This window comes from Actinoplanes sp. NBRC 101535 (assembly GCF_030269225.1).
Classification (GTDB): domain Bacteria; phylum Actinomycetota; class Actinomycetes; order Mycobacteriales; family Micromonosporaceae; genus Actinoplanes; species Actinoplanes rectilineatus.
In genome coordinates, this window is sequence record NZ_BSSY01000006.1 from 1 (window position 1) to 55,545 (window position 55,545).

Consider the following 55,545-nt stretch of genomic DNA (forward strand, 5'->3'; position numbering starts at 1 on the left):
GCGCATCGCCGCGACGAAGATGCCAGGCATTGACCTCCAGGATGCACGCCCACACGTCACCGGCCGACCGCAACAACCCGAAGCACCGCTGCCGCTGAGCCCGCGTCACCCGCAGACCGATCCGGGCAGTGCGATGCACCACCGGCCCGACACCCACCCGAACTCTAGGCATGAGACCAGTATCCACGAGACCCTAGGCGCGAAGCAATAGTGAGCCCGTGGTGACATCCAACAATCCGGTACCCGACCGACCCGGTGAACATTCGTGGTCAACGCACTAGCGAACTATGCTCGACGGGTGTCCGCCACCTCGCTTGCCGCCATGCTCCGTGAGCGTGGGCTGAGGCTCACGCCGCAGCGCCAGCTGATCCTCGAGGCTGTGCACGAACTCGGCCATGCCACGCCGGAGTCCGTGCACAACGCCGTCCGCGAGCGAGCCGCCGGCGTCAACATCACCACTGTCTACCGCACGCTGGAGCTTCTCGAGGAGCTCGGCCTGGTGAACCACACGCATCTGTCGCACGGCTCGCCGACCTATCACGCGGCCGGTGAGGATCAGCATGTCCATCTCGTCTGCCGCTCCTGCGGTTCGATCTCCGAGATGGATCCCGCGGTGATGCGGCCGGTCACCGACCAGCTGCTGCGTGAGCGGGATTTCCGGGTGGACGTGGGGCACGTCTCGTTGTTCGGGGTGTGCGGCGATTGCAAGGAGGCCGAGTGAGCGTCGTGATGGTCGAGGACCTCGACCCGTCCGCTGCCGACGCGGGCGTGCCGGCGCACTTCGGTGACCCGATGCGTGAGCAGCGTCTGCTGGAGACCGCGGTCGGCCTGGTCGACCGGTCCAACCGGGATGTGCTGGCGGTGCCGGGCGAGGAGCGTGCGAGCTGGCTGCACACGCTGACCACGCAGCATCTGACCGGCCTGTCCGTGGGGCAGGGCAGTGAGCTGCTGGTCCTCTCCCCGAACGGGCATGTCGAGCAGCACGCGTTCGTCACCGAGGACGGCACGACCGCGTGGCTCGACACCGAGCCGGGTGCGGGCGCGGGCCTGCTGAGATACCTGGAGATGATGCGGTTCTTCACGAAGGTGGAGCCGCGGGACGCTACCGCCGAGATGGCGGTGCTGTCGCTGGTCGGTCCCGGGGCCGCGGATCTCTTCCCGGATCTGGGTGAACCCCGGGTGGGTGCGGTGCCGGGTGCGAAGTTCGCCGCCGGCGCGGTGCCTGCCGGGGCGACGAGCCTCTACGGGGTACGTGACTTCGAAGGTGGCCTGGCCCGCCGCGTTCCGTACGGCGTCGACCTGCTGATCCCCCGTGCCGCCCGGACGGCCGTCATCGAACGGCTGGGCGTGGCGCGGGCCGGGCTCTGGGCGTTCGAGGCGGTCCGGGCCGCCCGCCGCACGCCGCGGCTGGGCTGGGAGACCGACCACCGGACGCTGCCCGCCGAGGCCGGTTTCATCGCCACCGGTGTGCACCTCGACAAGGGTTGCTACCGGGGGCAGGAGACCGTTGCCCGGGTGCATCACCTGGGCCGTCCGCCGCGTCGCCTGGTCCTGCTGCACCTGGACGGGGTGGCCACCGATCACCCGCCGGCGCGGGGCACCGCGGTCGAGTTGGACGGCCGGGCGGTCGGTTTCGTCGGCACCGCGGTCCGGCACCACGAACTCGGCATGATCGCCCTGGCCGTCGTGAAGCGCAACGTCGCCGACGACGCCCGCCTGACCGTGGGGGAGTCGGCCGCGGCCATCGACCCGGAGTGATCACGGTCCCGCATGGCAGGATGCAGGGCATGACCGGGACCTTGATCACCGTCGCTCCTACCGGCGCGGAGAGCCGTAAGGCCGACGTGCCGGCGTTGCCGGTGACGCTCGACGAGCTGGTGTCGACCGCCAAGGAGTGCGAGGCGCTCGGCGCGTCGGTCGTCCACGTGCACATCCGGGATGCCGCGGCCCGGCCGACCCTGGATCGGGGCCGGCTGCGCGAGACCGTGGTGGCGCTGCGGGAGTCCACCGGCCTGATCGTGCAGCTGTCGTCGGGTGGCGCGGTGACCGACCCGGAGGCCGATCGGCTGGCCGTGCTGGACGCCGCCCCGGAGATGGCCTCCTGCACGATGGGCACCGTCAATTTCGGGGACGACGTGTTCCTGAACCGGTGGGAGTTCATCGTCGACCTGCACACCCGGATGCAGGAGCGCGGCATCGTCCCCGAGTACGAGATCTTCGACCTGGGCCAGCTCACCACGCTGCGCCGTCTTCTCGACAAGCATGGCCTGCCCGCCGGCGGTCACGTGCACGCCGACCTGGTGATGGGCGTGCCGGGCGGGATGCCGGGCACCGCCGCCGCCCTGGTCGCCTGCGAGCAGGTGATCCGGGATCTGCCGGCCGGTTCCACGTTCTCGGCGACCGGCATCGGCCGGAGCACGCTGCCGGTGATGCTGGCGTCGCTGGCGTGCGGCGGGCATCTGCGGGTCGGCATGGAGGACACCCTGACGTATGCGAAGGGCCGCCCGGTCGAGTCGAACATGCAGCTGGTGGCCCGTGCCGTCGGTTTCGCCCAGTTGGCCCAGCGTCCCCCTCTGACCCCCGCTCAAGCTCGTGACCTGCTCGGAGTTCCACACCGATGATCGTTGCTGAAGTCGTTCGTTCCGGGTTCGTGGAGAGCGTCCACCACGGTGTCGTCGCGGTGGTCGGTGGTGACAGCCTCGGTGACGTGACCGCTCCGGTCTTCCCGCGGTCGTCGAACAAGCCGTTGCAGGCGGTCGGGATGCTCGGGTGCGGTCTGGTGCCGCGTGAGGAGGCCGACCTGGCCCTGTTCAGCGCGAGCCACGACGCCGAGCCGTTCCACGTGGACCGGGTGCGTGCCGTCCTGGCGTCGGTCGGTCTCGGCCCGGAGGCGCTGCTCTGCCCGGCCGAGTTGCCGATGGGGGAAGCGTCCCGGAATGCCTGGCTGCGGGCGGGCGGTGGTCCCGAGCCGATCCTGATGAACTGTTCCGGCAAGCACGCCGGCATGCTCGCGACCTGCGTAGCCAACGGTTGGCCGCTGGACTCGTACCTCGCAAATGATCATCCGTTGCAGAAGGCTCTCGCCGACGCGGTGAGCCGGCTCGCGGGTGAGCCGATCGCCGCCGAGGGGGTGGACGGTTGTGGTGCTCCGGTGCTGGCCGTCTCGCCGCTGGGTCTGGCCCGGGCTTTCCTGCGGCTGGTCGAGGCCGAGCCGGGTACGCCCGAGCGCCGGGTCGCCGATGCCATGCGGGCGCATCCGGAGCTGGTGGCCGGTACCGGCACCGAGGACACCGTGTTGATGTCCGCGGTGCCGGGCCTGTTGTCGAAGAAGGGCGCGGACGGTGTGGCGGTGGCCGCGGTGCCCGGGGTGGGTGCGGTGGCGGTGAAGATCTCCGACGGTTCGGCGCGGGCCCGGATGCCGGTGCTGCTGTCGGAGTTGCGGCGGCTCGGTGTGGCGGTGCCGCCGGTGCTGGCCGAGGTGGTGCTCGGCGGTGGGCGTCCGGTGGGTGAGGTTCGTCCGATTCGGTAACGGTGGGTGACTCGTTTCACGCTAGCAATTGCAAGCATTGTGCTTGCAAGAGCTAGCACTCGGGGCTACCGTCGAGCCATGGCCACGCCCAAGGATCTGCCCGAGGACATCGGATCGTTCATCCGTGACCTGCGGCAGACCGCGAGGATCTCGCTGCGGCAGCTCGCCGACAAGGCCGGGGTGAGCAACCCCTACCTCAGCCAGATCGAGCGTGGCCTGCGTAAACCGAGCGCCGAGGTGTTGGCGCAGATCGCCGGCGCCTTGCGAGTGTCGACGCCCGCGATGTATTTGCGGGCGGGATTGCTCGATGGCGAGGGCCAGCAGGGCGTGCTGGCTGCCATCGCGGTCGACCCGGAGCTCACGATCGCGCAGAAGCAGTCTCTGACGCAGATCTACGAGACGTTCCGTAACGAGAACGCCCGCGCTGAACCGCCCCGGACCACTCCGACCGAGGAGACCTCATGACCGAGCAGACCAAGACCCGCATCCCCGCCCCCCTCTACGCCGCCGCCGGCGCCGGTGACCTCGCCTTCGAGCAGCTCAAGAAGCTGCCCGCCGTGGTCACCGAGCTGAGCGACAAGGCCGCCGCGTCGCTGCGCACCTACAACGAGCAGGCCAACACCCGGGCCGCCGAGCTGCGCGACAAGGCGAACGGCACCGACTTCACCGCCATCCGGGACAACGCGGCCACCGCGGCCACCTCGTTCGCCCAGGTCGCGCAGGAGAAGGCGGTCGCCGCCTACACCGCTCTGGTGGCCCGCGGCGAGCGCGTCGTCGGTTCCGGCGTGGTGGAGACCGCCGACGTGGTCAACGCCGACATCGAGGCCACCGAGGCGTCGAAGGCCGTCGAGGCGCCGGTGCCCACCGAGCCGAAGGCCGTCGAGGCCGCGCCGAAGCCGCGCAAGCGCGTCAAGCCGGCTGTCGCCAAGACCGACGAGAAGTCCGCGGAGTAAGAACGCGACCGAGTCGGCACCACGACATGATCTGCGGGCCCCGGCTTTGCCGGGGCCTGCCGCATAGACTCGGGACATGGCCACTTCCACGCCGATCTTCTTCGCCGACGTCCGGTACTACATCGACGTGACGGTCTTCCTCGTCGCGGTCATCGTCCAGGCGATCGCCCTGATCCACTGCCTCACCCAGCGTGGGCCGGGATTCCAGGCGCTCGGCACCCTGCCGAAGGGCGCGTGGGCGGCGATCATCGCCGTCTGTCTGGTGATCACCGTGCTGACCAGCGGTCGCATCCTGATGATCAGCATGATCGGCATCGCCGCGGCGCTGATCTACCTGCTCGACGTCCGTCCCGGTCTCAAGGACCTGTCGGACGGCAAGGGCCTCTGGTGACGGCGTTCCGCGCCTCCGCGCGCCGGTGAGGGGCCGTTTCGGTCCACCTCCGCCGGACGGCGGTCCGCGTCTGCAGCGCATGGACCGGACCGGGCCGCGGACGGGCCGGCCCACCTTGCCGGTTCCGGCCACCGAGGTGGTCCTTCTCCCTTCCGGTGTACGCGTGGAGCAGCTCGTCACCGGCACGGGTGAACCGGTGACCGTGTTCGCGCACGGGCTGGCCGGGGACATCGCCGGCACCCGCCCGCTCGGCAGTGGTGTGGCCGGCCGCCGGGTGTTCTTCCACTTCCGCGGGCACGGCCGGTCCGATGTGCCGCCCGGCCCGTGGTCGTTCGGTGATCTGGCGGCCGAGTTGCGCGGTGTCGCCGACCGGTCCGGTGCGACCCGCGCGGTGGGCGTCAGCATGGGTGCGGCGGCGCTCTGCCGGTTGCTGGCCGAGACGCCGGACCGTTTCGAGCGGGTGGTGTTCTACCTGCCCGCCGTGGTGGACGGCCATCGTCCGGAGTCCTCGGTGGAACGCCTGGCCAGGCTGCTCGCCTCGGTCGAGTCCGGGGAGGCCGCGATGATCGCCGACGCGGTGGAGCAGGAGCTGCCGCCGTCGGTGCGCAACACCCCGGCCGGGTGGAGTTTTCTGCGGCAGCGGGTCGAGCAGTTGCAGCGGGACGGCCTGGCGCCGGAGCTGGAGTCGCTCTGGCCGGAGCCGGCGGTGCCCGACGAGCGGCTGCTCCGCGCCTTCCGCGGCCGGGCTCTGGTGATCGGCTGCCGGGGCGACGACGTGCACCCGTTGGCCTGGGCCGAACGGCTGGCCGGACTGCTGCCGAACGCCGGGCTCGAGGTGTTCGACCGGCCGTCCGTTCTCTGGAACAACCGTCGTGAGCTGCGGGATCGGATCTCCACCTTCCTGAACGGGTGACCCGTAACTTTTCCGGCGTCGATCCGGTGTTCCTGACGTGCGCGTGTCCCCTAAATCCGTCTTTTTCGCATTGGTAGTTCTCGGGCTGCCGTTCGCGGTCGTGACCGGGTGGGCTCTCGGCGCTCCGTCCCCGCAGCCCCTCGCCTCCTCCGACGATGCCGACGCCCTGTCCGGCACCTTCTCCGGTGGCGACGCCCCGGCCCCCGGCGGCGGCGTCCTCGGCACGGCGCCGACCCCGGTCACCCGGACCACACCGGTCTCCGGCAACCGGCCGGACCGGCAGCCGCCGACCGTCACCACCGCACCGGCGGCGACCTCCGCCGGCCCCACACCCACGCCGACCGTGAGCACGGTGGTGGTGACCGTGACACCCTCGCCGTCGGAGCCGGCCGTCACCACGACCACCACCAGGCCACCACTGATCGTGCTGCCACCGGTGCCGACTCCCACCCAGCCCGCCACCGCGGAACCGGACCCCGGGTCGTCGGGTGCCGGCGGCGACCCGGATCCGACGACCCGGCTCCGCGGAAAGTAGCCGGCGGGCAATAAGCTCCCGGAACGTGAATGCAGATCAGAGTCGTCCGGTCACCGCCCTCCGCCAGTTCGTGGTGGGTGTCGGACTGCTGGGCCGTGGACTCGGCATCGTCCTGAGCAACCCGCGGCTGCTGCTGCTCGGCCTGCTCCCGGCCCTGCTCTCCGGGCTCGTCTACATGATCGCCCTGGTCGTGTTCCTCCGTTTCCTGCCCGACCTGTCGGGACAGGTCACCTGGTTCGCCGGCGACTGGGCCGGCTGGCTGCGCGGCACCGTCGAAGTGATCGCCGGCGCCGGGCTGCTCGGCCTCGCGGTGCTGTTCGGCATCCTCACCTTCACCGCGGTCACCCTGGTGATCGGCGACCCGTTCTACGAGAAGATCTCCGAACTGGTCGAGGAACGGTTCGGCGGCGTACCGGACGCGGTCGAGGCCGGGTTCTGGCGGTCGACGCGGCGCAGTGTGGCCGACGCGCTCCGGCTGATCGGCATCTCCATCCTGGTCGGCATCCCGCTCTTCCTCCTCGGCTTCCTCCCGGTGGCCGGGCAGACCGTGATCCCGGTGCTCGGCGGCGCGATCGGCGGCTGGCTGCTCGCCCTGGAACTGACCGGTGTGCCGTTCCAGCGCCGCGGTCAGCGCCTGCGGCACCGGCGCGTGGTGCTCGCCCAGGACAAGCCGCTGACCCTGGGCTTCGGCGGTGCGGTCTTCGCGGCGTTCCTGATCCCGCTCGGCGCTGTCCTCCTGATGCCGGCCGCGATCGCCGGAGCCACGCTGCTGGCCCGCAAATCCCTCGGCAAGTCGATCTGATCGGATCGGGCAGCAGGGATCGGGCGGGACGGGGTCGCGAGCGACGAGAGTCGAGGTCGAAGGGAGGTCCCATGATCACGGCACTCAACCACCTCGTCGACATCGTCGAGGAGAACCTCACGGGCGGCTCCGGCGTCACGGGCTTCGACGTCACGGACGTGGCCCGGACGCTCGGCACCACCGAGTACCACCTCCGGCGGATGTTTTCGTCGCTGGCCGGAATGCCCCTGTCCGAGTACGTCCGTCGCCGCCGGATGTCGGTCGCCGCCGCCGACGTGGTGCGGGGCGAGCAGGACCTGCTGAGCATCGCGGTCCGGCACGGGTACGGCTCGACCGAGGCGTTCGGCCGGGCGTTCCGGGCGGTCCACGGCGTGTCACCCGGCGAGGTACGCCGTGACGGCGGGCCCCTTCGCACACAACCGCAGCTCAGGTTCCGCCTGAGCGTCGAAGGGAGCGAACGTATGGACACCCGCATCGTCGACCACCCCGCGTTCCGGCTGACGGGGCACGCCGCCCGGGTTCCGCTGATCCACCAGGGCGTCAACCCGCACATCCAGCAGCACCTGGCGAGCCTGCCGCCGCAGGAACACGCCCGTCTGAAGGGTCTCGCCGAGACCGAACCGGCGGGCCTGCTCGCGGTCAGCGCCGACCTCGACCCGGACCGCGCCGAGGGCAGCGAACTGACCTACCTGCACGGGGTCGCGGTACTCGCGACCACGACACCTCCGGAGGACCTGGACGTCATCGAGGTTCCGGCGGGCCGGTGGGCGGTCTTCCGGGTCGCCGGGCCGTACCCGCAGGAACTCCAGAAGGCCTGGGCAGCGACGGCGACCGAATGGTTCCCGTCCAACCCGTGGCGTCTGCGGCCGGGTCCGGAGATCGTCGCCGTGCTCGAACGGGCGGACGACTTCAGCACCGCGACCTGCGAGTTGTGGCTCCCGATCGAACCGTCATGACGGTGGGTGGGGCCGGGCCGGCGGCGGGTCAGGCGGAGGCACGGATGATCAGTTCGGTGGGCAGCACGATCGACGGCGGGACGTCCGGGTCCTCGGCGATCAGGCGCAACATCTGCCGGGCCATCGTCCGGCCGGCCTCGCCGATCGGCTGGCGGACCGTGGTGAGCTGCGGATCCGTGTAGCGGCTGATCTCGAAGTCGTCGAAGCCGATGATGGCCACGTCGCCCGGCACCTGGCGTCCGGCCGCGCGCAGGGTCTGCAACGCGCCGTGGGCCATCAGGTCGGAGGCGGCGAACACCGCGTCCAATTCGGGATCGCGGTCCAGCAGGTCGCGCATCGCGGCCACCCCGGACTCCCGGGTGAAGTCGCCGGCCGCCACCAGTTCCGGCAGTCCGGCCGCGCGCAGGGTCTGCCGGTATCCGATCAGGCGTTCGATGCCGGCCACCATGTCCTGCGGGCCGGCGATGGTCGCGATCCGGCGGCGGCCGCCGGCGACCAGGTGGCGGACCGCGGCGGCCACCCCGCCGGCGTGGTCCACGTCCACGTAGGGCACCGGCGGGTCCTCGTGCATCGGCCGTCCGCTGCAGACCACCGGGATGCCCTTGCGGGCCAGCGCTGCGGGCAGCGGGTCGGCGCCGTGGATCGAGGCGAACATGACGCCGTCCACGTGGCCGGCGACGGCGTACCGCTCGACGCGATGGTGACCGGCGGGTGAGCCGGTCATCATCAGTACGAGCTGCTTGTCGGCCGCCTCCAGTTCGGCGCCGACGCCCCGGATGATCGCCGGGAAGAACAGGTCGTCGGAGAACACCCGGTTCGCGGTCTCCGGCAGGATCAGCGCGATCGAGTCGGTCTGCCGGGTGACCAGGCTCCGGGCCGCCTGGTTGGGGACGTACCCGAGTTCTTCGACGGCCTGGTTGACCACGTCCCGGATGGACGCGGCCACCGTCGTCGAGCCGTTGACGACGCGGGAGACTGTCGCGCGGGACACCCCGGCACGACGGGCCACCGCTTCCAGCGTCGGCCGTCCCCGCGTCGTCACAAGCCGCTCCTGTCGTCTTTACTCCAGGCCGTTGCGCCCGATGACCTCGCGGTACCACTTGGCGCTGTCCTTGAGCACCCGGCGCTGCGTCGTGTAGTCGACGTGCACCATACCGAAGCGCTTCGCGTAACCCTCGGCCCATTCGAAGTTGTCCAGCAGCGACCAGGCGAAGTATCCCCGCAGGTCCACGCCGGCGGCCAGCGCGTCGTGGCAGGCGCGCAGGTGGGCGTCGACGTATTCGATGCGGCGCAGGTCGTGCACCTCGCCGTCGGCCGCCGGGACCTCCGGGTACGCCGCACCGTTCTCGGTGATCATCAGCGCGGTGCCCGGGTAGTCCCGGTGGATGCGGGTGAGCAGCCGGGTCAGCGAGGCCGGTTCGATCTGCCAGTTCATGTCGGTGACCGGGCCGACCGGCGGGCGGAACGCGATGCCCTCGCTGCCGGGGTAGTCCAGGGCGCCGGGGTGTCCGGGCTTCGCCGACACGTACGACGGGGTGTAGAAGTTGATGCCCAGCACGTCGATCGGCGCGTTGATGATCGCGGTGTCGCCGTCGCGGATGAAGGACAGGTCGCGGAAGCGGGAGATGTGCTCCAGCACGTCCGCGGGGTATTCGCCACGCAGCAGCGGGTCGAGGAAGATCCGGTTGGCCAGGCCGTCGATCAGACGGGCCGCGTCCCGGTCGGGAGCGCTCTCCGGGTCGAGCGGCGAGACCTCGCAGGGGTTCAGCGTGATGCTGATGTTGGTGGCACCGGCCGAGCGCAGGGCCCGGGCGGCCAGGCCGTGGGCCAGGTTGAGGTGGTGCACGGCGGTGAGCGCCTTGACCGGGTCCTGCACGCCGGGGGCGTGGATGCCGGAGCCGTACCCGAGGTAGGCGGCGCACCACGGCTCGTTCAGCGTGGTCCAGGTGCCCACCCGGTCGCCGAGCCGGGCGTGGACGATCCGGGCGTACTCGGCGAACGCCTCGGCGGTCTCCCGGTTGGCCCAGCCGCCGCGGTCCTCGAGCGTCTGCGGGAGGTCCCAGTGGTACAGCGTGACGACCGGGTCGATGCCCTTGCCGAGCAGTTCGTCGGTGAGCCGGTCGTAGAAGTCCAGCCCACGGGTGTTGACCGGGCCGGTGCCGTCCGGCTGGATGCGGGGCCAGGCGATCGAGAAGCGGTACGACGCCAGGCCCAGATCGGCCATCAGGGCGACGTCGTCGACGTACCGGTGGTAGTGGTCGCAGGCGACGTCACCGGTGTGCCCGGCGTGCACCTTGCCGGGGGTGCGGCTGAACGTGTCCCAGATGGACGGGCCGCGGCCGTCCTCCCGCGCCGCACCCTCGATCTGGTACGACGCCGTGGCGGCACCCCAGACGAAGCCCGCGGGGAAGGTGATCCCTGCCGGTGCGGGCTGGGCCGACGTGGACGTGACGGTTGCCGTCATGGGCTTCACCGCTTCCTGCTCATGATCCCGATAACTTAACCGGTTCATCTTAAGGGTTCACGGCGTCGGCACCAGGCCACTGGGAAAAGCGATCAGCCGGTGTGCAGGGCCTGCAGGAGTCGTGGGTCGCCGGTCACCGCGAGCTGGTCGAGCCGTTTGCGCCCCATCAGGGCCAGCACCAGGTCGCCGGCGGTGCCGGTGGCCTTGGCCCGGGCGTGGTGGTCGTCGCTGTCCAGGATCGTGCCGGTGTCCAGCAGGGCGACGCCCGAACCCCGCAACCGGACGAACCACTCCTGGGCGGCATCCGTGCCGACCAGGTGCACGACACCGTGCAGATCGGTCGGGCCCTGGCGTTTGCCGGCCGGCAGCCAGGTGTCCAGCACCTCACTGACACCGTCGGCGGCGAGCTTGGTCTCGATCGGGGTGGCCCGGCCGGCCGCGGTCTCGGCGTCCCAGCGGTGCACCGAGATCTCGTGCGCCATCCGCCGGTGCCAGAAGGCGGCCCGTTTGGGCTGCGGCGCCCAGTTCCACGCCGGGAGGTCGGGGTCGACCGCCTCCAGGGTCTCGATCGTGCCGGTGATCTCCCGGCGCAACACGTCGAGGGCCTCGGGCCACTCGGGACGGGCCTCCGGGACGGGCGAGACGTCCGGATGGTCGGTCACCCCGCGCGCGACGGTGGAGCGTACCCATCGAAGGACGGCTGTCACGTGCTCGGTCAGATCGGCCACCGACCAGTCCGGACAGCCGGCCACGGCGGGCTCGGGGCCGGTCTCGGAGACCGCCTCCCACAATGCGGGCCCGTCGGCGCGCAACGCTGCGAGCCAGAAGTCCTTCGTCGCGTGCACCCTGTTCATCGCACTCGTCTCCCGCTCGGCCGGACCGCTGGTGGGCCATCCCCACCGTGAGCTTAGGGTGAACGACGTGCCCGACGCATACGCGGATCAAACGACTGACACTTCTTCGGCTCGGGAACACCTCCTGGCGGCGTACACGACGTTACGCCTCGGGGGTCCGGCCGGCACGGTGACCGCCGTGGATCACCCGGATGACGCGGTGTCCGTGGTCCGGGAGACCGCGGCCGCGGGCCGGCGGCTCCTGGTGCTCGCCGGCGGCAGCAACGTCGTGATCGGCGACGCCGGATTCGACGGCGAGGTGCTGCTGCTGCGCAACCGCGGTGTCGAGGTGGTCGGTGAGGACCCGGCGTCGGTGCTGGTCCGGGCCGCTGCGGGCGAGAGCTGGGACGCTTTTGCGGAGTACGCGGTGAGCAACGGCTGGTCCGGTGTCGAGTGCCTGTCCGGCATCCCCGGTTCGGCCGGCGCCACCCCGATCCAGAACGTCGGGGCGTACGGGCAGGAGGTCGCGCACACCATCGAGGCGGTGCACGCGTACGACCGGGAGGCCGGTGCCGTGCGGGTGATGTCGCCGGACGAGTGTGCCTTCGCCTATCGCTCCAGCGTGTTCAAGCACAACGACCGTTACCTGGTGCTGTCGGTGGACTTCCGGCTGGCGAAGTCGGCCGACTCCGCCCCGATCCGGTACGCCGAACTGGCCCGCTCGCTGGGTGCCTCGGCCGGTGACCGGGTGCCGCTGCGCCTGGCCCGGGACACCGTGCTCAAGCTGCGGGCCGGCAAGGGCATGGTGCTCGACCCGGAGGACCGGGACACCTGGTCGGTCGGTTCGTTCTTCACCAACCCGGTGGTGCCCGCCGCGTTCTTCGCGGGTCTGAGCGGCAGCGCGGAGATGCCGCACTGGCCGGGCGCCGACGACACGGTGAAGCTCCCGGCGGCCTGGCTGATCGAGAACGCGGGTTTCCCCAAGGGTTTCGCCGGTGACGGTGTCGCCATCTCCTCCAAGCACACCCTGGCGTTGACGAACCGGGGTGCCGGCACGACCGGCGCTCTGCTGGATCTCGCCCGGACCATCCGGGACGGGGTGCACGCCCGCTTCGGTGTCGAGCTGCACCCCGAGCCGGTGCTGGTCGACTGCGCGCTGTGAGTCAGCGCCAGCCGAACACCTGGGTGTAATAGGGAGTGCCGTCGGCGGCGTACGAGACGGCGGCCCCCATCTTCCGGGCGCTGCAGTTGAGGATGTTGGCCCGGTGTCCCGGGCTGTCCATCCACGCGTCGACCACCTCGCGCGCGGACCGGAATCCCCAGGCGATGTTCTCGCCCGCGGGCTGGGTGTAACCGGCCGCCTTGGCGCGGGTGGCGAGCGTGGAGCCGTTGCGCCAGGTGTGGCTGAACAGCCGGGTCCGGGCCATGTACCCGCTCTGCTGCGCGGACGCGGTGACCAGGTCGGGTTCGACGCCCACCGCGGGACAGCCGGCCACCCGCCGTTCCCGGTTGGTCAGCCGGAGCACCGAGGCGGTGATCGCCCGGGTCCGGGTCCGGACCATCGGTGTGGCCTTCTTCTCGACGCTGCCGGAGGCGGCACTGTCCCCGCGGACCGGTGCCGGGGCCTCGGCGGCACGGTCTTCCCGGGCGGGCGCCGGGTTCTTCTTCTTGCCCTTGCGGATCGGCGCTGAGTCGACGGCGTCGCCGCGGATCGGCGCTGGGTCGGCACTGTCCCCGCGGATCGGCGCCGGACCGGCGTCCGGCCCCCGCGGCGGCGCCGGGCGGGCCTCGGACGGCGGTGCGGGCACCCGGGCCGGGCGGGGCGGGGTGACCGGGCCGTGCGCCAGGGCGGGCGCGGTCAGGACGAGCAGTGCCGGCGCGGCCGCGAGAAGAGCGGCACGCCGTATCACCAGGTCGAACACGGGTTCCTCCGGAACGGGACAGGACGCGGATCGTTCATCACGGCTATCGCACCCCGTTGTACGTGGCGTGTCACATCTTTCGCGGAACGGACGAAATGCCGTACGAAAGATGTCAGGCTGAAGGGATGCCCCCGGCGTGCCCCGCACACCGGCTCGGGCGGTGAGTCGAGCGGATACTGCGGGACCGGCTCGTGTTCGAGTCCGATGACGCTAGACTCGTGACTGTCCGTAAATAGGTGATGACATCACGCTATGGTGGGTTTTCCGCCGTTGGACTTTTCTCCCGTTCGCGGTCATGCGAGCGGTTCCAGGCAGGACGCTGATCTCCGGCACTCACCCGTGCCCGGAGTCAGCCGTGCCCGATCGGGCGCATGCACCGGGTTGGGGGCAGGGTGAGCAAAAGATGAGTCGCCTACTCGTGGTGGAGGACGACCCGGACATCGCACTCGCTCTCCGGTTGCTGTTCAGCCGGGCCGGCTACGAGGTGGCGCACGCCGCCGACGGCCGGGCTGGGCTCAAGGAGGCCTACGCCGAACACCCCGACCTGGTGGTGCTCGACGTCGGTCTGCCCGAGCTGGACGGCTGGCAGGTGCTGGAGCGTTTGCGGGACGTCTCGGACGTGCCGGTGCTGGTGCTCACGGCGCACGGTCAGGAGGCCGAGAAGGTACGCGGCCTGCGTGGCGGCGCCGACGACTACCTGACCAAACCGTTCGCGAACAACGAGTTGCTGGCCCGGGTCGAGGCGCTGCTGCGACGCTCGTCGAGCGGGCAGAACAGCTGGGCCAGCCAGATCTACGACGACGGCCTCGTGCACCTGGACCCGACCAAGCGCCGGGTCTACGTCAAGGGCGAGGAGAAACGCCTCACGCCCACCGAGTTCCGCCTGCTCAACGCGCTGGTACGCCATGCCGGCGCGGTGCTCTCCCCGAACCAGCTGCTGACCCAGGCCTGGGATGACCCGACCGGCATCGGCCAGGAACGGGTCAAGTTCGCGGTGCTGCGGCTGCGCCGCAAGATGGGTTGGTCAGACCCGGACGAATCACCCATCGAGTCCGTCCGCGGATTCGGATACCGCTACCGCCGACCGGGCGGAGACGCCTGATCAATCGCCGTACCGGTCGAGTCTTCTCAGTTGACGCCCGAGAGCGTCGATGAGGGCTGTGAAGCCGAGCAGGAGGTAGTAAGACGTGGAAGACCTTGGCGAGATCGTCGGCGAATTCCTGATGGAGAGCCACGAGAACCTGGACCAGATCGACCGGGACCTCGTGAGCCTCGAGCAGGAACCGGACTCGCGTGACCTGATCTCCCGTATCTTCCGGGCGATCCATACCATCAAGGGCACCAGCGGATTCCTGGCGTTCAGCCGCCTGGAGAAGCTCGCCCACGGTGGCGAGTCGCTACTCTCCCGGCTCCGGGACGGCGTCCAGCCGGTCACGCCGGAGACCATCACCGTGCTGCTCGCCACCATCGACGGCGTCCGTTCGCTGCTCTCCTCGATCGAGGAGAAGGGCACCGAGGACGAGGTCGACATCGACAGCATCCTCGTCAAGGTCCACGCGCAGATGAACGTGCCGTCGGACAGCGCACCCGCCGCTGACCAGGCCGCCCCGGCAGCGGCGGAGAGCGCGCCGGCTGCCGAGGCCGGGGCCGCGCCGGCCGCCGAGGCCGAGACACCGGTTCAGCTGGACGAGACCCCGGCCCGCCCGGCACCCGACCCGGTCGCCGACCAGCGCCAGCCCATCGGCCAGATCCTGGTCGACGCGGGTGCGGCCGCGCCGTCGGACGTGTCGTCGGCCCTGCAGCAGCAGATCGAGGGCGACGAGCGCAAGCTCGGCACCATCCTGCTCGAGGAGGGCAAGGCCCAGCCCGCCGCGGTGAACGAGGCGCTGCAGCAGCAGGCGCCCAAGCGCAGCATCGCGGACAGTGCGATCCGGGTCGACGTCGACCTGCTGGACACCCTGCTGAACATGGTGGGCGAGCTGGTGCTGGCCCGTAACCAGCTGGTCCGTGGCGTGATGGAGATCGGGGAGTCCGGTCTGGTGCGCAGCGCCCAGCGGCTCGGCATGATCACCAGTGAGCTGCAGGCCGGCATCATGAAGACCCGGATGCAGCCCATCGAGCACATCTGGTCCAAGCTGCCCCGCGTCGTCCGGGACCTGAGCAACTCGCTCGGCAAACAGGTCCAGCTGGTGATGCAGGGCAAGGACACCGAACTCGACCGGAGCCTGCTGGAAGCGGTCAAGGACCCGCTGACCCACCTGGTGCGCAACGCGGTCGACCACGGCATCGAGGACCCGGACCGGCGGGCCGCGGCCGGGAAGAACATCGAGGGCACGCTGACGCTCCGCGCGTACCACGAGGGTGGGCACGTCGCGGTCGAGGTCGCCGACGACGGTGCCGGCCTGAACGTCGACCGGATCGCGGAGAAGGCCGTGGAGAAGGGGCTGCTCCGGCCGGACCAGATCCCGAACATGGACCGCCGCGACATCATGGCGATGGTCTTCCAGCCCGGCTTCTCCACCGCCGCGAAGGTCACCAACGTCTCCGGCCGCGGCGTCGGCATGGACGTGGTCAAGACCAACATCGAGAACATCGGCGGCGCGGTCAGCGTCGACTCGACCCCCGGTGAGGGCACGGTCTGGCGGCTCACCATCCCGCTGACCCTGGCGATCATCCAGGCTCTCACCGTCGACTGCGGCGAGCAGCGGTACGTCGTACCCCAGGTCGCGGTCCTCGAACTGGTCTTCATCGACGGGCAATCCACCAAGATCGAGTACGCCTCGGGCGCCCCGGTCTACCGTCTGCGCGGCAAGCTTCTCCCGCTGATCCGCCTCGACCGCGCCCTCGGTCTCGAGGTCGGCGGCGACCAGGGCGTCTACATCATGGTGCTGCAGGCCGACGGCCGGCGGTTCGGCATGGTCGTGGACCGGGTGCTGAACACCGAAGAAGTCGTCGTCAAGGCCCTGAACACCCGGTTCAAGGACATCGGTCTGTACGCCGGAGCCACCATCCTCGGCGACGGCAAGGTCGGCCTGATCCTGGACGTGTCGTCGCTGGCCCGGCGCTCGCACCTGGCCGTCGACTCGGAACGCGAGAACGTCGTCGCGAACTCGAAGTCCTCCGGCGGAGGGGGAGTCCAGCGCCTGCTGGTCACCGCGGTCGGCGAACGGCGGGTGGCCATCCCGCTGGACACCGTCACCCGGCTCGAGGAGTTCCCACGGGACCGCATCGAGCACGCCGGTTCGCGCGAGGTGGTGCAGTACCGCGGACAGATCCTGCCGCTGGTACGCCTCTCGCACCTGCTCGGGGTGTACGGCGAGGAGATCGAGGGCGACACCGTGTCGGTGGTCGTCTACAGCGAGGGCGGACGGAGCGTGGCACTGGTGGTGGACCGGATCGTGGACATCGCGGAGAACGAGACCACCGCGCGTCGCGACGCCGAGGAGGACGGCCTGGTCGGCACGGCGGTGATCCAGCAACGGGTCACCGAACTGCTCGACGTGCGCCGGGCGATCCTCGCGGCCGACCCGAACTTCTACAGCGATGCCGAGGACGACATGCTGGTGGAGGCCTGACATGGGCAGTCGTCAGTTCGCCACCTTCGAGGTGGACGGACAGCTCTTCGGAGTCGAGGTGCACACGGTTCAGGAAGTGCTCTCGTACAACGAGTACACGCCGGTGCCGCTCGCGCCGCCGGCCGTGGGCGGGCTCTTCAACCTGCGTGGCCAGGTGATCGCGGCGGTGGACCTGCGGGTCCAGCTCGGTCTGGCCCGGCAGGCACTGCACGGCCCGGTGATGAACGTGATCCTGCGGGGCGACGGCGAGCCGGTGAGCCTGCTCGTGGACAAGATCGGTGAGGTCGTGGATCTGGAGGACGAGAAGTTCGAGCCGCCGCCGGACACGCTCAGCGGTCCCACCCGTGAACTGGTGGTGGGCACGTTCAAGCTGGACGGGCGTCTGATGCTGGCTCTCGACGTCAATCAGGCCGTCGACACGTACCGCGCCACCACCTGATGTACAGCCTGGTCAGCGCCCCGGTCCTGGGCTTCGACCTGACCCGCCTGGACGGCGGGCCGGCCGCGGCCGAGGTGCTGCTGCGCGCCCTGCGCCTGCAGACCGGGGACCTGCCGGTGCTCGCCGAGCGACTTCCGGACGAGGACGTCCGCGGCCCGCTCTGGGTCGAGGTGGAGAGCGCGGCACGCCGGATGCCGTCCCTCAAGGCGATGTCCAAAGATGACCCGGCCGGAAACCTCGCCTTGGTCGAGCGTGCGCCGATTGGGTCGGTCGACTCGCTGCTCACCTGCATCCGGTACGACGTCATGTCGTGGACCTGGCAGGGGAGCGGGCGGGCGGCGCAGCAGAGTGAGGAGGCTGCCGCCGCCACCGCGCTGCTCTGCGACGCGGCGGTGGCCAGCTACCTGCGGGAAGTGCTTGACGACGAGACTCGCCGCGGTCTCGGCGCCGGTTGGGTGGCCGCGGTGCGCAAACTGCCGACGGGCGCGCCGATCGACATGGGACCGCACCACTACACGGTGTCGGCTCTGCTCGACCGGCTGCGTACGTTGCGCCCGGAGGATCGGCAGCGGGTCACCACCGCCGCCGACGACGCCCGGCGCAACACCGCCGGATGGTCTCCCGCCGTCCACTCGGCCTCCTGGGCCGCCTATCTGTCGGACCGGGTCCGGACCGCGGCAGCGGCCCAGATGCTCCTGGTCCAAGCGGTGGACTCGGCGGGAATTCCGCTGGCCGATCGGGCCGGCGGGGTCTGGAACATGCTCAGCGGCGCCGTTCAGGCGCTGGTGGTGCGGGATCTGCTGGACACCGCCACGGCTCACCGGCTGCTCGCGCCGGTGGTCGCGGCGCTCGGCCCGGCCTGGCTCGGTTGAAGGGAGTGGTCGAATGATCTCGGTACTCGTCGTCGACGATTCCGTGGTGGTCCGTCGGCTGATCGTCGACGCTCTCGGGGAGGCGCCGGGCATTCAGGTCGTCGGCACGGCCGCGAACGGTCTGCTGGCCCAGGCGAAGATCGACCAACTCAAACCCGATGTGGTCACCATGGACATCGAGATGCCGCAGATGGACGGCATCCAGGCGGTGAAAGAGCTGCGCAAGCGGCATACCAGCCTTCCAGTGATCATGTTCAGCACGCTCTCCGCGGCGGGGGCGACCGCGACGCTGGAGGCGCTCTCCGCCGGAGCGACCGACTACGTCACCAAGCCGAGCAACGTCGGCTCGGTGAAGGAGTCGATCCAGGCGGTCCGCGATCAGCTCGTCCCCAAGATCCATGCGCTGGGTGGCCGTCGCCGTCCCGGTGCGGCCGGTCCGCCGTCCCGGGGACCCGCGCCCGCCGCCGGACTGCGCCCCGGCGCCGCACCGGTGCGCCCGGGTGCGGCACCCACGACGGCCCGCCCGGCTGCGGGTGGCCCACCGCCGGGACGTCCCGCCGCCACTCGCCGTCCCGGAGTCGCGGGCCGGTGCGACATCCTGGCGATCGGCTCCTCGACCGGCGGGCCGGACGCGCTGACCAAGGTTCTGCTGGGTCTCCCGGCGGATCTGCCGGTCCCGGTCGTCATCACGCAGCACATGCCGCCGGTGTTCACCAAGATGTTCGCCGAGCGTCTCGACCGGAGCACGCCGTTGCGGGTGCTGGAGGCCGGCGACGGCATGGAGCTCGCGGCCGGCACGGTCTACATCGCCCCGGGCGACCGTCACCTGGTCTTCCAGCGGCGGGGAACCGCGACGCTGACCCAGCTCAGCAGTGCGCCACAGGAGAACTCGTGCCGGCCTGCAGTGGACGTGATGTTCCGCTCGGTGGCGGCGTTGTACGGCGCATCGGCTTTCGCGGCCGTGCTCACCGGAATGGGACAAGACGGACGGGGTGGTGCGAAAGTGCTACGAGACTCGGGCGCCGAGGTACTGGCACAGGACGAGGCGACCTCGGTGGTCTGGGGCATGCCCGGCGCCGTGGTCACGGCGGGGCTGGCGGACGAGATCCTGCCACTCGACAAGATCGCGGGAGCGCTGCTCAGCCGGGTTCGGGTCGGGCGGTCGCCGGCGGTGGCCCGATGACCCTCTCGCAAGCGGAGTTCACCTTCGTCTCGAACCTGGTCCGCAAGGAGGCGTCCATCGTCCTCGCGCCGGGCAAGGAGTACCTGGTCGAGGCCCGTCTCATCCCTGTCGCCCGTGCCGTCGGGGCGCCGAACGTCAACGACTTCATCGCTGACCTGCAGAAACGTCCCAATCCGCAGCATCAGCGGAAGATCATTGATGCGCTCACCACCAACGAGACCTCGTGGTTTCGGGACCGGGAACCGTTCTCGGCGCTCATCGACGTGGTCCTGCCCGACCTGATCAAGGCGCGGCAGGCCGTCCGTAAGCTGCGCTTCTGGTCGGCGGCGAGTTCCAGTGGCCAGGAGGCGTACAGCCTGGCCATCACCCTGCAGGAGAACCTGCCCGCGGGATGGACCTACGAGATCATGGGGACCGACATCTCCACCGAGATGATCGCCCGCGCGGAGAAGGCCGAGTACAGCCAGGTCGAGGTGAACCGGGGTCTTCCGGCTACCCAACTGGTGCAGTACTTCGAGCGGGCCGGCGCGCACTGGCGGATCATCCCCGCGCTGCGCAAGAACGTCTCGTTCAAGCACATGAGCCTGACCGCTCCGTTCCCGCCCATGCAGCCGTTCGACGTGATCTTCCTGCGTAACGTGCTGATCTATTTCGATGTCGCCACCAAGCGGCAGGTGCTGCAGAACGCCGCGAAGATCCTGCGCCCCGACGGGTGGCTCTTCCTGGGCGCGGCCGAGACGACGATCGGGATCGACGACAACTACGAGCGAGTGGCCGCCGGCCGCACCTCTGCATACCGGATCCGTAACGCGGTGCCCGCCGGTGCCGCGAGAAGGGGATGACGCCGATGCGCGCCATGGTGATCGACGACTCGCGCGCGATGCGCATGATCCTCAAGCGCATTGTCACGAAGCTCAACTTCGAGGCGGTGGAGGCGGGTGACGGCAAGGAGGCGCTCGACCTTCTCGCCGACATGACCGAGGTGCCGGACCTGGCCCTCATCGACTGGAACATGCCCAACATGAACGGGCTCGAGTTCGTCACCAAGGTCCGGGCCGATCCGCGTCTGCGGGAGATGACCCTGGTCATGGTCACCACCGAGAGCGAACAGAGCCAGATCGTCCGCGCACTCGCCGCGGGCGCCCACGAATACGTGATCAAGCCCTTCACGGAGGGCGCCATGATCGAAAAGCTGGCCCTGCTGGGCCTCGTCCCGACCGGAGCGAACTCATGAGCGTCGAAGTCGAGGTTGACGAGAGCGACCTCGCCGAGATGGTGGAACAGGTCTGGGAGTCGTACCTGGACCCCGAAGGCGTCAGCCCGCTGATCCCGACCTACGACGAGAACCAGGCGTCGGAGGTGCATTCCTCGGTCTCCATCACCGGTTCATGGAGCGGGCACGTCGTGTACGCGTCCTCGACCGCGGCGGCCCGCCGCGCGGCCGCGGCCTTCCTCGCCATGGAGCTCGAGGAGGTCAGCGAGGAGGACATCTCCGACACTCTCGGAGAGCTGGCCAACATCGTCGGCGGCAACGTCAAGGCGATGCTGCCCCCGGGCGCGCAGTTGTCACTGCCGCAAGTTGTGCTCGCGCCGGAGTCCACGGCGCGTTACCCGAACGCCGCCCGTATCAGCGGCGTGTACGGGTTGTGGGAAGGCGAGCCCGTGTCGATTTCGATGTGGCAGATCAGCAGCGAGACAAAGGAGGACGGTGCATGAAGATCCTCATTGCCGACGACAGCCGGGTGATGCGGCAGATCGTCGTTCGTACCCTGCGTCAGGCGGGATTCGGCGACCACGATCTGATCGAGGCCGCGGACGGGCAACAGGCCTACGACATGGCCCTCAGTGAGAAGCCCGACCTGATCATCTCGGACTGGAACATGCCGCACCTGACCGGCATCGAAGTCCTGCGGCAGATCCGCGCCACCGGCAACAACGTGAAGTTCGGCTTCGTGACCTCGGAGTGCACTCCGGAGATGAAGGAGGCCGCGGAGGCCTCAGGCTCGGCGTTCTTCATCGTCAAACCGTTCACAGCTGAGCGATTCGATGAGGTTTTCGCTCCTATTTTGGGATGATTAAGACATGTCAGACGTCTCAGTTCTTCCCGGCTCACTAGCCGTTCGCAACCTGTTCGAGGACCTTCTCGGCCGAGAGGTGATCGTCAGCCCTGGTGATCCGCTCAGCGCGGAGGACATCGCCATGGCCACGGTCGCGATCTTCACCGATGCCAATCAGAAGATCTACGCCTGCCTGGGGCTGGAGATGAGTCTCGCGGCCAACGCCGGCGCCGCCCTCGGTCTGCTGCCGCCCGGTGCGGCCGAGGACAGCATCGACGAGAAGGAGCTCTTCCCCAACCTCGCCGAGAACGTCTTCGAACTGTGCAACATCTTCACCAGCCTCCTCAACAAGGAGGGCTCTCCGCACGTCAAGCTCTACCAGGTGATCTATCCGAAGATGGATCTGCCCGCCGACGCGCGGGCGGTCCTGCTCGCCCTCGGCCGCCGGCTCGACCTGATGACCGAGGTCAGCCGGTACGGCAAGGGCAAGCTCAGCCTGTCGCTGGCGCCCTGACGGCCGCCGGCAGCACACAACTGAAAACCGTGGGTGCGGGTCCGCCGATGTCGGCGGGCCCGCCCATTTTTGTCTCTAAGCAATCCCGCAACCAGGCCGAACCTTAGGTTGAGCTCCGCTCGCAACCGACAGGAGAACGCCGTATGACCTCGCCGATCCCCGGGCCGACCGGCGTCGGAGCAGTCGCGCCGGCAACCGCCGCTCCTGCCGGGACAGCGATTCCCACCGGGACGGCGATCCCGGGAAGCACGACAGCGACTCCGGGCGTCACCACCCCGGGCGCCCCGGCCCCGGGCATCGCCATCCCGGGCATGCCGGGCGTCACCGCCCAGTCGTCGGAGGACATGTCGCGGGTGCGCAACCTCGCCGACAAGGACACCTTCCTGAAGCTGCTGGTCGCCCAGCTCCGCTATCAGGACCCGATGAAGCCGGCCGACTCGACCGCCTTCCTCGCGCAGACCGCCCAGTTCACACAGGTCGAGAAGCTGCAGGAACTGCTCGACTCGATGCGGTCGCAGCGACTGGTCACCGCCGGTTCGATGGTGGGCCGGACGGTCGCCTACATGGACGAGGCCGGTGCCCGGCAGACCGGTGTGATCACCTCCGCGAAGCTCAACGGGGACAGCGATCCGACGCTCACGGTCGGGAACAGGGATGTGGCGCTGTCCAAGGTTCTGGAGATCCGGCAGGACGGGGCCGCCCCGGACGCCGAGCCCGCGGCACCCGCCACCGCGGCACCCGCCACCGCGACCCCGGCGACCGCCGCTCCGGCAGCTGTCTCTCCGGCAGCGGTCGCTCCGGCGGAGGCCGTTCCAGTGGCAGCCGTCCCGGCAGCCATCGCTCCGGCAGCCGCGATACCGACCGTCTCTCCGCAGATCGCTGAACCGCTTCCTCTCAACCGCTAAGGAAACCCCATGCTGCGTTCTCTGTACTCCGGCATCAGCGGTCTGAAGGCCCACCAGCAGATGACCGACGTGACCGGCAACAACATCGCGAACGTCAACACCGTGGGCTACAAGACCTCCCAGGTCCAGTTCATGGACACGCTGAGCCAGATGATGGGCGCCGCGGGCGCACCGCAGAACGGCCAGGCCGGCACCAACCCCGCGCAGGTCGGTCTGGGTGTGCGGGTCGGCGCGATCACCCCGAACTTCAGTCAGGGCTCGGCGCAGACCACCGGCAAGTCCGGCGACATGATGATCCAGGGGGACGGCTTCTTCGTGGTCCGCAGCGGTAAGGAGATGCTGTACACCCGGGCCGGCGCGTTCTTCTTCGACGCCAAGGGCACGCTGGCCACCACCACCGGCGAGCCGGTGCAGGGCTGGACCGCGGTGGACGGCGTGGTCAACTCGGCCGCGAAGCCGGACGACATCAACATGCCGATCGGCACCACCATCCCGCCGAAGGCGACCACCACGATCACCCTGCGCGGCAACCTGACCAGCGACCTGCCGGAGAACGAACTGCTCACCCGGGACACGTACACGATCCCGGTGAAGGTCTACGACGAGAAGGGCGCGACCAGCACGATCACCGTCAAGCTGGAGCGCGATGTGCGGCCCACCGCCTCGGAGACCTGGGACATCACCCTCCTGGACCCGACGGGCGCCGACATCCCGGGGGCGACCGGCACGCTGGACATGACCGGTGGCAAGGCGGACGCGACGGCGAACGGGCTGGACGCGGACGGCACCATGACGATCGGGACGCCACCCGCCCCGAACGGCTACAAGATCAAGGTCACCGACCTGACGATGTACTCTGGTCTGGCCGACGCCCGGGTGTTCGACACCGACGGTCAGACGGCCGGCACGCTGACGTCGCTGGCGTACACCGTCTCGAACTCCGGTGAGATCGTCGGCGTCTTCAGCAACGGCCTGAAGCAGATCCTCGGTCAGGTCGCGATGTCGACCTTCAAGAACGCGGCCGGTCTGGAGAAGGTCGGCAACTCGCTGTTCCGGAGCACCATCAACTCGGGGTACGCCCAGGTCGGCGAACCCGGCAGCGCCGGCATGGGTTCGGTGCTCAACGGTGCGCTGGAGATGTCGAACGTCGACCTCGCCCAGGAGTTCACCAACCTGATCGTCGCGCAGCGCGGTTTCCAGGCGAACTCCCGGATCATCACCACCTCCGACGAGATCCTGCAGGAACTCGTCGCCATGAAGCGCTGACCCGGTTGACGCCGGAGGGCCGGGACGGGCAGTAATGCCCGTCCCGGCCCTTTTCGGTGACGAACCCGTATTGGTAGCCGCCGCGAACTCATTCGCACCCCAAAAGCAGCCGAAGTACTAGGTGACGGGCCAGGGAGGGCCCTCGCTCCCCAGACACCCCAAGGACGGAATTCGTGATCCTGGTAACCCGTATCAACGGTGTCGTGTTCGCGCTGAACCCGGACCTGGTCGAACGCGTGGAGTGCACGCCCGACACGGTCGTCACCCTGGTCGACGGGACGAAGTACATCATTTCGGAATCCGTGCCCGAGTTCGTCGCCTCGGTACGCCACTACCGCGCCTCCCTCATCGCCCAGGCGAGCCGGATGGAGACGGAACCTGCGGCCCCCGCCACGGACGACGATGACGCCAAGGTGCTCAGGCTGCACCGGAAGGAACGCTGATGGATCTAGCCACCGTCATCGGTGTGGTCGTCGGTCTGGCGATCGTCTTCACCGTCCAGATCCTGGAGGGTGGTTCGCCCACCTCCATCCTGCTGCTCCCGTCGATGCTGCTGGTGTTCGGCGGTGGCTTCTGCGCCGCCATGGCCGGTGGCGTCATGAAGGACGCGGCCAACTTCGTGAACAACCTGAAGAAGGCGTTCTCCACGAAGGTCATCCCGCCCACCCAGCTGCTGGACGCGGTGGTGAAGCTGGCCGAACGGGCCCGCCGGGAGGGCCTGCTCGCGCTGGAGGACGCGGTCAAGACGGTGGAGCACCCGTTCCTCAAGCGCGGTCTGCAGCTCGCCATCGACGGCACCGACCCGGACGAGTTGCACGACATCCTGCACGCCGAGGTCGCCGCCAAGAAGAAGGCGGACAAGGCCGGGATGAAGTTCTTCGAGAGCATGGGTGGTTACGCCCCCACCATCGGCATCATCGGCACGGTCATGGGTCTGGTCCACGTTCTGGAGAACCTCGACAAGCCCGAGACCCTCGGCCACTCGATCGCGGCGGCGTTCGTCGCCACCCTCTGGGGTGTGCTCAGTGCCAACATCATCTGGCTGCCGATCGGGGCACGCCTGGCCCGGCTGAGTCAGATCGAGGCCGAGGAGATGGAACTGGTCATCGACGGTGTGCTGGCCATCCAGGCCGGCTCCAACCCGCGTCTGGTCGCGCAGAAGCTGCGTAGTCTCCTGCCGCCCGACGAGATGAAGAAGTCCGAGGCCGCGGCCTCGACGAAGAAGGCGGCCTGAACCGATGAGTTCTGGCGGTGGCTCCAAGCGCAAACAGAAGCACGAGGAGCACGAGGAGCACGTCAATCACGAACGCTGGCTCGTGTCGTACGCCGACATGCTGACCCTGCTCTTCGTTCTGTTCGTCGTGCTGTTCTCCATGAGCAGCGTGGACCAGAAGAAGTTCGCCGAGTTGGCGTCCGGCCTGTCCGAGGGCTTCGGTGCTCAGAACGAGGCGTTCACCGGCCAGTCGGCGCCGATGGACGGCGCCGCCAACTCCGCCCAGATCGTGCAGATCGACCCGGGCTCGAATCCGGGCGACGGTAACTCCGGCACCGCCGGGATGAGCACGAAGGACAAGGACGCCGTCGAGCGGGCCCTGCAGGCCGCGGACCGGAAGAAGTCCTCGCAGAGCGCCAAGGCCGCGGCCAAGGAGGCGGAGAACCTGAAGGCGATCGAGCGGAAGATCGCCGACGCGCTGAACGCGCAGAAGCTGCTCGACGCGGTGAAGTTCACCATCGACGAACGGGGCCTGGTCGTCACCATCGTCACCAACGAGGTGGTCTTCGCCGGCAACCGGGCCGACCTGCGCCCCCGGGGTGCCAAGATCCTGAACGCGATCGCGCCGACACTGGCCAAGCTGCCGAACAACCTCGAGGTCGACGGCAACACCAACCAGCTGAAGGCCAAGACCACCTACTACCCGAGCGGCTGGGAACTCTCCTCCGCGCGGGCCTCGACCGTCGTCCGTTTCTTCGCGGAGCACAACATCCCCAAGAAGCGGCTCAAGGCGGTCGGCTACTCGGACACCAAACCACTGATCGACCCGAAGGACCCGCGGTCGATCACCATGAACCGTCGCGTGGACGTCGTCGTCCTGACGATGCTGACGGCCGATCTGGCGCAGCTCCTGCCCTCCGCGTCGGGGGCCGACTCGAAGCTGCACAGCGGCCAGACCACCGCACAGGCGGAGGCCGAGGCGAAGGCCGAAGCCGATTCCACAACCACGACTACCCACGACTGACGGGGGAGGATCTGATGGCCAAGGAAGAGAAGGACCCGGCAGCCGAGGGCGCGCCGAAGAAGTCCAAGAAGATGCTGATCATCATCATCGCCGCGGTCTCGGTCGTCGTGCTCGCCGGTGGTGGTGTCGGGGCGTACTTCCTCTTCTTCAAGAGCGACTCCGCGGAGGCGGCGGCGCCGCTGGTGAAGGGCACGGTGGTCGCGGCGATCGAGAACACCATCACGGTGAACCTCGCCGACGGGCACTATCTCAAGCTCGGCTTCGCGCTGCAGCAGACGGCGGACGCCGGCACCGAGACGGTGGACCTCAACGAGGCCCTCGACCTGGCGATCGAGACCTACACCGGGCGGACGGTCGCGGAGCTCTCCACCGAGGAGGGCCGGTTGAAGCTCAAGGAGGAGCTGCTCACCAAGCTCAAGAAGGCGTACACCGAGGAGAAGAAGATCCTGGTCATGGACATCTATTACACGGCGTTCGTGACTCAGTGACGGGTGTGGCGTGATGGGCAGATCCCTGCGGGGATCTGCCCATTCGGCTTAGAGGTCGCAAAAGACGCTGAAAACGGCGCGAGGGCTCAGCGGTTCGGTAAGTGAGCCGATGAGGACGACGTGACCGTCTCCGCAGCCCGGCCCTCCGGCAAGATTTCGCGTCGCAGCCCAGGCTCAGGCCCGACGCCGTACGACTTCCGGCGGCCCATCAAGCTGTCCCGCGAGCACGTCCGCACCCTGCAGATCGCCTTCGAGACGTACGCGCGCAGTTGCGGAACCCTGCTGACCACCCGCCTCCGCGCGGTCAGCAACGTCTCGCTGATCTCGATCGAACAGCTGAACTACGACGAGTACGTCGCCGGCCTGGCCAACCCGACGATCATCGGCCAGGTCACCTTGGACCCGTTGCCCGGCACGGTGCTGATCGAGCTCTCCCAGTCGGCGGTGATGACCGCCATCGACCACATGCTGGGCGGTCCCGGCGGCACCCAGCCGGAGCGGCCGCTCACCGAGGTGGAGATGCCGCTGTTGCGCAGCCTGATCGAGCGGATGCTGGGCGAGCTGCGGTACGGCTTCGAGACCCTGGTCGACATCAAGCCGATCCTCAAGGACATCGAGTACAACGCCCAGTTCCTGCGGGCGCACGCTCCCGGCGACGCGGTGGTGATCGCCTCCCTGGAGACCAAGATCGGCGCCGAGGAGTGCGTCCAGACGATCTGCGTGCCCTTCAACACGATCCTGCCGGTGCTCTCCCGGGAGGAGACCATCATCCTCAGTCCGGCCGAGCGGCAGGCGCGGGACCGGGCGCTGCACAACCTGACCGCCGGACTTTCCGCCGCTCCGATTGACGTAGCAGTGCGATTTCACCCCATTCGGATGCGTACCGATGACATCGTGGATCTACGCCCCGGTGACGTCGTTCCGTTGGGACATCCGACCAGCCGGCCGCTCGAGGTGACCGTGAACGACCGCGTCTTCGCCCACGCGGTCCCCGGTAACCAAGGCGCCCGGCTTGCGTGTCTCGTCGTGCCGTCGACCAACGAGAGCTCGACCAAGGAGTCTGGCCGCCCATGACAGCGCCAACGATGACCGCGCCGCAACTGGCGCTCGCCCGCAACGCCGCGGAGGCAGCTCTCGCTGTCCTGCCGACCAGCCACGCGCTGGTCGTCGGCGAGCCGGTGCTCCCCGACGGCGGGACGGCGATCGCGGGCCAGGCGGTGACGGCGCGGTTCACCGGAGCGGCCTCCGGCGAGGTCGTCGTGGTGGTCGGCCAGGACCTGGCGGACGCGCTCCGGGAGAGCCCGCTCGGCGAACTGGACCTGACCGCGGCGGTCCGGCCGGCCCTGGAGGCGGCCGCGCGGGTCTTCGGCCCGGTCGTGCTCGACCCGGGTCAGGTGATGGAACCGGACGTGGCGCTCAGTGCCCTGGCCACCAAGGACGGCGCGATCTCGGTCCCGTTGCGGGACGAGGACGAGGTCCGGGCCGTGATCGCCCTGGCGCTCAGCCAGTGGCCCAGCGAGGAGGCGCCGCAGGCGGACGTCGCGCCACGGTCCGAACGCCCGGCCGGAGCCCGCGGCGGCCTGGACATGCTGCACGACGTCGAGATGGAGGTCTCGGCCGAACTGGGCCGGACCCGGATGAGCGTCCGGGAGCTGCTCTCCCTGTCGCCGGGCGCGATAATAGAACTGGATCGAGCCGCCGGAAGCCCCGCCGACCTGCTGGTCAACGGCCGTCTGATCGCCCGCGGCGAGGTCGTGGTCGTGGACGAGAACTTCGGCATCCGGATCACCGAGATCGTCTCTCCCGGCGCCGAGCGGGAGTAGGTAACCGACTTGTTGCCACTCGCCCTGCAGGTCTGCGCCGCGCTGCTGGTGGTCCTGATGCTGATGTGGGTGCTGGCCCGGTTGGTGCGCCGCCCGCTCGGTGGACGGGGCGAGGGCCGCCTCACCGTGCTCCGGCGCCAGCCGTTGAGCCGTGGTTCGGCGATCGCGGTGGTCCGGGTGGACGACCGCGCGCTGGTGCTCGGCATCACCGACCAGCAGGTGAGCCTGCTGACCGAGACTGATCTGGCTGCCTTCGACCGGGAGGGCGTCCGGAACGGCGTCGAGCCCGCCGCGGCGCTCGAATGCTCCCCGGCCGGTGGAACCCTGGACGGCTCGCTGCTCTCCCCACGGACCTGGGTGTCGACGCTCGAGTTCCTCCGCGACCGGACGACGAGGCGCTGATGCGACGCGCGATCCTGCTGCTGATGGCGGCCGCCGGGCTGGCACTCGTGATGCTGCCGGTCGCGACCGCCCTCGCCTTCTCCCCACCGGACCGCTCCGGCCCGCCTCCTGCGATGCCCGCGGTGCTCGTCGGCGTACCCCGGCAAGCGCCGCAGGCACCGCAAGCGCGGGTCGCCCTCGTGCCGCAGGTCGCACAGGCGCCGCGTGCCCCGGCCACCCCCACGCCGCCGGGCATCAACCTGAACATCAACGGCACCGACCCGGGCAAGGGCCGGCCCTCGACGCCGCTGGTCATCGTGCTGGGCCTGACCGTGCTCTCCGCCGCGCCGTCGGTGCTGCTGCTCTGCACCGCGTTCACCAAGGTCTTCATGGTCCTCGGCATCACCCGCAACGCGCTCGGGCTGACCAGCATGCCGCCCAACCAGGTGCTGGCCGGGCTGGCGCTGTTCCTGAGCATGTTCATCATGGGACCGACCCTGTCGGCGATGAACGACGCCGGGGTGCAGCCCTACCTCAAGGGCGACAAGTCGCAGTCGGTGGCGTTCCGGGACGGGGTGCAGCCGCTGCGCGACTTCATGGCGAAGGTGACCCGTGAGGACGAGCTGGCCCTGATGATCAAGGTGTCCGGCGAGGCGAAGCCGCGGAACATCGACGACGTCCCGCTGACCACCCTGATCCCGGCGTTCGTGCTGTCCGAGGTCCGGGCGGCGTTCATCATCGGGTTCGTCATCTTCATCCCGTTCCTGATCATCGACCTGGTGGTGGCGGCCTCGCTGATGTCGCTGGGCATGATGATGCTGCCGCCGGTGACCGTCGCGCTGCCTTTCAAGCTGCTGCTGTTCGTGCTGGTCAACGGCTGGAGTCTGATCATCTCGGCGCTGGTCGGCTCCTATTAGGGGCCCGCCGTGAACTTCGACATGGTCACCGCGGAGTTCCTCGCGGTCATGCTGGGCGCGGTCCGGGCCGGTGCCTGGATGCTGATCTGTCCACCGTTCAACTCCGGTCTCATCCCCCGCCGGATCAAGGTGCTGCTCTCCATCGGGCTGGCCCTGCCGATGGCGCCCCACCTGCGCGGCACCGTGCCGGCGCTGGACACCTCCGGCCTGATCGCCACCGCCGCGCTGCAGGTCTTCGTCGGCGCGGCCCTCGGATTCATCACCCTGCTGCTGTTCGCCGCGGTGCAGGCGGCCGGCGATCTGCTCGACATGGCCAGCGGTTTCACGCTGGCCACGGTGTACGACCCGGTCTCGGCCAACCCGTCCTCGATCTTCGGCCGGTTCTACAACCTGGTGGCCATCACGCTGCTCTTCGCCGGTGACGGTCACCAGATGATCCTGCGCGGCTTCATGCAGAGCTATCGCACGCTGCCGCTGAACGTCTCGCTGGACGGCGAGACGCTGAGCCGGCTGATGCTGCGTGGTGCCGGTGAGATGTTCCTGGCCGCGGTCCAGATCGCCGGCCCGCTGGTCGCCGTGCTCTTCCTCGCCGACGTGGCGCTCGGCCTGCTGAACCGGGTGGCGCCCGCTCTCAACGCCTTCCAACTGGGCTTCCCGGTCAAGATCTTCCTGGTGGTGTCGCTCGCCGCCGTCGCCATCGTGTCGTTGCCGACGATCCTGGACTCCCTGGTCGACCATGCGGTCACCGGTGTGGTCCGGATCAGCGGCGGAGGGTAGGGGCCGATGGCCGGTGAGAAGACCGAACAACCGACACCGCAGAAACTCAAGAAGGCCAAGCAGGAGGGCCAGATCGGGCGGACGCCCGACCTCGGCGCCTGGACCGGGATGCTGGCCGCCAGCCTGATGCTGCCGCGGGCGCTCGGCGAGGCGATGGGGCACGCCCGGGAGATGATGGCGAAGGTCCCGGAGACGATCGGCGACCCGGACCCGGCGATGTCCCTGAGTCTGCTCAAGGAGGCGGTGCTGGGCGCGGGCTGGGCGGTCCTGCCGCTGGCGCTCACCATGATGGCGGTCGGTGTGGCGGCGTCCGGGGTGCAGGGCGGCATCCGGGTGGCCACCAAGCTGTTCATCCCCAAGTTCAGCCGGTTGAATCCGTGGCCCGGCCTCAAGCGGGTGTTCGGCACCCAGGCCCTCTGGGAGGGCGTGAAGGCGCTGATCAAGACGGCGGTGCTGACCCTCGTGCTGTACAGCACGATGAAGAGCTTCATCCCGATCCTGATGACACCGGGGGAGCTGCCGCTGGGATCGCTGCTCACGATGGTCGACGGGGCGGTGATCAAGCTGATGCAGGCGGCCGCGGTGGCCGGCATCGTGATGGCGGCGGCCGATTACTTCGTGGTGCGCAGGCGTACCAACAAGCAGCTGCGGATGACCAAGGAAGAGGTCAAGCAGGAGAACAAGAACACCGAGGGCGACCCGCTGATCAAGGCGCAGATCAGGGCCAAGCAGATGGCCATGTCCCGCAGCCGGCAGATGGCCGCGGTGCCGTTGGCCGACGTCGTGGTGGTCAACCCGACCCACGTCGCGGTGGCCCTGCGGTACGAACCGGCCAAGGGTGCCCCGCGGGTGGTGGCCAAGGGCCGGGGCCCGGTCGCCGCCCGGATCCGCCGGCTGGCCACCGACGCCCGTGTTCCGGTCGTCCAGGACGTGGCGCTGGCCCGGGCTCTCAACGACAGCGTCGAGGTGGGGCACGAGATCCCGGTGGAGTTCTACGCCGCGGTGGCGAAGGTGCTGGCGTTCGTGATGAGGCTGAAGTCAAAGGGATCCGCCGCCGGATTCCACCGCAACCCGGAACCGAGCCCAGTAGCGACATAACCGGAATTTGGGAGATTTCCTCACATCGGGGAGCAAGAGCAGGCAAGATCGGTGCGTGGCGAAGCCAGGTCATCGGACTGTTCCTGCTCGGAAGGTGCCGTGAAAAACCGGAACATCAGCAGATTTGCCGTCCCCGTGGGGGTCATCGGCATCATCATCATGATGGTCGTCCCACTGCCGACCTTCCTGCTCGACCTGCTGATCGCCTTCAACATCACGATGGCCCTCCTGGTGCTGTTGGTGAGCATGTTCGTCCAGAGACCACTCGATTTCGCGGTCTTCCCCGCCCTGCTGCTGGTGCTGACCCTGTTCCGGCTCGCCCTCAACATCAGCGCCACCCGTCTGGTGCTGCGCGACGCCGACGCCGGCGAGGTGATCCACGCGTTCGGCAGCTTCGTGGTCGGCGGCAACCTGGTCATCGGCCTGGTGATCTTCCTGATCCTGGTCATCGTCCAGCTGGTCGTGGTCACCAAGGGCGCCGAGCGGGTCGCCGAGGTCGGCGCCCGGTTCACCCTCGACGCCATGCCCGGCAAGCAGATGGCCATCGACGCCGACCTCAACGCCGGACTGATCGACGAGGCCGAGGCCAAGAAACGCCGCGCCGACGTGGCCGCCGAAGCCGACTTCTACGGCGCCATGGACGGTGGCTCCAAGTTCGTCAAGGGCGACGCCATCGCCGCCGTCATCATCACCCTGGTCAACCTGATCGGCGGCTTCGCGGTCGGCATCCTGCAACACGGCATGGCGCCGGTCGACGCGATGAACCTGTACAGCCTGCTCAGCATCGGCGACGGCCTGGTCTCCCAGGTCCCGGCGCTGCTGCTCTCGGTCGCCACCGGCCTCATCGTGACCCGCTCGGCCACCTCCGGCGACATGGGCTCGACGGTCACCAAGCAGCTCGGCCAGAACCGGCTGGCACTGCGTATCGGCGGCGCTGCGGCCCTGGCCCTGTGCATCATCCCCGGCCTGCCGAAACTGCCGTTCCTGCTGGTCGGCGTCGGCATCCTGGCCATCGCACAACAGCTGAAGGACCCCGAGGAGCCGGAACCGGCCGAACCCGCGGCGGTCACCGCCCAGGCCGTCGAGATGCCGGCACCGGACTCGCCCGAACAACTCCTCGGCGAGATGCGGATCGACCCGCTCGAACTGGCACTCGCCCCCGACCTGGTCGACCTGGTGGACACCGCCAGCGGCGACCTGCTCGACCGGGTACGCGCCCTGCGCCGCAAGATGGCGATGGAACTCGGAGTGATCATGCCGCCGGTGCGTACCCGCGACGACCTGGACCTGCCGTTGTCGTCGTACGCGATCCGGATCTCCGGTGTCGACGCCGGTGCCGGGCAGGCCCCGCCGGGCACCGTGCTCGCCATCGGCGACGGCCTGCAGGCGCTGCCCGGCCGGGCCGGCACCGAACCGGTCTTCGGCCTGGCCGGCAAGTGGATCCCGGCCGAGCTGCACTACCAGGCGGAGCTCTCCGGTGCGACGGTGGTCGACCGGGCCTCGGTCATCATCACCCACCTCGCCGAGGTGGTCCGGAGCAACGCCAGCCGCCTGCTCGGCCGCGAGGACGTCCGCAACCTCACCGAGATGGTCAAACGCACCCATCCCGTGGTGGTCGAGGAACTGACCCCGTCGCTGCTCAGCCTCGGCCAGGTCCAGAAGGTGCTGCAGGCGCTGCTCGACGAGGGTGTGCCGGTCCGCGACCTGGTCCGGATCTTCGAGTCGCTGTCGCTGCGCGCGAAGGTCGGCACCGACCACGACGGGCTGGTCGAGGCGGCCCGCAGCGCGCTGGGCCCGGCCATCGCCGCCCAGTACGCGAGCGGCGGCCGCCTCACCGTGATCACCCTGGACCCGATCCTCGAGCAGGCGCTGCTCGAATCACTCCGGCCCAGCGAGACCGGCGCCTTCATGGCGATCGAAGGCCTGAAGGCCGAGGCGATCGTCAGCGAGGCGAGCCGGTTCGCCGAGGCCGGGGAGCAGCAGGGCCTCAACCCGGTCCTGGCCTGCTCACCACAGCTGCGGCTGCCCCTGATGCGACTGCTGCGGGCTGGGTCCCGCCGGGTCCAGGTGCTGTCGTACAGCGAAATCTCTGGTTCCACCGCACAGATCGAGACGATAGGGGTGGTGAACGGTGCCTACGCGGGTGCTTCTTGAGGGACCGGCCATCGAGCCGTTACTGGCTCAGGCACGCGACGAGTACGGCTCGAGCGTGCGGATCATCTCCGCAGACAAGGTACGCAGCGGTGGTATCGGGGGCTTCTTCGCGAAGCAGCACTACGAACTCTCCGTCGAGGTACCGGATCAAGAGGACGTTATCGACATGGCTCAACAGACCGTCGCCGACAACGGCACACACGACCACCTGGACCGGCTGCTGGAGAAGGCCGAGGCCCAGGACCGGGTGACGACCACGGAAGGACCGCCGGGCGGGGCCCGGGAATCACGGGAGGCCGGTGCCGAGAACACCGGTGCGGCGTTCGCCGAGCTGATGGCCGGGCTCGACGTGGCCAGTCACCTCAACGGCGGGCGCGTGCCGGCCAAGTCGCTGCCGAACGGCGTCAAACCGAACGGGGACACCCCCACGGTGCGGCCCTTCCGGCCGGCCGCCGCGGGGGGCGTGCCGATCAACACGGTGCAGCGTCCCGGCCTGCCCGCCGCGCTGCCCACCATGCCCAGCTTCCAGGAGCGCCTGGCGGTCCGGGAACGGGAGGCGCAGGAGGCCCGGGAGTCGATCCTGGCCTCCCGGATGCCGGCCACCCCGCCGCGGCCCGCCGCCCCGGCTCCCGTCGCACCGCCCAAGCCGCCGGCCGCCCCCGTCCCGGTGTCACCGGCGCCGGCCGCCGCGGCACCCGCACCTGCCGCGGCGCCCGCGCCCGCCCCGGCCCCCGTGGCACCGCCCGCGCCGGCTCCGCCCGCGGTGATCGTGGAACGGCCCCGCCCGGCGGAGCTGGACCCGGTGCAGCGGAACCTGATGCTGGTCGGGATGCCCGAGGAACTCGCTCGCAAGATCACTGGCGGGGACACGTACGCGGGCGTGCTGAGCGTCCTCGCGTCCCGGCCCGCCGCACCCGGCATCCCGGACGCACCCGGCGAGATCCTGGTGCTGGCCGGCGAGGTGCACACCGCCGTCCCGATCGCGAAGCACCTGCTCGAACAGATCCATATCGACCAGACCCATCTGCTGCTGGCCGCGCCGTCCACGGCCGGTACCGGACTGCACTCGTCCCGGCTGATCTCCAGTCCGGGCGCCGCCGAGTCCCGGGCCGAGAAGCTGCAGAGCTCCGACCACCCGTCGGTGATCGTGATCGACGCGCCGGTCGGCGGCACCGACCCGTTCTGGGTCAACGACATGTGCGACGCGCTCGGCGTCACCGCGCTCTGGGCCGTCGTCGACGCCACCCGCAAGACCGCGGACACCGCCCGCTACCTGCGCAGCCTCGGCGACGTGGAGGCGCTGGTGGTGCACGCCGTGGAGCTGACCGGGGACCCGGCGTCGGTGCTCGGCCTGGACGTGCCGATCTTCTCGCTGGACGGCAAACCGGCCACCCCGCACGCCTGGGCCGCGATGCTGTGCGCCCGCATCGCCGCGGAGGTGATGCCGGCGACCGTGCCGCGCCGGCTGACCCGCGGCGGGCGCCGCTGAGCCGATGATCAGACCGTCGGTTCTGCTCTTCGCGCTGCTGATGAGTGCCCCGGCCTGGTATCGGCTGATCCGGGACGAGGTCGACATCGTGCAGGTGCTGCTCCGGTTCGTCATCGCGGTGCCGATCGCCGCGGTGCTGCTCGCCGGGCTGCGCTATGTGTTCTCCGGGTACAAGGACGCGGCCGAGAAGCGTGCCCAGGGCCGGCCGATCGGGGCGGGCCCGGAGAACACCCCCTGAGTTCTGATCCGTACCACGTCGGCGGGAGCCGCCGGGCCGCAAGGCCCGGCGGTTCCCGCCTTCACGCATCCACGTCCAGGCGCCCGGTCGACACCGGCCGCCGGGGCGGCACCGGAACGGTCACGGTAGGGGGTTCGGCCTCCGCGTCCGCGAGGGAGAAGTCGCGGTAGCGGGCCGGGGCGAACGCCTCGGCGAGCTGTTCCCGCTGCTGCTGTTGCCGTTCCTGCTGGGAGTTGCCCTGCCGCAGGTCGAGCGAGCAGTTGTCGAAGCCGGAGTCGCGCAGCTCGCGCCGCAGGTCGTCCAGGGACGAGCGGAGCGCGTCCGCGCCGGCGTCGGTGGCGCCGCTGAGCAGCACGCTGATGTCCCCGTTGCGGATCTCCGCGACCACCTGGACCGGTCCCAGATCGGCCGGGTGCAACTGCACGGTGAGCCGGTGCACGCCGTCCGCCTCCAGCCGTAGCGGGGCGATCCGCATGGCCACCTGGACGGCGGCGGGTGTCGGTGGGGTGGGTGCCGGTGGCGGGGCCGGCGCGGCGTCGGCGACCGGCGCGGTGGACCCGCCGGACATCGGCGCCGGCGCGCCGGGAACGGTGGCCAGCGCGGACGGGGGCAGACCGGCGAGCGGCGTGGCGGAGTCGTTGGCCGGGGTGAAGGCCGGGGCGGGCGGCATGCCCGCCGGCACGTGCTCGGTGGGTTCCTGGAACCGGCGGCCGTCGCCGCCGCTGCCGTCGCCGGTCCCCGCCCCGGTGTGCTGTCCGCCGTCGCCGCTGCCGGACGGTGCGGCGGGAGCGGCGAGGGCCGGCTCGGGGGCCGTGGTGGTGTTCTGCTCCGGGGCGGTCGCGGTGGTCGCGGCCGTGGTCGCCGGGGTGCCGGTACCGGTGCCGGTCAGGGCGGCGTTGCTCACCGCCGCGGTGGCGGTGGCGTCACCCAGCGATCGGGCGGGTACCGGCGCGGGCTGCTCCGGGCGGGCCTGTGCGGTGATCTGTTCCGGTCGCGGCGCGCGGGGTTCCGCGGGGACCCCGGGGTCCGGCGGGGTGGTGTCCGCAGGCTCGGCGGCCGGGGCTGTCACGGTTTCGGGGTCGACCGGTGGCCGGGCGGGTTCCGGATCCTCGGCAGCGGCGGGGGTCTCCGATCGCGTCCCGGTGCCGGGTTCGGTCGTGGCCGGGGCGGTGAGCACCGGGGCCGGTACGACGGCGGCCACCCCCTCGGCGGGTGCGGTCTCCGGGGCCGGTGCGGTGTCGGCGGTGGGTGCCGAGCGGGCGGCCGGGGTGGCGTTCATCGCCACGGTCAGGGCGGTCAGCAGGCCGGTGGTCAGGACATCCGTCCTGGTCACCGGAGTCTCCGCGGTGGGCTCCTCGGGTGCGGCGACGGGGTCCCGGTCGTCCGCCGGGGTGGTGTCCTCGACGACCTCGGGAGCGGCGGTCCGCGTGCTCTGACGACGAACATCACGAACGTTCGCGCGGTCCTCACGATCCTCGCGGACCTCGTCGGTGGCGGCGTTCCGGCCGGTGTTGCGTGTGGCGGACGAACGCTGCTCGGACACCCGGTCCGCGGTGCGGTCGGCGGTCCGGTTCGCCGCCGTCCGGTCCGCGGCCGTGCGCTCCCCGGCCGCGCGGGACGCCGCCGCCCGGGCTGCGGAGGAGGAGGCGGCGGATGCGGAGGCCGCGCGATCCCGCATCGCCCGCCGGGCGACCACCTGATCCCCGGCCATCCGCTCCGCGGCCCGTTCGTCCACAGCCCTGTCCACAAGTCTGCGGTTCAGGGCCGACCGTGCCGCCGCCCCCGACGCCGTGGCCCGCGCCGACCAGGATCCGTTCCGGCCACCGCCCGCCGTGTCACCTCCCGGCCGGCTCAGCTCCGCCGACAGCGCGTCGACGAAATCCCCCTCGTCGCCCCGCCCGCCGGTCCGGCGATGGCTCTCGGCCACCGTCCGGCGATCGGGACCGGTCACGGAATGCGGCATGCTCATGAAGCTTCCCCCACCGAGAACTCGCTGACTCACCGGTTCACCCCTCAGCCGCCGAGCGCGGCCAGGGCCTTCTGCACCTTCGGGACGTAGGCCTGGGTCTGCGCGTACGGCGGGATGCCGTCGTGGCGACGGACCGCTCCGGCGCCCGCGTTGTAGGCGGCCAGGGCCAGCTCGACCGATCCGAACTCGCGCATGTGCTGCCGCAGCAGCCGGGCCGCGCCGTCCACCGCCTGGGCCGGGTCGAACGGGTCGCGCACGCCGAGGCCGCGGGCCGTCGACGGCATCAGCTGCATCAGCCCCTGCGCACCGGACGAGCTCACGGCTCCAGGATTGAAATCGGACTCGACCTTCGCCACCGCGGCCAGCAGGCGGGGCGGGACGTCGTACCGCATGCCGACCGTCTGGAAGATTTCGGCGTAGGGCGAGACCAGCGCGGCCGAGCGGGGCGCAGCCACCGGCGGCGGTGCCTCCTTGAGCGCCTGCCGGGCGGCCATCGGCACGCCGGAGAAGGCCACCGGTCCGGCGGGGGAGGCCGGGGCAGCCGCGCGGGCCGGGTCCGCGGCGGAGGCCCGGGCGAGGACCGTGGCGAAGTCCGATCCGGCCGGGGCCGTGGCGGCCACCGGCGCCTGGTCGAAGCCCAGATGGTCCCGCAACTCGGAGACCCGGGACAGGACCCCACCGACTCCCAGCATCATCGTTCGCCTTCCCGTTGTCCGATGGAGGAGCCGACGGGTGCGCCACCGCCGGCGGATCGCCGCGCCTTGGCGGTCACGGCCAGTTCGTCCAGGTTCGCCTGGTCGGTGTGCAGGTCGTGGGCCCGGACCATGGCGGCGTGCCGTTCGGCCATCATCTCGACGGCCCGGCGGCGTTTGGCGGCGTCGGTGAGGGCCGCGACCCGTTCCCGTTCCACCTCTTCGGCGTCGGCGACCATGCGCTGGGCCCCGAACAGTCCGGCCGCGAGGGACTGGCGCGCCACCAGGGCGGCGACCATCGCGCGGGCGGTCCCCTCGGTCGGCGCGTCGGCGCCGACGAGATCCATGTGCCGGCGTTTGACCAGGGCCTGGGCTTCCCGGATCTCGGCTTGCGACTGGAGCACCGCGCCGCGGGCGGCGTCCTCCTGCGCCTTGCGGGCGCGCAGAACGGGTCCGAGTTTGAAGAGACGATTCAACGGAGTCCTCCAACCAGGGCCGTCAGGCCCTCCTTCACCCGCTTCGGCCCGCATGGGCGGCCTCTGAGCGAATGCAACCGAACAAGTGGGTGGTCCGGCCGGGTGCGCCGGTCGCGCTTTTTCGGATGTACGCCCACCCATGCCCGTGGCTCGTCGTGAGGCATTCCCGGGTCCCGTGGTGCTGCGTCCGGGCTCGTCATGTCGATCACCCTGGACCGCGCCGTGGCCCTGGTTGATCGACACGGCGAGTCCTATGTGCTCGCCAGGAGTTCCCGCAGGTCGTTCCAGGCCTGTGGTGCGGTGGTGCGGTCGTCGAGGTCCTGACGCAGGAACGCGCTGATCCGGTCCCAGGCGGCGTTGGCCCGGTCGGCGTCCGGATTGGTCCCGTGCACGTAGGCGCCGATCTCCACCAGTTCGCGGACCTCCCGGTGCGCGGCCAGCAGCCGGCGCAGCTCGGTGGCGTCGGCCCGCTGATCCCTACTGGTGATCTTGGTGGCCACCCGGGAGATCGAGTCCAACGCCTGGATGCTCGGGAAATGCCCGGCGGTGGCCAGTTTCCGGTCCAGCACGATGTGACCGTCCAGGATCGACCGGGCCGCGTCGGCGATCGGCTCGTTGTGGTCGTCGCCCTCGACCAGCACCGTGTACAGCCCGGTGATGCTGCCCCGGGCACCCGGCCCGGCCCGTTCCAGCAGGGAGGCGAGCATGGCGAAGACCGACGGCGGATAGCCGCGGGTGGCCGGTGGTTCGCCGACCGAGAGGCCGACCTCGCGCTGGGCCATCGCCGCGCGGGTCACACTGTCCATCATCAACAGAACGTCGGCGCCCTCGTCGCGGTAGTACTCGGCGATCCGGGTGGCGACCGCTCCCGCCCGCAGCCGGACCAGCGGCGGGGCGTCCGAGGTGGCGATCACCACGACCGAGCGGGCCAGCCCCTCCGGTCCCAGGTCGTGCTCGATGAACTCGCGGACCTCGCGGCCCCGCTCGCCGACCAGGGCCACCACGTTCAGCTCCGCCGAGGTGTTCCGGGTGATCATGCTCATCAGCGTCGACTTGCCCACCCCGGAACCCGCGAAGATGCCGATCCGCTGACCCCGCCCGCACGGGACGAGCGTGTCCAGGACGCGTACCCCCAAGGAGATCGGGGCGTCGACCAGCTGGCGCTCCATCGCCGAGGGCGCGGCGGCGTCGATGCCGACCAGGTCGCCGCGCAGCGGAGGGCCACCGTCCATCGGGCGGCCCAGGCCGTCCAGGATCCGGCCGCGCAGGTCCGGGCCGACCGCGACCCGCAACGGCCCGCCGGTGTTCACCGCGGGCGTCCCGGCGCCGATCCCGGCGATCGGGCCGAGTGGCAGGCAGGACAGCTTCTCGCCGTCGAGCGCGGCCACCTCGGCGAGCATCATGTCCCGGCCCTCACCGATGCGCACCAGGTCACCGACGTTCGCCTCGATCCCGCTGACCGTCACGCGCAGGCCGACGGCGCCGGTCACCCGGCCGCTGACCGACGGCCGGGCCGCAGCCATCGCGGCCTGCAGCCGTTGCTGAAAGACGTCGGTCATCCGTGCCATCCCCTCGGCGTCCGCTACAGACGCAACGCCTCGCGGACCCGGGCCACCGCCGACGCCATGGTGGCGTCGACGGAGGAGGTGCCGGTCTCGGCGACCGCGTCCCCGGGCCGCAGATTCCTGTCGGGCCGCAGGCTGATCCGGCGCCCCTCGAACTCGAACTCGGCGCTGCCCTTCTCGCCCACCAGGGTGTGGAAGTCGTCCGGGTGCAGGCTCACCGTGACGCCGCCGTTCTCGGGGGCCGCGCTGACCGCCCGGCGCATCGCGGTCAGCCCGCGTTCCGGGTCGTCGCGCATCGTGCCGCCGACGATCGCCTCGGCCAGGTCGAACGCGCTGGCCAGGATCACTTCCTGCAGTTCGGTGAAGGTCGGCGTGAGCTGGTTCTCCAGGTCGGTCACGGCGCGGCCGAGAGCGTTCACCGCCTGCGAGATGGCGTGCCGCCGCTGTTCCTCGTACGCCTGCTCGGCGGCCTGCGCCCGGTTGGTGTCCGCCGCGGTCGCCGCCGCGACGTCCCGCCGGCCCTGCGCCCACCCCTCGGCGTAACCGGTGGCCCGGGCCTCCAGCCGGGCCTGTTCCATCGCCGAGACGTCGGCGGTGCCCGGTGGTCCCTGGCGCAGGTTGGCGCCGAACCGTGCGGGGGTGGCCTCGGCCGCCCCCGCACCGCGGATCACCGGTCCGTCACTGGATGATCTCATCGGCTTCACTGCTGCGCTGGATCTCGATCTGGCCGGAGTCCTCGAGCGTACGGATGACACTGACGATCTTGGCCTGTGCCTCCTCGACCATCTTGACCTTGACCGGGCCGAGCAGGTCGATCTCCTCGAGCAGGTTCTCCCGGCCGCGCTCGGAGAGGTTCTTGGTGACCTTCTCGCGCACCGCCTCGGGCACACCCTTGAGCGCGGTGGCCAGGTCGGCCGGCTCCACCTGGCGCAGCACCAGCTGCACCGCCCGGTCCTCCAGGTTCACCACGTCCTCGAACATGAACATCCGGCGCCGGATCTCCTCGGCTATCTCCGGACTGCGGGCGTCCAGAGCCTCCAGGATCAGGCGCTCGGTGGTGCGGTCCGCGCGGTTGATGATCTCGACGAGCGGCTGGAGGCCGCCGACGGTGGACAGCTCGTCCGGCTGCAGCACGGTGGAGAGCTTGCGCTGCAACGCTGTCTCCACCTGCCGGATCACGTCCGGCGAGGTGCGATCCATGATCGCGATCCGGTGCGCGACCTCGGTCTGCACCTCCAGCGGCAGGCCGGCCAGGATCGACGACGCCAGTGCCGACGGGATGTGTGCCAGCACCAGCGCGATCGTCTGCGGATGCTCGTACTGGACGTAGGAGAGCAGCTGCCGCGGGTCGGCGTGGCTGAGGAAGTTGAACGGGATGTCGTTCAACGATGCCTCCAGCCGATCCAGGATCATCGCCGCCCGTTCCTTGCCGAGCGACGCCTCCAGCAGATCCCGGGCGTAGTCCATGCCACCGGCCCCGGCGTAGCGGGTGGTGGCCATCACGTAGAACTCGTCCATGACGTCGTCGACCTGCAGGGGGTCGAGCTTGCCCAGCCGCGCGACCTCCGCGGAGAGCAGTTCGACCTCCTTCTCCGTCATGTTGGCCAGTACCTGCGCCGACTGCTCCTTGCCGAACTGGACCAGCATCATCGCGGCCTTGCGGGCACCCGTCAGCGACAGCGTGGAGAGTTGCTGTGTGCTCAAGGAAGACTCCTGTGCGTCTGCATCGGACGATCAGCGGTTCGCCGCGTCGCCGGAGAGCCAACTGCGGATCATGGCGGCGGTCTCCTCCGGCTTCTCCCGGACCATCGCATCGATCTCGCGGTTGCGTTCCTCGCGGGCCGCACGGTCGCGGTCCTCGAAGTCGGCGCCCTCGAGCATGTTCGCGTTGGCGTTCATGTCCAGCTCGGCCTGACGCTGTGCCTCCAGGGCGGCCTGCATCTCCTCGAGGTGCAGGCGTTCCTCCTCGGTGAGCTGCTGCCGCTTCTTGGCGCGGCGGCTGGCCCGCCAGGCCAGGAAGATCAGCGCCAGGATGACGAAGATCAGTACTGCGGTCTGGATCAGTGTGCGCTGCTTGGCAGCCTTATCGGCGGCGATCGCGGCATCCAGAGAGCTCTTCGCGGCCTCGGCGGCGGTGGTGTCGAACGGCATGGCGGCGACCGCGATGCTGTCGCCCCGGGCCGGGTCGATGCCGGCCGCCGTGCTCAGCAGGTCCTGCACCTGGTTGGCGTTCACCCCACCCGCCACGGTGCTGTCCAGCAGCACCGAGACGTGCAGCTGGTTGATGCCGCCCGGCGCCTTCATCCGCTTCTCGACGCTCTTGTTGAGCTGCCGGTTGCGCACCTCGTTCTTGTTCGCGTACTGACCGGTCGAACCCGCGCCGTTGGGCACCTGGATGTTGTCCGGTCCGAGCACCCCGCCGTCGGTGAGGCCGCTGCCCGCGTACGTCTCGGTGCTGACGCTCTCCGACTGCGGCGGCACCGCCGGGTCGGCCGAGTAGTTCTCACTCGTCGTCTCGGTCTGGTCGAAGTCCAGCTCGGCGGTGGTGGTCACCGCGGAGTGGCCGGGACCGACCAGGTTGTCCAGCATCCGCTGCAGGGCGTCGTTCATCCGGTTCTGGAAGGCGACCGTCTGCTGCTCGGTGCTGTTCTCGCCACCCCCGCCGCCGACCGCCTCGCCGCCGCCGGTGGACAGCACCCGGCCGTCCGCGCCGGCCACCGTGACGTGCGTCGGGTTCAGGCCCTCGACGCTGGCCGCGACCAGGTGCACGATCGCCTGCACGTGCCCGTTGTCCAGTTGCTCGTTCGGCTTGGAGGACGCCACCAGCACCGATGCGGTCGGCTGGCTCTGGTCGTCGGAGAACACGTCCTTCTGCGGGATCACCAGGTGCACGGTGGCCGCCTCGACGCCGTCGATCGACCGGATCGTCTTGGCCAGCTCACCCTCCAGGGCCCGCTGGTAGTTCGTGTGCTGCATGAAGTCACTGGTGGTGATGCCCTGCTGGTCCAGCAGGGCGTACCCGGTGCCCTCGTCGTTGGGCAGGCCCTCGCCGGACAGCTGCAGGCGCAGCTCGTTGACCTGGTCCTGCGGCACCAGGATGGTCTGACCGTTGTTGGCCAGCTCGTACTTGGTGCCGGCGCCCTGCAGGGACTCGACGATCGCCGAAGCGTCCTTCTCGGACAGATTGTTGAAGAGGATCTGGTACGAGGGCTTCGAGGCCCACACGGCGAAGAAGTAACCGCCGACGAGCAGCGCGAGGACAGCGAAGATCGTGACGGCCTTCTGGCCCGGTGTGAATGCCCTGAACGTGTCGGTGACGCGGCGTACCGGCGCGGGAAGGCGGTCGGTCATATCAGGCCTGCATCCTCATGATCTCTTGGAAGGCCTCGAGTCCCTTGTTGCGCAACGAGATGACCAGTTGCAGGGCGAGGGACGCCTCGGTGGCGGCGATCGTGTACTGGGAAGGATCGGAGAGGGTTCCGTCGGCGACCTTCACGGCCAGGTCGTTCGCGGTGGTCTGCGCCTCACTGACCCGGGCGATGCCACGGGCCAGCATCTTGGCGAACTCGGCGTTCGGGCCGGTGGTGGCGAGCTCGTCGTCGTCGCCCGCGTCCGGGATCGGCGGCATCCACCGCGAACCCAGGAGGGTGCCGGAACCGCTGAGGCCGGTGATCCCGGCGAAACCCCCGATGGCGTTGATCGGCATGGTCACGCTGATCACTTCCCGAGGTTGATGGCAGCGGTGTACGAGTCCCGAGCGCGATCGACCACCGAAAGATTCGCCTGGTAGGCGCGCTGGGCCATCATCAACTGGGCCATCTGGGCGCCCAGGTCGACGTCGGGCCGGCGGACGTACCCCTCCGGGTCGGCCAGCGGGTTCGTCGGGTCGTACGTGAGCAGGCCGTCCGGGTTGCCGTACTGGATGCCGGCCACCTCGGCGCCGTTGCCGTCGGCCGCCTCGCGGGCCTGCACGTACCGGGCCCGGAACACCTGGTCGCCGGTCCGGGAGACGTTGTTCATGTTCGCGATGTTGTCGGAGACGGCGTCCAGCCACTTGCGGTACACGGTGACGCCGGTGGTGGCCGTGCCGATCGCGTTGAAGATGGGCATGATCAGGCTCCCTTGATGGCTTCACGCAGGGTGCTGTACTTGCCGTCCAGGGCCCGGATGGCGAGCTGGTACCGCAGCATCGTGTCGATGTGCGACAGCGTCTCCTCGTCGAGGTTGACGTTGTTGCCGTTGAGCCGGGTGGGTTCCAGCGACCGGTGCACGGTCGGGGTGGCCAGCGCGGGCGAGACGCCCTGGGCGACGGCGGTTTGCAGCGACTCCTCGAACATGACCTTCCGGGCCTTGAAACCCGGGGTGTCGACGTTGGCGATGTTGTTGGAGATCTCGTTCTGCCGGGCGGACAGTCCGGCCAGTGCGACACGCAAAGCGGTCGACGATCGGTCGTCGAACAAGGCGACTCCCTTTTCGATCCGTCAGGTCGCCGATCCGTGGCAATTCGGTGAGCAATCCGTGCTCGTACCCTGCAAATCGGCCTTTCGGGCGATTCACTGAGGGCATCCGCGCCCCGCACATGCAAAACGTCCCGGTACCCCCTCTTCGGGGGTTCCGGGACGTTCGGTGTCACATGTTTCGGTCTTCGGTCTCACATGGCGCGGTCGAGGTAGACGGGCCGTTTGACCGCTTCGCCGGTCTCGATGCGGGCGGTCATCGCGGCCTGCTGCCGGTTGCTGGCCAGCCGCCGGGCGATCTCCTCGGCCACCGCCAGTTGCCGGTCGAGGATCGCGTCGGCCCGCGGTTTGAGGTCGAGTGGTAGCGCGCCCATCGCGGCCGGCGGCCGCCACAGGTCCGACGGCGGCGGTGGTTCGGTGAGTCGCCGTTCGTCGGCGAGCATCGTCTCCGCCTCGGCGACGTCGGCCTCGAGCGCGTCCAGCGCGGCGATCCAGGCCGCCTGCCGGTCCTGATGCGCGGTCGTGGTGCTCATGTCGCCGACGCCGCCTCACGCCACGCGTCCCGCAACGGCTCCATCAGGGTCCGGCAGTTCGCCACCCGGGCCGGGTCGCGGGCGATGTTGGCGCCGATCAATTCGGTCAGTACGAAACCGTAGAGGCTGGCCAGACCGGGTGCGCCGTCCCAGGCCTCCATGTCCAGGCTGGTGCGCAGCTCGATGATGATCTCCTGCGCGTGTGTCAGGCGGCCGTTGGCGTCCTCCCGGTCACCGGCCAGCAGGTGCTCCTCGCCCTTGGCCATGTCCAGGATCAACCGGTCGTAGAGCAGCAGCAGCAGTTTCGCGGGCGAGGCCGTGTTGATGGAGTCCTGCAGGTATCGGTCACGGAGATTCGGAGCAGTCATCGTGATCCTCGGTCATAGGTGCCCGGCCGCCGGCCCCGGGCGAGGCGGTCAGCCCAAGCCGGCCAGCTGTCCGGACAGCCAGGAGGACTGGTTCTTCAGCTTGCCGAGTGCGGTCTCCAGGTCGGCGTAGGTCTTCTGGAGCGCCTCCTTCTTGGCGGCGAGCCGCACGTCCCAGTCGTTGATCTGGGTGTTGAAGTTGTCGATCTCGTTGTTGCGGCCCAGGATGACCGCCGTGACGGTCGACGACTGCTCGCCGGCCATCGTCTCGAACTTCCCGGCGAGCGCGGTGCCGGCCTCCTGGACGGCGACCGGGTCGGCGGCGTACGTGGTGGCGAACTTGCTCGCGTCGAAGGTCAGCTTGCCGGTGCGGTCCAGCGCGATGCCGAACTGGGCGAGACTGCCGTACGCGATCGTCGGCGGGTTGACGGTGGTGTCGCTGGAACCGCCGTCCGCGGGCGCGACGTACTTCGGGTTGTCGTAGGACAGTCCGCCGCTGACCGCGCTGAGCAGGTTCTGGCTGATCTGGCGGACCATGAAGTCACCGGTGAGCGGCGAGCCGATCCGGGTCGACGGGTCGTACGCGGTCTGCGCCCGGACGTCGGTCAGTGTCGCGTTGGCGGCGTCCACCATGGCCTGGAACTTCGCGGCGATCGACTCGACGTCGCTCTGCGCGTCGATGGTGACCCCGGTCTCCAGCTTCGAGACGGTCACGCTGACCCCGGACATCACCCCGGTGAACGTGTTCGAGGAGCTCTTCATCTCGTAGCTGCCGGGCGTCAGGTCGCCGTTGCCGTCCACCGCGCCGACCCGCAGGCGTGCGTCGGAGGCGGTGGCGACGTCGGTGAGATCCGTGTTGAGGCCGGCGACGGTGAAGGCGTTGTCGGTGCCGGTCTTGGTCGAGGTGAGCTGCAGAACGCTGTTGCCGTCGGCGGTGGTGACCACGCCGGCCCGGATGCCGAGGTTCTTGGTGCCGTTGATCGCGGCGGCGACACCGGCCGGGGTCTGGTCGGTGGTGGTGATGTCGATGGGTGCGTTGTTCCCGATGGTGATCTGGATGGTGCCGGTGTCGGTGATGTTCGCACCGGCCGGCACCTGCGCCGTGGAGATCTGGGCCTTGGCCAGCGCGATCACGTCGAACGTGGTGGACCCGGACAGCGAGTTGGTGCCGCCGGTCGCGGTGGCCTTGACGGTGCTGGAACTGGAGTTCGCCTTGACCGCGCGCCAGGTGCTCAGCTGGCCGAGGTCGTCGGCGGCGGTCTTGAGGGAGTTGAGTTTGCTGTTCACCGACTGGTACGACGCGACGGTCGTCTCCGCCGTCTTGACCTTGGACTTGAGCCGGTTCTGCGGAGCCGCCTCCACCTGCATCAGCGAAGTGATCATGGAGGAGGTGCTGAGGCCGCTGACGAGTCCGTCGACAGAGCTTGTCACGGGTTCCTGCCTTCCAACGTTGCCGCTAAACAACGGGGGTGACCGTTGCCGGTCACCCCCTCTGTTCGGTTGTTCCGTCGTGCGTTTCAGTACTGCCGGGTGGCAGTTCGGTTAGCGCAGCAGGGACAGAACGTTCTGCGCGGACTGGTTGGCCTGCGACAGCATGGAGGTGCCGGCCTGGGTCAGGATCTGGTTCCGGGTGAACTGGACCATCTCCTGCGCCATGTCGGTGTCACGGATACGCGACTCCGACGCCGACAGGTTCTCCACCGCGACGTTCAGGTTGTTGATGGTGTGCTCGAACCGGTTCTGCACAGCACCGAGACCTGCCCGGGAGTCCGAGACGTTGCGCAGGGCGCTGTCCAGGATGCCGATGGCCGCGGTCGGGTCGACGGAGAGGTCGATCATCTTGGTGCCGAGCGTGCCGGCGTCGACCGCACCGATCTGAATGTTGATCTTCTCGCCGGCGTTGGCGCCGACCTGGAACCGGCCGGTGTTGCCGCCGGTCGCGGTCATGGTCGTGTCGACGGTGGCGTCGATGCCCAGAGCCGTGAGACCCGCGGACGCGGCGGTCTGGAACTTGCCGGCGCCGTACATGCTGTACGTGGCGTCGCCGGACGCGTTCACCGACGCGGCCATGCTGACCTCGTTGCCCTCGTAACCGTTGTTGCGCAGGGCGGTGCCGAGGGCGTTGTTGACCTGAGCCGCCACGTCGGCGGGCGTCGCACCCGAGGCGACCGGCTGGACCGTGACCGTGATCGGTGTGGTGAGCGCCTTGCCGCCGACCTCGTTGAGGTCGAAGGTCCACGTGGTGCCCGCGGTCGAGACGGCAGCGTCGATGGTGGGCGCGCCGCCGGTGTTCGCGACCTGGGTGCCGGTGTACTTCTGGGAGCTGCCGAAGGTGCCGTCGAGCAGCTTCGACTTGCCGAACGACGTGGTCTTGCCGATCCGGTCCAGTTCCGCGTTGAGCTGCGTCATCTCCTTGTTCGCCGCGGCGGCCGCGTCCGAGTCGTTCGAGCCGCTGGATGCGGTCTGCACGGACAGGTCACGCATACGCTGCAGGATCGAGGTGACCTCGTTGAGCGCACCCTCAGCGGTCTGCGAGACGCTGACGCCGTCCTGCGAGTTGCGAACCGCGACCTTGAGACCGCCGACCTGGGAACGCAGGCCCTCGGAGATCGAGAGGCCGGCCGCGTCGTCCGCCGCCCGGTTGATGCGGTAACCGCTGGACAGCTTCTCCAGCGACTTCGACATCTGGTTGTCGGTGACCGACAGGTTCCGGTAGGCGTTCTGGGCGGCGATGTTCTGGTTGATACGAAGACCCATGAGTTGGTTCCTCCTTGAGGGGGTCGAGCCGGCCCGTCCGTGAGCCGATTTGCTACGCCCTGTTCTTCGGCTCGCCGCCCCCGACCTTTGAGACTTCTCCCGAAATTTCATGACGTTTCTTGGTCTGCCCAGCTGCGGCTCTCCACCGGGGTAAAGCACTCAGTGCCGCAGCGGACGTGCCGACCTGTCCGGATGAGCGGGTCCGCCGAACCGGGGACCCGAACACCGAGACGACGGAGGACCAGGTGAGCCTGACCGACCTGGCCAGTGTCCTGTGGCGTTCACGTGAACTGCTGGAGATGCTGCTGTTCAAGCTGGAGGAGGAGCAGCTGCTCCTTGCGGCGAACCGGTCACGGTGGCTCAGCCACGCCACTCGCGAAGTCGAGGTGGTTCTCGACCAGATCCGCCAGACGGAGGTCATCCGGGCCGCTTACGCTCAGGAGGTCGCCACGGAGCTCGGTCTGGGTCCCGACACCCCGCTCGGAGAGCTGGCCGACGCCGCGCCGGAACCCTGGTCGGAACTCCTTCACCAGCACCGCAAGGCGTTCCTTCTCCTGACTTCGGAGATCCGGACCCTGGCCGACGCCAACCGTGACCTCCTCACGGCCGGGCAGCGGGCAGCGCGCGAGACGCTGGTCGCCTTCGCCGATTCCGTGGAAACGTACGGGCCACAGGGCCAGACCGTCACCGGCGGCGTGCGCCGCCCCAGCCTGGTGGATGAGGCGATCTGATGGGCAGCACTTTTGGCGGACTCAACACGGCGCTGACGTCGCTGTACGCGCAACGCCGCGGACTCGACGTCACCGGCCAGAACATCGCCAACGCGAACTCCGAGGGATACACCCGGCAACGAGTCATCCTGCACGCGCAGAACCACTCCATGGTCCCGGGCGTCTACGTGACCCAGGACGACCTGGCCGGTGGCGTGAAGGTCTCCTCGGTGGAACGCATGCGTAATGCCGCGCTGGACCAGCGCAGCTACACCGAGCACGCGAACTCCGCGTACCACAACCAGCGGACGTCGGCGTACAACCTGATCGAGGACGTCTTCGGGGAGCCGAGCGACACCGCGCTGCAGGCCCGTCTCCAGGACATGTGGGACGGCTGGAACGCGGTGTCCGCCAACCCGGACAAGGCAGCGCCGAAGTCCGCCATGATCGAGCAGGCCACCACCGTGGCGAGCACGCTCAACGACGCCTACGCCTCGCTGAACAGCCAGTTCGCGTCGACGCGGTCCGGTCTGGACACGTACGTCAACGAGGTCAACAAGTCGGCGGCGTCGATCGCCGCCCTGAACAAGCAGATCGTCAACGCCACCAACGCGGGCCTGTCGCCGAACGAGCTGAAGGATCAGCGCGGCACCGAGATGACCCGGCTGGCCGAGCTGATCGGCGCGACCGCGACCGAGATGCCGAACGGCTCCCTCAACGTGTACGTCGGCAGCTCACCGATGGTCAGCGGCTTCCACCAGCGCCTGATCGAGATCGAGGCGGGCAGCGCGACGCGGCTGGAGGACCTGAAGACGGTCCAGGTCGCCCCGCGCTGGACCGACACCAAGACGGCGGTCGGCACCGGGGGCCAGATGGGTGCCGAGATGGAGCTGCTGGCCTCCGGCGGCATCGTGCAGAGCATGTCCGACCGCCTGGACAAGGTCGCCACCAAGCTCGCCGACACGGTGAACACCCTGCACCGCGCCGGGTACAGCATCGACGGCACCACCGGCCTGGACTTCTTCGTGGCCGGCAACGCCGATCCGCTCTCGGCGGCCAACATCAAGGTGGGGGTCACCGATCCGGACAAGGTGGCGGTCTCCTCCGGTGATCCGACCGGAACCGTGAAGATCCTCAACGGCATCGTCGCGGACGACCTGTCCGAGCTGTCCACGTCCCGGGTCGGCGCCGACGCGGAGTACCAGTCGCTGATCGGGGACCTGGGCGTGGCCGCGCAGTCCTCGGCCCAGCGGCGCGACATCCAGAACGCGGTGACCGAACAGGTCGACGCGGCCCGCGATGCCGAGTCCGGGGTGAACCTCGACGAAGAGATGACCAACATGCTGATGTACCAGCGTGGATACGAAGCCGCGGCTCGAGTGCTCACCACCATCGACTCGATGCTCGACCAATTGATCAACCGCACCGGACTGGTCGGTAGGTAGGAGAACACCATTCATGACTAGCCCGCGAGTCACCGAGAGCAGCATTCGAAGCCACGCCATGGCGGGGTTGCAGCGCAGCCTCACCCGTACCCAGATCGCGCAGGACCAGATCTCCAGCGGCAAGCTGCTGCACCGCCCGTCGGATTCGCCGACCGGGACGGTGACGGCGCTGCAGCTGCGCAGCGAGGTGCGCGCCAATCGCAAGTACTCGGCCAACGCCGACGACGCGATGGGCCGGCTCGGCACGGTGCAGGACACCCTGCAGAGCTCGGTCGAGCTGATCAACAAAGTGCGTGACCTGACGGTGGCGGCGGCGTCGGCCGGCGGCAGCAATCCGGAGGCGGACAAGGCCCGGGCCGCCGAGATCAAACAGATCAAGGGCACCCTGATCCAGCACGCCAACACCCAGTACCTGAACCGCCCGGTCTTCGGCGGGCACACACCGGACGCCGTCGCCTATTCGGCGACGGGGGAGTACATCGGTGAGGCGGCGGGTGAGGTGACCCGGTCGATCGGGCCGAACGCCAAGGTGCGGGTGGACACCCGTGGCCCCGAGGTCTACGGCACCGACTACGTGCTGGACGCGAACGGCGACCCGGTGCTGGACGCGAACGGCGATCCGACCGTGAACCCGATCCAGCTCTTCCACGTCTTGGACGACCTGCAGGCTGCCATGATCAGCGGAGACATCGACGGCGTGACGACTGGACTACAAAGCCTGGATAAGGCTGCAGAAACCCTGAAATCCACTCTTTCAGACGCAGGTGCCCGATATAATCGGGTTACCCAGATGAAGCAGTCCGCAGAGGATCGCTTGTCATCCGTGTCGTCGCAGCTGTCCGATGTCGAGGACGTCGACCTGCCGAAGGCGATCATGGAATTGCAGTTCGCGCAGACCTCGTATCAGGCCGCCCTGGCCGCCACGGCCAAGGTGATCCAGCCGTCGCTCATCGATTTTCTGAGGTGACCATGAGTATTCGCACCGCATCCCGACCGATTGAGGCCACCATGACCGATCCGGCGCTGGGACTGCCGACCATCACGATGGCGGTGCCCATGCCCGGATTCCCGGGGCACCGTGACTTCGTCCTGGTGCGACTCAACGAGGACGGTCTTCTCTACGCCTTCACGTCCCTGGACAACCCCGAGCTCCGTTTCCTGGTCGCCCCTCCGGAACCGTTCTTCCCGGAGTACGCGCCGGAGATCGACGAGAAGGTCCTGGCGGCGCTGAACACCCACGACCCGGACCGGCTGCTGCTGCTCACCATCATCACGGCCGGCCAGGACGAGACGACCGCCAACCTGCTCGCCCCGATCCTGGTGGACCGCGACTCCATGCGGGCCATGCAGGTCGTCCTCAGTGGATCGGGCTTCCCGGTCCGAGCGATCATGAACCGGAATTTCTGACCCGTTCGGCACAGGCCCAGGCGCGGTCGCGGTTCCGCCGCGGCCGCGCCTGGGCCTGTGCCGTCCGTTCCCTGGATGGAGGAGGCGCCGATGCTGGTGCTGACCCGGCGGGCCGGGGAGAGCGTGATGATCGGCGACGAGGTCGTGATCACGGTCCTCGAAGCTCGCGGCGACGTCATCAGGCTGGGGATCGAGGCGCCCCGCGACGTGCAGGTGCACCGCGAGGAGGTCTATCGCGAGCTGCGCGAGGCCAACCGTGCGGCCGCCTCGCCACCGCAGGAGGCGGTTCATGCGCTGACCGAGATGCTCGAGGGCAAGGCCGAGACGCGCGAGTGAACGACGACGCCCGCCGCCCATCGCGGCGGGCGTCGCGCGGTATGTGGGGGATGTGCTCGTGACCAGGGAAGACGCCATCCGGTCCCGGCGACGGGGGCCGGTGCTCGGCGAGTGCGGATCGGTGGCGGGGTCCGGCCGGCGGGGTGCACCCCACCTGCACCGGTCGTCGACCCCGTGGACAACGCCGGATCCGCAGTCTCATAGGCGGACGGGAGAAACCCGTTCCACAGGGTTGGGGGAGTCAGTGTGGTGACGGATCGCGAGTCAGGTGCCGACGCTGGTGCGCTCGGGACCGCCGGCGGGTTCGATCTGACGGTCGACGGCCACGTGCACACCGGCTTCTCGGCCGGCCGTGACGCGGTCGGCGTGGTGGTCTCGGCCGCCGACCGGGCCGGTCTCACCGCACTGACCTTCGCGGATCAGGCCGGGCCGGACGTGACGTGGATGAACACGTACGCCGACTCGGTGCGCCGGGCCCGGCACCGTACCGAGATGATCCTGAAGCTGGCCGTCGAGGTCGAGGTGGTCCGGGTGGACGGCTGGTTGTCGCTGCCCACCGACCTCACCCAGCTGGACGCGATCTCGGTGGCGGTCTCCGGTCTCCCCCTCGGTGACGTGGTGCTCGATCCGCGGGAGGTGCGGGCCCGGCTGGACGCCGGCTCGCTGAGCGTGGCGCAGACCGTCGAGTTGCTGGTGCAGACCACGGTGAAGGGCATGGAGCGGGCCTCGCGCTACGTCCCGTGTCAGCTCGCCCGCCCGCTGGCCCTGCTGGCCCAGGCCGGCGTGGACGACACCGCGGTCACCCCGGCCCTCGTCGGCGAGCTGGCCGCCGCGTGCCGGACGACCGGGACGATCGTGGAGGTCAGCGAGGCGTGGCGCAGCCCGTCCCCGCGGGTGGTGGAGATGCTCCGGGAGGCGGGTGTGACCCTGGTGGCCGCGAGTGACGCCCGGTACGCCGCCGAGGTGGGCCACTGGCAGTACCTGCGTCGCGTCTGAGCGAAACCGAACACGATAAGCACTCGTCTCCGTACTCTCTGTGATGCCAGCACTTCAGCATGGGAGAGTTGCGATGAGTATGGTTCAGCAGGCTATCGAGGTCAGTGCACCGGTTCACACCGTGTACGAGCAGCTCGCATCCTTCGAGAACTACCCGCGGTTCATGACCGGGGTTCGTCAGGTGACCGCCACCGGCACCGACCAGACCCACTGGATCATGGACGTGGACGGGAAGCGCCGCGAGTTCGACGCGCAGATCATCGAGCGGTCGCCGGACGAGCGGGTCTCCTGGTCGACCATGGAGGGCCCGCTGCTCGCGGAGACCATCACGCTGCGGCCGATGGGCGAGACCAAGACCCAGATCGTGGCGCAGCTGGAAGCCGACATCGCCTTCCTGATGCCGAGCGACCGGCATGGGCAGGAGTCGCTGGACCGCCGGCTGAAGGCCGATCTGACCACCTTCAAGGGGCTGGTGGAGAGCGGCGTGCTGGGCGGGCGCGCGATGCCCACCGGCGGCGCCAGCTCCAAGCAGATGTCCGGCCGTTCGATCCTCTCCGGCTCGGCGCCCAGTCCGGCCGCGGTGGCCGCCCGGATCCGCAACCGCAACGCCGCCACCGCGCCTTCTCTCGGTGGGCCGGCCGGGACCACCCGGCCCACGCTCCCCCCGGAACCGAGCCCCAGCCCCGGCGCGGGCTGGGGTACCGGAGCGGGCAACCTGAGCAACGCGGACCCGTCGGGTGCCGGGATCGCCGACAACCCGCTGCGCGACATCCCGACCGCCGCCGACATCGGTACCCCGTCCGCGATCGGTGCCGCCCAGGCCGCCGAGCGCCGTCCCGCCGCCCGCCGGATCTCCACCCCGGCCCGCTCGGCCGGGGTCTCCGGTTCGGCCCGGATGGGCGGGCGCAACCAGGGTTCCGACTCCTGGGGCGACGGCATGATCAACGAAGAGGAGCGCGGCAGCTGACCGCTCTCCTCAACCGTGGTGATCTCTGGCGCCCGCAGCGCCCGAAGTCACCACACCTTCTCGAGTGTGGTGACTTCGGGCGTCTACGGCGCCCGAAGTCACCACACCTTTGTGGGTGGACGCCGCAAATCAAGCCGGAGCGGACTCCAGATCGACTATCAGGCGGGCACCCTGCGGGGTGACCGCCTCGTACCGCACCGATCCGCCGTTCGCCTCCACCAGGTGCCGGACGATGAACAGGCCCAGTCCGGCGCCCTTGATGAACCGGCCGAACAGTCGCGGCAGCACCTCGTCCGGGATGCCCGTTCCGCTGTCCTCGACCACCAGGCGCACCGTCGTGGCGTCCTCGCGCCAGGCGCGTACCCGCACCGGCGGCGACCCGTGGGTCAGCGCGTTCTTCAGCAGGTTCTCCACCACGACGGCGACGTGCCCCCGGTCGGCCAGGGCGGTCAGCTCCGCGTCGACGGCGATGTCCACGTCGGCGCCGCCCCCGGCCGCCTCGGCCACCTCGCGCAGCGGCACCGGCACCCGCCGGGCGGTGACCTTGCCGGTGTCCAGCCGGAACAGCAGCTGCAGATCGTTCATCATCTTGATCAGCCGGCGGGTGTTCTTGTCGATCTTGGTGGCCAGTTCCAGCCGGATGTCGTCCGGCAGGTCCGCCCAGTCGTCGCAGAGCAGCTCGGCGAGACTGGCGATCGAGCTGATCGGCTGGGCCACGTCGTGGGTCAGCATCGAGGTCAGGTCGTTCTTGAAGGCGAGCGCCGCCGCCAGCTGGGCGTTACCGCGTTCCAGGTCGGCGGCGTGCTCGCTGAGCGCCTCCTCGGCGCGTTTGCGTTCGGCGATGTCGATGCAGGTCGCGACGTACCCGCGGGTGCTGCCGGCGGCGTCCGGGATGGCCGCCATGGTGGCCAGGACCGGCACGCGGGTGCCGTCGGCGCGCGGCAGGGTCCAGTCCAGGCCGGTGCCGGGCGGCGGCAGCGGCGGCGGTTCGGGCTCGTTGTCCGGGTTGCCGGTCAGCTCACGCCAGCGCCGGTTGACGTCGATGACCCGGTAGTTGACGTCGAGCACCATCACGGCCTCGTTCATCGACTGCAGCAGGGTCTGGGCGAACTCCTCGCGGTCGCGCAGCTCGGCGAGCAGGTTGCGCTGCCGCTGGCCG

The 55,545-nt window shown here is 69.7% G+C and carries 62 protein-coding genes and 1 pseudogene (1 of these 63 only partly in view); 44 read left to right on the top strand and 19 right to left on the bottom strand.

Annotated features, from left to right (window positions below; all coding sequences use genetic code 11):
- Positions 1–298: 298 nt before the first annotated feature.
- The 11 genes and pseudogenes from QSK32_RS17695 (at position 299) to QSK32_RS17745 (ending at position 8,079) form a co-directional block, all read left to right on the top strand.
- The gene (locus QSK32_RS17695) at positions 299–721 is read left to right on the top strand and encodes a Fur family transcriptional regulator (RefSeq protein ID WP_045740195.1); all 423 of its coding nucleotides are present in this window, start codon (positions 299–301) and stop codon (positions 719–721) included.
- Between the two features lie 8 nt (positions 722–729).
- Positions 730–1,758 (top strand): CAF17-like 4Fe-4S cluster assembly/insertion protein YgfZ, encoded by a 1,029-nt coding sequence (ygfZ, locus tag QSK32_RS17700; RefSeq protein ID WP_285472733.1) that lies wholly within the window; start codon positions 730–732, stop codon positions 1,756–1,758.
- Between the two features lie 29 nt (positions 1,759–1,787).
- The gene (locus QSK32_RS17705) at positions 1,788–2,621 is read left to right on the top strand and encodes a beta-keto acid cleavage family enzyme (RefSeq protein ID WP_285472578.1); all 834 of its coding nucleotides are present in this window, start codon (positions 1,788–1,790) and stop codon (positions 2,619–2,621) included.
- The gene (locus QSK32_RS17710; protein WP_045740194.1) at positions 2,618–3,529 is read left to right on the top strand and encodes an asparaginase; all 912 of its coding nucleotides are present in this window, start codon (positions 2,618–2,620) and stop codon (positions 3,527–3,529) included. Before QSK32_RS17705 ends, QSK32_RS17710 begins: the two co-directional genes overlap by 4 nt.
- A gap of 78 nt (positions 3,530–3,607) precedes the next feature.
- Positions 3,608–3,952, top strand: a pseudogene (locus QSK32_RS17715) (helix-turn-helix domain-containing protein); the annotation flags it as partial.
- Positions 3,953–3,990: 38 nt separating this feature from the next.
- Positions 3,991–4,482 (top strand): hypothetical protein, encoded by a 492-nt coding sequence (locus QSK32_RS17720; protein ID WP_045740192.1) that lies wholly within the window; start codon positions 3,991–3,993, stop codon positions 4,480–4,482.
- A gap of 76 nt (positions 4,483–4,558) precedes the next feature.
- Entirely contained in the window at positions 4,559–4,873 is a 315-nt protein-coding gene (locus QSK32_RS17725; RefSeq protein ID WP_045740191.1) for a DUF2516 family protein, read from the top strand.
- Between the two features lie 25 nt (positions 4,874–4,898).
- Entirely contained in the window at positions 4,899–5,786 is an 888-nt protein-coding gene (locus QSK32_RS17730; RefSeq protein WP_285472580.1) for an alpha/beta fold hydrolase, read from the top strand.
- A gap of 100 nt (positions 5,787–5,886) precedes the next feature.
- Entirely contained in the window at positions 5,887–6,321 is a 435-nt protein-coding gene (locus QSK32_RS17735) for a hypothetical protein (protein ID WP_157410716.1), read from the top strand.
- 25 nt (positions 6,322–6,346) lie between these two features.
- Complete coding sequence (locus tag QSK32_RS17740; RefSeq protein WP_285472581.1) at positions 6,347–7,123, top strand: EI24 domain-containing protein; 777 nt, start codon at positions 6,347–6,349, stop codon at positions 7,121–7,123.
- A gap of 71 nt (positions 7,124–7,194) precedes the next feature.
- Complete coding sequence (locus QSK32_RS17745; RefSeq protein WP_285472582.1) at positions 7,195–8,079, top strand: AraC family transcriptional regulator; 885 nt, start codon at positions 7,195–7,197, stop codon at positions 8,077–8,079.
- Between the two features lie 28 nt (positions 8,080–8,107).
- On the opposite strand, the gene QSK32_RS17750 is transcribed toward QSK32_RS17745, so the two are convergent.
- The 3 genes from QSK32_RS17750 to QSK32_RS17760 all read right to left on the bottom strand — a co-directional run bounded on the left by QSK32_RS17750 (position 8,108) and on the right by QSK32_RS17760 (position 11,397).
- Complete coding sequence (locus tag QSK32_RS17750; protein WP_045740187.1) at positions 8,108–9,121, bottom strand: LacI family DNA-binding transcriptional regulator; 1,014 nt, start codon at positions 9,119–9,121, stop codon at positions 8,108–8,110.
- An 18-nt stretch (positions 9,122–9,139) separates the two neighbouring features.
- Positions 9,140–10,543, bottom strand: coding sequence for a GH1 family beta-glucosidase (locus QSK32_RS17755; protein WP_045740186.1), 1,404 nt, complete (start codon positions 10,541–10,543; stop codon positions 9,140–9,142).
- A gap of 92 nt (positions 10,544–10,635) precedes the next feature.
- Positions 10,636–11,397: a maleylpyruvate isomerase family mycothiol-dependent enzyme gene (locus tag QSK32_RS17760; RefSeq protein ID WP_045740185.1), complete on the bottom strand. Its 762-nt coding sequence runs from the start codon at positions 11,395–11,397 to the stop codon at positions 10,636–10,638.
- 58 nt (positions 11,398–11,455) lie between these two features.
- Between QSK32_RS17760 and QSK32_RS17765 the strand changes: the two genes are divergently transcribed.
- Positions 11,456–12,538: a UDP-N-acetylmuramate dehydrogenase gene (locus tag QSK32_RS17765; RefSeq protein ID WP_083448758.1), complete on the top strand. Its 1,083-nt coding sequence runs from the start codon at positions 11,456–11,458 to the stop codon at positions 12,536–12,538.
- Between the two features lies 1 nt (position 12,539).
- Here the strand turns inward: QSK32_RS17765 and QSK32_RS17770 are convergent, their stop codons facing one another.
- The gene (locus tag QSK32_RS17770) at positions 12,540–13,298 is read right to left on the bottom strand and encodes a CAP domain-containing protein (RefSeq protein ID WP_285472583.1); all 759 of its coding nucleotides are present in this window, start codon (positions 13,296–13,298) and stop codon (positions 12,540–12,542) included.
- A gap of 403 nt (positions 13,299–13,701) precedes the next feature.
- On the opposite strand from QSK32_RS17770, the gene QSK32_RS17775 reads away from it, so the two are divergent.
- The 25 genes from QSK32_RS17775 to QSK32_RS17895 all read left to right on the top strand — a co-directional run bounded on the left by QSK32_RS17775 (position 13,702) and on the right by QSK32_RS17895 (position 35,711).
- Positions 13,702–14,400, top strand: a complete 699-nt coding sequence (locus QSK32_RS17775; protein ID WP_045740183.1) for a response regulator transcription factor — start codon at positions 13,702–13,704, stop codon at positions 14,398–14,400.
- A gap of 85 nt (positions 14,401–14,485) precedes the next feature.
- Positions 14,486–16,873, top strand: a complete 2,388-nt coding sequence (locus QSK32_RS17780; protein ID WP_045740182.1) for a chemotaxis protein CheA — start codon at positions 14,486–14,488, stop codon at positions 16,871–16,873.
- Position 16,874: 1 nt separating this feature from the next.
- Positions 16,875–17,312, top strand: a complete 438-nt coding sequence (locus QSK32_RS17785) for a chemotaxis protein CheW (RefSeq protein WP_045740181.1) — start codon at positions 16,875–16,877, stop codon at positions 17,310–17,312.
- Complete coding sequence (locus QSK32_RS17790) at positions 17,312–18,184, top strand: hypothetical protein (RefSeq protein ID WP_045740180.1); 873 nt, start codon at positions 17,312–17,314, stop codon at positions 18,182–18,184. The genes QSK32_RS17785 and QSK32_RS17790 overlap by 1 nt, the downstream gene beginning before the upstream one ends.
- Positions 18,185–18,197: 13 nt before the next feature.
- Positions 18,198–19,367, top strand: a complete 1,170-nt coding sequence (locus tag QSK32_RS17795; RefSeq protein WP_045740179.1) for a protein-glutamate methylesterase/protein-glutamine glutaminase — start codon at positions 18,198–18,200, stop codon at positions 19,365–19,367.
- Entirely contained in the window at positions 19,364–20,209 is an 846-nt protein-coding gene (locus QSK32_RS17800) for a CheR family methyltransferase (RefSeq protein ID WP_045740178.1), read from the top strand. Before QSK32_RS17795 ends, QSK32_RS17800 begins: the two co-directional genes overlap by 4 nt.
- Positions 20,210–20,214: 5 nt before the next feature.
- The gene (locus QSK32_RS17805; protein WP_183222472.1) at positions 20,215–20,601 is read left to right on the top strand and encodes a response regulator; all 387 of its coding nucleotides are present in this window, start codon (positions 20,215–20,217) and stop codon (positions 20,599–20,601) included.
- Positions 20,598–21,083: a chemotaxis protein CheX gene (locus QSK32_RS17810; protein WP_045740176.1), complete on the top strand. Its 486-nt coding sequence runs from the start codon at positions 20,598–20,600 to the stop codon at positions 21,081–21,083. Before QSK32_RS17805 ends, QSK32_RS17810 begins: the two co-directional genes overlap by 4 nt.
- On the top strand, positions 21,080–21,442 hold the full coding sequence (locus QSK32_RS17815) for a response regulator (RefSeq protein ID WP_045740175.1): 363 nt from the start codon (positions 21,080–21,082) through the stop codon (positions 21,440–21,442). Before QSK32_RS17810 ends, QSK32_RS17815 begins: the two co-directional genes overlap by 4 nt.
- 7 nt (positions 21,443–21,449) lie before the next feature.
- A complete protein-coding gene (locus tag QSK32_RS17820; RefSeq protein WP_045740174.1) occupies positions 21,450–21,938 on the top strand; it encodes a hypothetical protein in 489 nt (162 codons plus the stop codon).
- 143 nt (positions 21,939–22,081) lie between these two features.
- A complete protein-coding gene (locus tag QSK32_RS17825) occupies positions 22,082–22,843 on the top strand; it encodes a flagellar hook assembly protein FlgD (RefSeq protein ID WP_285472584.1) in 762 nt (253 codons plus the stop codon).
- Between the two features lie 9 nt (positions 22,844–22,852).
- Positions 22,853–24,109 carry a flagellar hook protein FlgE gene (locus QSK32_RS17830; protein WP_045740173.1) on the top strand — a complete coding sequence of 419 codons (1,257 nt, stop codon included), beginning with the start codon at positions 22,853–22,855 and terminating at the stop codon, positions 24,107–24,109.
- A gap of 173 nt (positions 24,110–24,282) precedes the next feature.
- Complete coding sequence (locus QSK32_RS17835; protein ID WP_045740172.1) at positions 24,283–24,552, top strand: flagellar FlbD family protein; 270 nt, start codon at positions 24,283–24,285, stop codon at positions 24,550–24,552.
- The gene (locus QSK32_RS17840) at positions 24,552–25,343 is read left to right on the top strand and encodes a flagellar motor protein (RefSeq protein WP_045740171.1); all 792 of its coding nucleotides are present in this window, start codon (positions 24,552–24,554) and stop codon (positions 25,341–25,343) included. Before QSK32_RS17835 ends, QSK32_RS17840 begins: the two co-directional genes overlap by 1 nt.
- Before the next feature lie 4 nt (positions 25,344–25,347).
- Complete coding sequence (locus QSK32_RS17845) at positions 25,348–26,346, top strand: flagellar motor protein MotB (RefSeq protein WP_045740170.1); 999 nt, start codon at positions 25,348–25,350, stop codon at positions 26,344–26,346.
- Between the two features lie 14 nt (positions 26,347–26,360).
- A complete protein-coding gene (locus tag QSK32_RS17850) occupies positions 26,361–26,834 on the top strand; it encodes a flagellar basal body-associated FliL family protein (RefSeq protein WP_045740169.1) in 474 nt (157 codons plus the stop codon).
- Positions 26,835–26,954: 120 nt separating this feature from the next.
- The gene (locus tag QSK32_RS17855; RefSeq protein WP_045740168.1) at positions 26,955–27,908 is read left to right on the top strand and encodes a flagellar motor switch protein FliM; all 954 of its coding nucleotides are present in this window, start codon (positions 26,955–26,957) and stop codon (positions 27,906–27,908) included.
- The gene (gene fliN, locus QSK32_RS17860; protein ID WP_045740167.1) at positions 27,905–28,657 is read left to right on the top strand and encodes a flagellar motor switch protein FliN; all 753 of its coding nucleotides are present in this window, start codon (positions 27,905–27,907) and stop codon (positions 28,655–28,657) included. Before QSK32_RS17855 ends, fliN begins: the two co-directional genes overlap by 4 nt.
- 9 nt (positions 28,658–28,666) lie before the next feature.
- Entirely contained in the window at positions 28,667–29,059 is a 393-nt protein-coding gene (gene fliO, locus QSK32_RS17865; RefSeq protein WP_157410715.1) for a flagellar biosynthetic protein FliO, read from the top strand.
- A complete protein-coding gene (fliP, locus tag QSK32_RS17870; RefSeq protein ID WP_285472585.1) occupies positions 29,059–29,955 on the top strand; it encodes a flagellar type III secretion system pore protein FliP in 897 nt (298 codons plus the stop codon). Before fliO ends, fliP begins: the two co-directional genes overlap by 1 nt.
- Before the next feature lie 9 nt (positions 29,956–29,964).
- Positions 29,965–30,732 (top strand): flagellar biosynthetic protein FliR, encoded by a 768-nt coding sequence (locus QSK32_RS17875; protein WP_045740165.1) that lies wholly within the window; start codon positions 29,965–29,967, stop codon positions 30,730–30,732.
- A 6-nt stretch (positions 30,733–30,738) separates the two neighbouring features.
- Positions 30,739–31,830, top strand: coding sequence for an EscU/YscU/HrcU family type III secretion system export apparatus switch protein (locus tag QSK32_RS17880; RefSeq protein WP_285472586.1), 1,092 nt, complete (start codon positions 30,739–30,741; stop codon positions 31,828–31,830).
- A gap of 162 nt (positions 31,831–31,992) precedes the next feature.
- Entirely contained in the window at positions 31,993–33,984 is a 1,992-nt protein-coding gene (locus tag QSK32_RS17885) for a flagellar biosynthesis protein FlhA (RefSeq protein ID WP_281179035.1), read from the top strand.
- Between the two features lie 166 nt (positions 33,985–34,150).
- A complete protein-coding gene (locus QSK32_RS17890) occupies positions 34,151–35,473 on the top strand; it encodes a hypothetical protein (protein WP_285472587.1) in 1,323 nt (440 codons plus the stop codon).
- 4 nt (positions 35,474–35,477) lie between these two features.
- Positions 35,478–35,711, top strand: a complete 234-nt coding sequence (locus tag QSK32_RS17895) for a hypothetical protein (RefSeq protein WP_045740161.1) — start codon at positions 35,478–35,480, stop codon at positions 35,709–35,711.
- Between the two features lie 61 nt (positions 35,712–35,772).
- On the opposite strand, the gene QSK32_RS17900 is transcribed toward QSK32_RS17895, so the two are convergent.
- The 14 genes from QSK32_RS17900 to QSK32_RS17965 all read right to left on the bottom strand — a co-directional run bounded on the left by QSK32_RS17900 (position 35,773) and on the right by QSK32_RS17965 (position 48,525).
- Positions 35,773–37,680: a flagellar hook-length control protein FliK gene (locus tag QSK32_RS17900; protein WP_285472588.1), complete on the bottom strand. Its 1,908-nt coding sequence runs from the start codon at positions 37,678–37,680 to the stop codon at positions 35,773–35,775.
- 44 nt (positions 37,681–37,724) lie between these two features.
- On the bottom strand, positions 37,725–38,375 hold the full coding sequence (locus QSK32_RS17905) for a lytic transglycosylase domain-containing protein (protein WP_083448756.1): 651 nt from the start codon (positions 38,373–38,375) through the stop codon (positions 37,725–37,727).
- On the bottom strand, positions 38,372–38,848 hold the full coding sequence (locus QSK32_RS17910; protein WP_045740159.1) for a flagellar FliJ family protein: 477 nt from the start codon (positions 38,846–38,848) through the stop codon (positions 38,372–38,374). The genes QSK32_RS17905 and QSK32_RS17910 overlap by 4 nt, the downstream gene beginning before the upstream one ends.
- 251 nt (positions 38,849–39,099) lie before the next feature.
- Positions 39,100–40,407: a FliI/YscN family ATPase gene (locus tag QSK32_RS17915; protein WP_045740158.1), complete on the bottom strand. Its 1,308-nt coding sequence runs from the start codon at positions 40,405–40,407 to the stop codon at positions 39,100–39,102.
- Positions 40,408–40,430: 23 nt separating this feature from the next.
- Positions 40,431–41,108, bottom strand: a complete 678-nt coding sequence (locus QSK32_RS17920; protein ID WP_245673803.1) for a FliH/SctL family protein — start codon at positions 41,106–41,108, stop codon at positions 40,431–40,433.
- Positions 41,092–42,117 carry a flagellar motor switch protein FliG gene (gene fliG / locus QSK32_RS17925; RefSeq protein ID WP_045740156.1) on the bottom strand — a complete coding sequence of 342 codons (1,026 nt, stop codon included), beginning with the start codon at positions 42,115–42,117 and terminating at the stop codon, positions 41,092–41,094. The genes QSK32_RS17920 and fliG overlap by 17 nt, the downstream gene beginning before the upstream one ends.
- 30 nt (positions 42,118–42,147) lie before the next feature.
- Positions 42,148–43,764 carry a flagellar basal-body MS-ring/collar protein FliF gene (gene fliF, locus QSK32_RS17930; RefSeq protein WP_045740155.1) on the bottom strand — a complete coding sequence of 539 codons (1,617 nt, stop codon included), beginning with the start codon at positions 43,762–43,764 and terminating at the stop codon, positions 42,148–42,150.
- 1 nt (position 43,765) lies between these two features.
- A complete protein-coding gene (fliE, locus tag QSK32_RS17935; protein ID WP_245673802.1) occupies positions 43,766–44,134 on the bottom strand; it encodes a flagellar hook-basal body complex protein FliE in 369 nt (122 codons plus the stop codon).
- Positions 44,131–44,523, bottom strand: a complete 393-nt coding sequence (locus tag QSK32_RS17940) for a flagellar basal body rod protein FlgC (RefSeq protein ID WP_045740154.1) — start codon at positions 44,521–44,523, stop codon at positions 44,131–44,133. The genes fliE and QSK32_RS17940 overlap by 4 nt, the downstream gene beginning before the upstream one ends.
- 2 nt (positions 44,524–44,525) lie before the next feature.
- Positions 44,526–44,873 carry a flagellar basal body rod protein FlgB gene (gene flgB / locus QSK32_RS17945; RefSeq protein WP_045740153.1) on the bottom strand — a complete coding sequence of 116 codons (348 nt, stop codon included), beginning with the start codon at positions 44,871–44,873 and terminating at the stop codon, positions 44,526–44,528.
- A 191-nt stretch (positions 44,874–45,064) separates the two neighbouring features.
- On the bottom strand, positions 45,065–45,403 hold the full coding sequence (locus QSK32_RS17950; RefSeq protein WP_045740152.1) for a hypothetical protein: 339 nt from the start codon (positions 45,401–45,403) through the stop codon (positions 45,065–45,067).
- Positions 45,400–45,771, bottom strand: coding sequence for a flagellar export chaperone FliS (gene fliS / locus QSK32_RS17955; RefSeq protein ID WP_045740151.1), 372 nt, complete (start codon positions 45,769–45,771; stop codon positions 45,400–45,402). Before fliS ends, QSK32_RS17950 begins: the two co-directional genes overlap by 4 nt.
- 48 nt (positions 45,772–45,819) lie before the next feature.
- Complete coding sequence (gene fliD, locus QSK32_RS17960) at positions 45,820–47,199, bottom strand: flagellar filament capping protein FliD (RefSeq protein WP_045740150.1); 1,380 nt, start codon at positions 47,197–47,199, stop codon at positions 45,820–45,822.
- 111 nt (positions 47,200–47,310) lie between these two features.
- Complete coding sequence (locus QSK32_RS17965; protein WP_045740149.1) at positions 47,311–48,525, bottom strand: flagellin N-terminal helical domain-containing protein; 1,215 nt, start codon at positions 48,523–48,525, stop codon at positions 47,311–47,313.
- Positions 48,526–48,770: 245 nt separating this feature from the next.
- Between QSK32_RS17965 and QSK32_RS17970 the strand changes: the two genes are divergently transcribed.
- The 7 genes from QSK32_RS17970 (at position 48,771) to QSK32_RS18000 (ending at position 54,386) form a co-directional block, all read left to right on the top strand.
- On the top strand, positions 48,771–49,256 hold the full coding sequence (locus QSK32_RS17970) for a flagellar protein FlgN (protein WP_045740231.1): 486 nt from the start codon (positions 48,771–48,773) through the stop codon (positions 49,254–49,256).
- Entirely contained in the window at positions 49,256–50,680 is a 1,425-nt protein-coding gene (flgK, locus tag QSK32_RS17975; RefSeq protein WP_045740148.1) for a flagellar hook-associated protein FlgK, read from the top strand. Before QSK32_RS17970 ends, flgK begins: the two co-directional genes overlap by 1 nt.
- Before the next feature lie 58 nt (positions 50,681–50,738).
- Positions 50,739–51,647, top strand: a complete 909-nt coding sequence (locus QSK32_RS17980; RefSeq protein WP_353050975.1) for a flagellin N-terminal helical domain-containing protein — start codon at positions 50,739–50,741, stop codon at positions 51,645–51,647.
- 41 nt (positions 51,648–51,688) lie between these two features.
- Entirely contained in the window at positions 51,689–52,087 is a 399-nt protein-coding gene (gene fliW / locus QSK32_RS17985) for a flagellar assembly protein FliW (protein ID WP_045740230.1), read from the top strand.
- Between the two features lie 90 nt (positions 52,088–52,177).
- Positions 52,178–52,423 (top strand): carbon storage regulator CsrA, encoded by a 246-nt coding sequence (csrA, locus tag QSK32_RS17990; RefSeq protein WP_045740229.1) that lies wholly within the window; start codon positions 52,178–52,180, stop codon positions 52,421–52,423.
- A 249-nt stretch (positions 52,424–52,672) separates the two neighbouring features.
- On the top strand, positions 52,673–53,419 hold the full coding sequence (locus QSK32_RS17995; RefSeq protein ID WP_157410714.1) for a hydrolase: 747 nt from the start codon (positions 52,673–52,675) through the stop codon (positions 53,417–53,419).
- 73 nt (positions 53,420–53,492) lie between these two features.
- A complete protein-coding gene (locus tag QSK32_RS18000; RefSeq protein ID WP_045740145.1) occupies positions 53,493–54,386 on the top strand; it encodes an SRPBCC family protein in 894 nt (297 codons plus the stop codon).
- A gap of 129 nt (positions 54,387–54,515) precedes the next feature.
- Here QSK32_RS18000 and QSK32_RS18005 read toward each other — a convergent pair whose 3' ends face one another.
- A protein-coding gene (locus tag QSK32_RS18005; protein WP_285472590.1) for a sensor histidine kinase crosses the window boundary here: on the bottom strand, positions 54,516–55,545 show its 3' portion. The gene runs 737 nt beyond the window's last position; only the last 1,030 of its 1,767 coding nucleotides appear in the window; its start codon lies off the right edge, out of view — the gene reads right to left on this strand; it ends in the stop codon at positions 54,516–54,518.

Coding starts and splice junctions, on each gene's coding strand:
- QSK32_RS17950 (WP_045740152.1), bottom strand. CDS start 45,403: ATGAGCACCACGACCGCGCATCAGGACCGGCAGGCGGCCTGGATCGCC.
- QSK32_RS17920 (WP_245673803.1), bottom strand. CDS start 41,108: ATGAGATCATCCAGTGACGGACCGGTGATCCGCGGTGCGGGGGCGGCC.
- QSK32_RS17760 (WP_045740185.1), bottom strand. CDS start 11,397: ATGAACAGGGTGCACGCGACGAAGGACTTCTGGCTCGCAGCGTTGCGC.
- QSK32_RS17795 (WP_045740179.1), top strand. CDS start 18,198: ATGATCTCGGTACTCGTCGTCGACGATTCCGTGGTGGTCCGTCGGCTG.
- fliP (WP_285472585.1), top strand. CDS start 29,059: ATGCGACGCGCGATCCTGCTGCTGATGGCGGCCGCCGGGCTGGCACTC.
- fliF (WP_045740155.1), bottom strand. CDS start 43,764: ATGACCGACCGCCTTCCCGCGCCGGTACGCCGCGTCACCGACACGTTC.
- csrA (WP_045740229.1), top strand. CDS start 52,178: ATGCTGGTGCTGACCCGGCGGGCCGGGGAGAGCGTGATGATCGGCGAC.
- ygfZ (WP_285472733.1), top strand. CDS start 730: ATGGTCGAGGACCTCGACCCGTCCGCTGCCGACGCGGGCGTGCCGGCG.
- QSK32_RS17830 (WP_045740173.1), top strand. CDS start 22,853: ATGCTGCGTTCTCTGTACTCCGGCATCAGCGGTCTGAAGGCCCACCAG.
- QSK32_RS17965 (WP_045740149.1), bottom strand. CDS start 48,525: ATGGGTCTTCGTATCAACCAGAACATCGCCGCCCAGAACGCCTACCGG.
- QSK32_RS17900 (WP_285472588.1), bottom strand. CDS start 37,680: ATGAGCATGCCGCATTCCGTGACCGGTCCCGATCGCCGGACGGTGGCC.
- QSK32_RS17840 (WP_045740171.1), top strand. CDS start 24,552: ATGGATCTAGCCACCGTCATCGGTGTGGTCGTCGGTCTGGCGATCGTC.
- QSK32_RS17850 (WP_045740169.1), top strand. CDS start 26,361: ATGGCCAAGGAAGAGAAGGACCCGGCAGCCGAGGGCGCGCCGAAGAAG.
- QSK32_RS17775 (WP_045740183.1), top strand. CDS start 13,702: ATGAGTCGCCTACTCGTGGTGGAGGACGACCCGGACATCGCACTCGCT.
- QSK32_RS17815 (WP_045740175.1), top strand. CDS start 21,080: ATGAAGATCCTCATTGCCGACGACAGCCGGGTGATGCGGCAGATCGTC.
- QSK32_RS17800 (WP_045740178.1), top strand. CDS start 19,364: ATGACCCTCTCGCAAGCGGAGTTCACCTTCGTCTCGAACCTGGTCCGC.
- QSK32_RS17725 (WP_045740191.1), top strand. CDS start 4,559: ATGGCCACTTCCACGCCGATCTTCTTCGCCGACGTCCGGTACTACATC.
- QSK32_RS17755 (WP_045740186.1), bottom strand. CDS start 10,543: ATGACGGCAACCGTCACGTCCACGTCGGCCCAGCCCGCACCGGCAGGG.
- QSK32_RS17705 (WP_285472578.1), top strand. CDS start 1,788: ATGACCGGGACCTTGATCACCGTCGCTCCTACCGGCGCGGAGAGCCGT.
- QSK32_RS17810 (WP_045740176.1), top strand. CDS start 20,598: ATGAGCGTCGAAGTCGAGGTTGACGAGAGCGACCTCGCCGAGATGGTG.
- QSK32_RS17890 (WP_285472587.1), top strand. CDS start 34,151: ATGGCTCAACAGACCGTCGCCGACAACGGCACACACGACCACCTGGAC.
- QSK32_RS17785 (WP_045740181.1), top strand. CDS start 16,875: ATGGGCAGTCGTCAGTTCGCCACCTTCGAGGTGGACGGACAGCTCTTC.
- QSK32_RS17720 (WP_045740192.1), top strand. CDS start 3,991: ATGACCGAGCAGACCAAGACCCGCATCCCCGCCCCCCTCTACGCCGCC.
- QSK32_RS17880 (WP_285472586.1), top strand. CDS start 30,739: ATGGCCGGTGAGAAGACCGAACAACCGACACCGCAGAAACTCAAGAAG.
- QSK32_RS17845 (WP_045740170.1), top strand. CDS start 25,348: ATGAGTTCTGGCGGTGGCTCCAAGCGCAAACAGAAGCACGAGGAGCAC.
- QSK32_RS18000 (WP_045740145.1), top strand. CDS start 53,493: ATGAGTATGGTTCAGCAGGCTATCGAGGTCAGTGCACCGGTTCACACC.
- QSK32_RS17905 (WP_083448756.1), bottom strand. CDS start 38,375: ATGATGCTGGGAGTCGGTGGGGTCCTGTCCCGGGTCTCCGAGTTGCGG.
- QSK32_RS17940 (WP_045740154.1), bottom strand. CDS start 44,523: ATGCCCATCTTCAACGCGATCGGCACGGCCACCACCGGCGTCACCGTG.
- QSK32_RS17980 (WP_353050975.1), top strand. CDS start 50,739: ATGGCGGGGTTGCAGCGCAGCCTCACCCGTACCCAGATCGCGCAGGAC.
- QSK32_RS17825 (WP_285472584.1), top strand. CDS start 22,082: ATGACCTCGCCGATCCCCGGGCCGACCGGCGTCGGAGCAGTCGCGCCG.
- fliS (WP_045740151.1), bottom strand. CDS start 45,771: ATGACTGCTCCGAATCTCCGTGACCGATACCTGCAGGACTCCATCAAC.
- QSK32_RS17790 (WP_045740180.1), top strand. CDS start 17,312: ATGTACAGCCTGGTCAGCGCCCCGGTCCTGGGCTTCGACCTGACCCGC.
- QSK32_RS17710 (WP_045740194.1), top strand. CDS start 2,618: ATGATCGTTGCTGAAGTCGTTCGTTCCGGGTTCGTGGAGAGCGTCCAC.
- QSK32_RS17895 (WP_045740161.1), top strand. CDS start 35,478: ATGATCAGACCGTCGGTTCTGCTCTTCGCGCTGCTGATGAGTGCCCCG.
- QSK32_RS17745 (WP_285472582.1), top strand. CDS start 7,195: ATGATCACGGCACTCAACCACCTCGTCGACATCGTCGAGGAGAACCTC.
- flgK (WP_045740148.1), top strand. CDS start 49,256: ATGGGCAGCACTTTTGGCGGACTCAACACGGCGCTGACGTCGCTGTAC.
- QSK32_RS17820 (WP_045740174.1), top strand. CDS start 21,450: ATGTCAGACGTCTCAGTTCTTCCCGGCTCACTAGCCGTTCGCAACCTG.
- fliW (WP_045740230.1), top strand. CDS start 51,689: ATGACCGATCCGGCGCTGGGACTGCCGACCATCACGATGGCGGTGCCC.
- QSK32_RS17915 (WP_045740158.1), bottom strand. CDS start 40,407: ATGACCGACGTCTTTCAGCAACGGCTGCAGGCCGCGATGGCTGCGGCC.
- QSK32_RS17805 (WP_183222472.1), top strand. CDS start 20,215: ATGCGCGCCATGGTGATCGACGACTCGCGCGCGATGCGCATGATCCTC.
- fliN (WP_045740167.1), top strand. CDS start 27,905: ATGACAGCGCCAACGATGACCGCGCCGCAACTGGCGCTCGCCCGCAAC.
- QSK32_RS17885 (WP_281179035.1), top strand. CDS start 31,993: ATGGTCGTCCCACTGCCGACCTTCCTGCTCGACCTGCTGATCGCCTTC.